General features: G+C 68.1%; 55 protein-coding genes (1 of these 55 only partly in view). 34 read left to right on the top strand and 21 right to left on the bottom strand.

The features are described from left to right. Both B0W80_RS12585 and B0W80_RS12580 read left to right on the top strand, forming a co-directional pair. On the top strand, window positions 1–667 hold the end of the coding sequence (locus B0W80_RS12585; protein WP_076999483.1) for a long-chain-fatty-acid--CoA ligase. The gene continues 1,010 nt to the left of window position 1, outside the view; 667 of the gene's 1,677 nt are visible here — the last part of the coding sequence; the start codon falls outside the window, past its left edge; its stop codon occupies window positions 665–667. A gap of 11 nt (window positions 668–678) precedes the next feature. Then, window positions 679–1,461 carry a 5'-methylthioadenosine/adenosylhomocysteine nucleosidase gene (locus tag B0W80_RS12580; protein ID WP_076999482.1) on the top strand — a complete coding sequence of 261 codons (783 nt, stop codon included), beginning with the start codon at window positions 679–681 and terminating at the stop codon, window positions 1,459–1,461. Between the two features lie 15 nt (window positions 1,462–1,476). Here the strand turns inward: B0W80_RS12580 and corA are convergent, their stop codons facing one another. After that, window positions 1,477–2,463 carry a magnesium/cobalt transporter CorA gene (gene corA, locus B0W80_RS12575; protein ID WP_076999481.1) on the bottom strand — a complete coding sequence of 329 codons (987 nt, stop codon included), beginning with the start codon at window positions 2,461–2,463 and terminating at the stop codon, window positions 1,477–1,479. 479 nt (window positions 2,464–2,942) lie between these two features. Between corA and hpf the strand changes: the two genes are divergently transcribed. The 3 genes from hpf (at window position 2,943) to hprK (ending at window position 4,828) form a co-directional block, all read left to right on the top strand. Further along, window positions 2,943–3,269, top strand: coding sequence for a ribosome hibernation-promoting factor, HPF/YfiA family (gene hpf / locus B0W80_RS12570; protein WP_076999480.1), 327 nt, complete (start codon window positions 2,943–2,945; stop codon window positions 3,267–3,269). A gap of 94 nt (window positions 3,270–3,363) precedes the next feature. Continuing rightward, window positions 3,364–3,831 carry a PTS sugar transporter subunit IIA gene (locus tag B0W80_RS12565; protein ID WP_076999479.1) on the top strand — a complete coding sequence of 156 codons (468 nt, stop codon included), beginning with the start codon at window positions 3,364–3,366 and terminating at the stop codon, window positions 3,829–3,831. A 37-nt stretch (window positions 3,832–3,868) separates the two neighbouring features. Further along, on the top strand, window positions 3,869–4,828 hold the full coding sequence (hprK, locus tag B0W80_RS12560) for an HPr(Ser) kinase/phosphatase (RefSeq protein WP_076999478.1): 960 nt from the start codon (window positions 3,869–3,871) through the stop codon (window positions 4,826–4,828). Between the two features lie 114 nt (window positions 4,829–4,942). Here the strand turns inward: hprK and fur are convergent, their stop codons facing one another. After that, entirely contained in the window at window positions 4,943–5,362 is a 420-nt protein-coding gene (gene fur / locus B0W80_RS12555) for a ferric iron uptake transcriptional regulator (RefSeq protein WP_076999477.1), read from the bottom strand. Between the two features lie 92 nt (window positions 5,363–5,454). Between fur and B0W80_RS12550 the strand changes: the two genes are divergently transcribed. From B0W80_RS12550 to gshB, 12 genes are all read left to right on the top strand, one after another. Beyond that, window positions 5,455–6,018: an outer membrane protein assembly factor BamE gene (locus B0W80_RS12550; protein ID WP_076999476.1), complete on the top strand. Its 564-nt coding sequence runs from the start codon at window positions 5,455–5,457 to the stop codon at window positions 6,016–6,018. Between the two features lie 83 nt (window positions 6,019–6,101). Beyond that, a complete protein-coding gene (gene dapB / locus B0W80_RS12545; RefSeq protein ID WP_083745344.1) occupies window positions 6,102–6,932 on the top strand; it encodes a 4-hydroxy-tetrahydrodipicolinate reductase in 831 nt (276 codons plus the stop codon). Further along, the gene (locus B0W80_RS12540) at window positions 6,929–7,627 is read left to right on the top strand and encodes a MotA/TolQ/ExbB proton channel family protein (RefSeq protein ID WP_076999475.1); all 699 of its coding nucleotides are present in this window, start codon (window positions 6,929–6,931) and stop codon (window positions 7,625–7,627) included. Before dapB ends, B0W80_RS12540 begins: the two co-directional genes overlap by 4 nt. Window positions 7,628–7,638: 11 nt before the next feature. Further along, window positions 7,639–8,097 (top strand): biopolymer transporter ExbD, encoded by a 459-nt coding sequence (locus tag B0W80_RS12535; protein ID WP_076999474.1) that lies wholly within the window; start codon window positions 7,639–7,641, stop codon window positions 8,095–8,097. A gap of 139 nt (window positions 8,098–8,236) precedes the next feature. After that, window positions 8,237–10,900 (top strand): leucine--tRNA ligase, encoded by a 2,664-nt coding sequence (gene leuS / locus B0W80_RS12530; protein ID WP_076999473.1) that lies wholly within the window; start codon window positions 8,237–8,239, stop codon window positions 10,898–10,900. An 8-nt stretch (window positions 10,901–10,908) separates the two neighbouring features. Continuing rightward, window positions 10,909–11,415, top strand: a complete 507-nt coding sequence (lptE, locus tag B0W80_RS12525; protein ID WP_076999472.1) for an LPS assembly lipoprotein LptE — start codon at window positions 10,909–10,911, stop codon at window positions 11,413–11,415. A 4-nt stretch (window positions 11,416–11,419) separates the two neighbouring features. Continuing rightward, a complete protein-coding gene (holA, locus tag B0W80_RS12520; RefSeq protein WP_076999471.1) occupies window positions 11,420–12,484 on the top strand; it encodes a DNA polymerase III subunit delta in 1,065 nt (354 codons plus the stop codon). A gap of 110 nt (window positions 12,485–12,594) precedes the next feature. Then, complete coding sequence (locus B0W80_RS12515) at window positions 12,595–13,887, top strand: glutamate-5-semialdehyde dehydrogenase (protein WP_076999470.1); 1,293 nt, start codon at window positions 12,595–12,597, stop codon at window positions 13,885–13,887. A 102-nt stretch (window positions 13,888–13,989) separates the two neighbouring features. After that, the gene (gene gshA / locus B0W80_RS12510) at window positions 13,990–15,288 is read left to right on the top strand and encodes a glutamate--cysteine ligase (protein WP_076999469.1); all 1,299 of its coding nucleotides are present in this window, start codon (window positions 13,990–13,992) and stop codon (window positions 15,286–15,288) included. Window positions 15,289–15,449: 161 nt separating this feature from the next. Continuing rightward, complete coding sequence (locus tag B0W80_RS12505) at window positions 15,450–17,318, top strand: potassium transporter Kup (protein ID WP_076999468.1); 1,869 nt, start codon at window positions 15,450–15,452, stop codon at window positions 17,316–17,318. A 13-nt stretch (window positions 17,319–17,331) separates the two neighbouring features. Next, a complete protein-coding gene (locus B0W80_RS12500; RefSeq protein ID WP_076999467.1) occupies window positions 17,332–18,603 on the top strand; it encodes a benzoate/H(+) symporter BenE family transporter in 1,272 nt (423 codons plus the stop codon). Then, window positions 18,603–19,544 (top strand): glutathione synthase, encoded by a 942-nt coding sequence (gene gshB, locus B0W80_RS12495; protein WP_179106894.1) that lies wholly within the window; start codon window positions 18,603–18,605, stop codon window positions 19,542–19,544. Before B0W80_RS12500 ends, gshB begins: the two co-directional genes overlap by 1 nt. A 119-nt stretch (window positions 19,545–19,663) precedes the next feature. Here gshB and B0W80_RS12490 read toward each other — a convergent pair whose 3' ends face one another. The 3 genes from B0W80_RS12490 to B0W80_RS12480 all read right to left on the bottom strand — a co-directional run bounded on the left by B0W80_RS12490 (window position 19,664) and on the right by B0W80_RS12480 (window position 24,283). Beyond that, window positions 19,664–21,889 carry a TonB-dependent siderophore receptor gene (locus tag B0W80_RS12490; protein ID WP_076999465.1) on the bottom strand — a complete coding sequence of 742 codons (2,226 nt, stop codon included), beginning with the start codon at window positions 21,887–21,889 and terminating at the stop codon, window positions 19,664–19,666. Between the two features lie 144 nt (window positions 21,890–22,033). Beyond that, window positions 22,034–22,798 carry a class II glutamine amidotransferase gene (locus B0W80_RS12485; protein WP_076999464.1) on the bottom strand — a complete coding sequence of 255 codons (765 nt, stop codon included), beginning with the start codon at window positions 22,796–22,798 and terminating at the stop codon, window positions 22,034–22,036. Between the two features lie 30 nt (window positions 22,799–22,828). Next, on the bottom strand, window positions 22,829–24,283 hold the full coding sequence (locus B0W80_RS12480) for an MFS transporter (RefSeq protein ID WP_076999463.1): 1,455 nt from the start codon (window positions 24,281–24,283) through the stop codon (window positions 22,829–22,831). A gap of 112 nt (window positions 24,284–24,395) precedes the next feature. Here B0W80_RS12480 and B0W80_RS12475 point away from each other — a divergent pair, with 112 nt between their 5' ends. Continuing rightward, window positions 24,396–25,703, top strand: coding sequence for a putative zinc-binding metallopeptidase (locus tag B0W80_RS12475; RefSeq protein WP_076999462.1), 1,308 nt, complete (start codon window positions 24,396–24,398; stop codon window positions 25,701–25,703). Window positions 25,704–25,790: 87 nt separating this feature from the next. Here the strand turns inward: B0W80_RS12475 and B0W80_RS12470 are convergent, their stop codons facing one another. From B0W80_RS12470 to B0W80_RS12445, 6 genes are all read right to left on the bottom strand, one after another. After that, window positions 25,791–26,012, bottom strand: a complete 222-nt coding sequence (locus B0W80_RS12470; RefSeq protein WP_306171857.1) for a cysteine-rich CWC family protein — start codon at window positions 26,010–26,012, stop codon at window positions 25,791–25,793. 17 nt (window positions 26,013–26,029) lie between these two features. After that, window positions 26,030–27,289, bottom strand: a complete 1,260-nt coding sequence (locus tag B0W80_RS12465; protein ID WP_076999460.1) for a 6-phosphofructokinase — start codon at window positions 27,287–27,289, stop codon at window positions 26,030–26,032. Window positions 27,290–27,329: 40 nt separating this feature from the next. Continuing rightward, complete coding sequence (locus tag B0W80_RS12460) at window positions 27,330–28,484, bottom strand: acyl-CoA dehydrogenase family protein (RefSeq protein WP_076999459.1); 1,155 nt, start codon at window positions 28,482–28,484, stop codon at window positions 27,330–27,332. Window positions 28,485–28,521: 37 nt separating this feature from the next. Then, window positions 28,522–29,316: an enoyl-CoA hydratase-related protein gene (locus B0W80_RS12455; RefSeq protein ID WP_076999458.1), complete on the bottom strand. Its 795-nt coding sequence runs from the start codon at window positions 29,314–29,316 to the stop codon at window positions 28,522–28,524. Beyond that, complete coding sequence (locus tag B0W80_RS12450) at window positions 29,316–30,494, bottom strand: acetyl-CoA C-acetyltransferase (protein WP_076999457.1); 1,179 nt, start codon at window positions 30,492–30,494, stop codon at window positions 29,316–29,318. The genes B0W80_RS12455 and B0W80_RS12450 overlap by 1 nt, the downstream gene beginning before the upstream one ends. Window positions 30,495–30,631: 137 nt before the next feature. Continuing rightward, window positions 30,632–30,940 (bottom strand): DUF2917 domain-containing protein, encoded by a 309-nt coding sequence (locus tag B0W80_RS12445; RefSeq protein ID WP_076999456.1) that lies wholly within the window; start codon window positions 30,938–30,940, stop codon window positions 30,632–30,634. An 82-nt stretch (window positions 30,941–31,022) separates the two neighbouring features. On the opposite strand from B0W80_RS12445, the gene B0W80_RS12440 reads away from it, so the two are divergent. Then, on the top strand, window positions 31,023–31,955 hold the full coding sequence (locus B0W80_RS12440; RefSeq protein WP_076999455.1) for a LysR substrate-binding domain-containing protein: 933 nt from the start codon (window positions 31,023–31,025) through the stop codon (window positions 31,953–31,955). A 333-nt stretch (window positions 31,956–32,288) separates the two neighbouring features. Further along, window positions 32,289–32,873: a ProQ/FINO family protein gene (locus tag B0W80_RS12435; RefSeq protein WP_256856558.1), complete on the top strand. Its 585-nt coding sequence runs from the start codon at window positions 32,289–32,291 to the stop codon at window positions 32,871–32,873. Between the two features lie 19 nt (window positions 32,874–32,892). Here B0W80_RS12435 and B0W80_RS12430 read toward each other — a convergent pair whose 3' ends face one another. Further along, window positions 32,893–33,438, bottom strand: a complete 546-nt coding sequence (locus tag B0W80_RS12430; protein WP_076999454.1) for a Rossmann fold nucleotide-binding protein — start codon at window positions 33,436–33,438, stop codon at window positions 32,893–32,895. 152 nt (window positions 33,439–33,590) lie between these two features. Here B0W80_RS12430 and B0W80_RS12425 point away from each other — a divergent pair, with 152 nt between their 5' ends. Beyond that, window positions 33,591–33,836 carry a type II toxin-antitoxin system Phd/YefM family antitoxin gene (locus B0W80_RS12425; RefSeq protein WP_076999453.1) on the top strand — a complete coding sequence of 82 codons (246 nt, stop codon included), beginning with the start codon at window positions 33,591–33,593 and terminating at the stop codon, window positions 33,834–33,836. Then, a complete protein-coding gene (locus B0W80_RS12420) occupies window positions 33,830–34,096 on the top strand; it encodes a Txe/YoeB family addiction module toxin (RefSeq protein ID WP_256856557.1) in 267 nt (88 codons plus the stop codon). The genes B0W80_RS12425 and B0W80_RS12420 overlap by 7 nt, the downstream gene beginning before the upstream one ends. A gap of 194 nt (window positions 34,097–34,290) precedes the next feature. Here B0W80_RS12420 and B0W80_RS12415 read toward each other — a convergent pair whose 3' ends face one another. From B0W80_RS12415 to B0W80_RS12400, 4 genes are read right to left on the bottom strand one after another with little or no spacing between them, the layout of a single operon-like run. Further along, window positions 34,291–34,704, bottom strand: coding sequence for a PaaI family thioesterase (locus tag B0W80_RS12415; protein ID WP_076999452.1), 414 nt, complete (start codon window positions 34,702–34,704; stop codon window positions 34,291–34,293). 47 nt (window positions 34,705–34,751) lie between these two features. After that, the gene (locus B0W80_RS12410) at window positions 34,752–35,051 is read right to left on the bottom strand and encodes a type II toxin-antitoxin system RelE/ParE family toxin (protein ID WP_076999451.1); all 300 of its coding nucleotides are present in this window, start codon (window positions 35,049–35,051) and stop codon (window positions 34,752–34,754) included. Window position 35,052: 1 nt separating this feature from the next. Further along, the gene (locus tag B0W80_RS12405) at window positions 35,053–35,274 is read right to left on the bottom strand and encodes a hypothetical protein (RefSeq protein WP_076999450.1); all 222 of its coding nucleotides are present in this window, start codon (window positions 35,272–35,274) and stop codon (window positions 35,053–35,055) included. 44 nt (window positions 35,275–35,318) lie between these two features. Beyond that, a complete protein-coding gene (locus tag B0W80_RS12400) occupies window positions 35,319–37,496 on the bottom strand; it encodes a malate synthase G (protein WP_076999449.1) in 2,178 nt (725 codons plus the stop codon). A 218-nt stretch (window positions 37,497–37,714) separates the two neighbouring features. Here B0W80_RS12400 and hisC point away from each other — a divergent pair, with 218 nt between their 5' ends. The 3 genes from hisC (at window position 37,715) to B0W80_RS12385 (ending at window position 40,990) form a co-directional block, all read left to right on the top strand. Beyond that, window positions 37,715–38,710, top strand: a complete 996-nt coding sequence (hisC, locus tag B0W80_RS12395; RefSeq protein ID WP_076999448.1) for a histidinol-phosphate transaminase — start codon at window positions 37,715–37,717, stop codon at window positions 38,708–38,710. A 50-nt stretch (window positions 38,711–38,760) separates the two neighbouring features. Beyond that, a complete protein-coding gene (locus B0W80_RS12390) occupies window positions 38,761–39,714 on the top strand; it encodes a Bug family tripartite tricarboxylate transporter substrate binding protein (protein WP_076999447.1) in 954 nt (317 codons plus the stop codon). Window positions 39,715–39,793: 79 nt separating this feature from the next. Beyond that, a complete protein-coding gene (locus B0W80_RS12385; protein ID WP_076999446.1) occupies window positions 39,794–40,990 on the top strand; it encodes a CaiB/BaiF CoA-transferase family protein in 1,197 nt (398 codons plus the stop codon). A gap of 36 nt (window positions 40,991–41,026) precedes the next feature. Here the strand turns inward: B0W80_RS12385 and B0W80_RS12380 are convergent, their stop codons facing one another. After that, window positions 41,027–42,598: a TerC family protein gene (locus B0W80_RS12380; protein ID WP_076999445.1), complete on the bottom strand. Its 1,572-nt coding sequence runs from the start codon at window positions 42,596–42,598 to the stop codon at window positions 41,027–41,029. A 276-nt stretch (window positions 42,599–42,874) separates the two neighbouring features. Here B0W80_RS12380 and B0W80_RS35440 point away from each other — a divergent pair, with 276 nt between their 5' ends. Further along, window positions 42,875–43,351, top strand: a complete 477-nt coding sequence (locus tag B0W80_RS35440; RefSeq protein WP_218668895.1) for a hypothetical protein — start codon at window positions 42,875–42,877, stop codon at window positions 43,349–43,351. 6 nt (window positions 43,352–43,357) lie between these two features. Here B0W80_RS35440 and chrA read toward each other — a convergent pair whose 3' ends face one another. The 3 genes from chrA to B0W80_RS12360 all read right to left on the bottom strand — a co-directional run bounded on the left by chrA (window position 43,358) and on the right by B0W80_RS12360 (window position 46,353). Then, the gene (gene chrA, locus B0W80_RS12370) at window positions 43,358–44,707 is read right to left on the bottom strand and encodes a chromate efflux transporter (protein ID WP_076999443.1); all 1,350 of its coding nucleotides are present in this window, start codon (window positions 44,705–44,707) and stop codon (window positions 43,358–43,360) included. A 48-nt stretch (window positions 44,708–44,755) separates the two neighbouring features. After that, a complete protein-coding gene (locus B0W80_RS12365; RefSeq protein ID WP_076999442.1) occupies window positions 44,756–45,739 on the bottom strand; it encodes a tripartite tricarboxylate transporter substrate binding protein in 984 nt (327 codons plus the stop codon). Window positions 45,740–45,801: 62 nt separating this feature from the next. After that, the gene (locus B0W80_RS12360) at window positions 45,802–46,353 is read right to left on the bottom strand and encodes a hypothetical protein (RefSeq protein WP_076999441.1); all 552 of its coding nucleotides are present in this window, start codon (window positions 46,351–46,353) and stop codon (window positions 45,802–45,804) included. Between the two features lie 77 nt (window positions 46,354–46,430). On the opposite strand from B0W80_RS12360, the gene B0W80_RS12355 reads away from it, so the two are divergent. Genes B0W80_RS12355 through B0W80_RS12340 form a run of 4 tightly spaced genes read left to right on the top strand, consistent with a single transcriptional unit; the run spans window position 46,431 to window position 50,911 of the window. Then, window positions 46,431–47,429: a LysR family transcriptional regulator gene (locus B0W80_RS12355; protein WP_083745341.1), complete on the top strand. Its 999-nt coding sequence runs from the start codon at window positions 46,431–46,433 to the stop codon at window positions 47,427–47,429. A gap of 32 nt (window positions 47,430–47,461) precedes the next feature. Then, complete coding sequence (locus B0W80_RS12350) at window positions 47,462–48,421, top strand: LysR family transcriptional regulator (RefSeq protein ID WP_076999440.1); 960 nt, start codon at window positions 47,462–47,464, stop codon at window positions 48,419–48,421. Next, window positions 48,418–48,876 (top strand): DUF2214 family protein, encoded by a 459-nt coding sequence (locus B0W80_RS12345; protein WP_076999439.1) that lies wholly within the window; start codon window positions 48,418–48,420, stop codon window positions 48,874–48,876. Before B0W80_RS12350 ends, B0W80_RS12345 begins: the two co-directional genes overlap by 4 nt. A 7-nt stretch (window positions 48,877–48,883) precedes the next feature. After that, window positions 48,884–50,911: a spermidine synthase gene (locus tag B0W80_RS12340; RefSeq protein ID WP_076999438.1), complete on the top strand. Its 2,028-nt coding sequence runs from the start codon at window positions 48,884–48,886 to the stop codon at window positions 50,909–50,911. A 59-nt stretch (window positions 50,912–50,970) separates the two neighbouring features. Here the strand turns inward: B0W80_RS12340 and B0W80_RS12335 are convergent, their stop codons facing one another. Beyond that, window positions 50,971–51,267 carry a PsiF family protein gene (locus tag B0W80_RS12335; RefSeq protein ID WP_076999437.1) on the bottom strand — a complete coding sequence of 99 codons (297 nt, stop codon included), beginning with the start codon at window positions 51,265–51,267 and terminating at the stop codon, window positions 50,971–50,973. Window positions 51,268–51,399: 132 nt separating this feature from the next. Here B0W80_RS12335 and argS point away from each other — a divergent pair, with 132 nt between their 5' ends. The 4 genes from argS to lptA form a co-directional block, all read left to right on the top strand. Further along, window positions 51,400–53,073, top strand: a complete 1,674-nt coding sequence (gene argS, locus B0W80_RS12330; protein ID WP_076999436.1) for an arginine--tRNA ligase — start codon at window positions 51,400–51,402, stop codon at window positions 53,071–53,073. Between the two features lie 14 nt (window positions 53,074–53,087). Beyond that, the gene (locus tag B0W80_RS12325; RefSeq protein ID WP_076999435.1) at window positions 53,088–53,816 is read left to right on the top strand and encodes an SPOR domain-containing protein; all 729 of its coding nucleotides are present in this window, start codon (window positions 53,088–53,090) and stop codon (window positions 53,814–53,816) included. A gap of 84 nt (window positions 53,817–53,900) precedes the next feature. Next, entirely contained in the window at window positions 53,901–54,545 is a 645-nt protein-coding gene (locus B0W80_RS12320) for a thiol:disulfide interchange protein DsbA/DsbL (protein ID WP_076999434.1), read from the top strand. Between the two features lie 116 nt (window positions 54,546–54,661). Continuing rightward, a partial coding sequence (gene lptA, locus B0W80_RS12315) for a lipopolysaccharide transport periplasmic protein LptA (RefSeq protein ID WP_076999433.1) occupies window positions 54,662–55,329 on the top strand: 668 nt, incomplete at its 3' end.

Here is a 55,329-nt window from a genome sequence, read left to right as displayed (position 1 = left end):
CGGCATGGCGGTGCAGGGCGCGGTGGCCAAGCTCTGGCTCGACAAGACCGGATGCCCGATCTGCGAGGGATACGGCCTGTCGGAAACCTCGCCGTCGGCCACCTGCAACCCCACCACCAGCACCGCCTACACCGGCACGATCGGCGTGCCGCTGCCGAGCACCTGGCTCAAGCTGCTGGACGACGACGGTGTCGAGGTGCCGCCGGGCCAGCCCGGCGAGATCGCCATCAAGGGTCCGCAGGTGATGGCCGGCTACTGGCAGCGCCCCGACGAGACGGCCAAGGTCATGACGGCCGACGGCTACTTCAAGACCGGCGACGTCGGCATCGTCGACGAGCGCGGCTACTTCAAGATCGTCGACCGCAAGAAGGACATGATCCTGGTCTCGGGCTTCAACGTGTACCCGAACGAGGTCGAGGACGTGGTGGCGCAGGTGCCCGGCGTGCTCGAATGCGCGGCCGTGGGCATTGCCGACGAAAAGACCGGCGAGGCGGTGAAGCTGGTCATCGTCAAGAAGAACGCCGACCTCACCGAGGCGCAGGTGCGCGAGTTCTGTCGCGCCAACCTCACCGGCTACAAGCAGCCCAAGCTGGTCGAGTTCCGCACCGAGCTGCCGAAGACGCCGGTGGGCAAGATCCTGCGGCGCGAGCTGCGCGACAAGAAGTAAGGCGGCTTCGCATGGCGGCACCGGTCGCGATCGTGGCGGCCATGCAGGAAGAGCTGGGCGCGCTGCTGGCGGTCATGCCCGACGAGCGGCGCGTGCGCATCGCCGGGCGCGAGTTCTGGGTGGGCCATCTGCAGGGCCAGTCGGTGGTGGCTGTGCTCTCGCGCATCGGCAAGGTCGCGGCCGCCACCACCGCCACGGTGCTGCTCGAACGATTCGGCGTGCGCGCCATCGTTTTCACGGGTGTCGCAGGCGGGCTGGCGCCCGGCGTGCGGGTGGGCGACGTGGTGGTGGCGACGCGCCTGCTGCAGCACGACCTGGATGCCTCGCCCATTTTTCCGCGCTACGAGGTGCCCCTGACCGGGCATGCGCGATTCGCCACCGACACCGTGATCAGCGACGCGCTGACCGCCGCGGCGCAGAAGATCTTGCGCAACCCGGTCGCGCTGCTGGGGCAGAAGGTGGTGGACGACTTCGCGCTGCATGCCCCGCGCCTGCACCGCGGCCTGGTGGTCAGCGGCGACCGCTTCATCGCCAGCGCGGCCGACAGCGACGCGTTGCGCCATGACCTGCCCGATGCGCTGGCCTGCGAGATGGAGGGCGCCGCGGTGGCGCAGGTGTGCCACGACTTCCGTGTGCCCTTCGCGGCCGTGCGCACCATCTCCGACCGCGCCGACGACCAGGCGCACACCGACTTCCTGCGCTTCGTCGCAGCGGTCGCGAGCCGCTACAGCCTGGCCATCATCACCAAATGGCTGGATGCGTTGCCGGGCAAGGCGCAGCAGGAAGACGCGTAAGCGTCCTCGCCTGTCTTACTTGAGCCAGCCTCGGCGGCGGAAGTACCACATCGGCACCAGCGCGCTGGCAACCATCAGCGCGATCGCGTAGGCGTAGCCGTAGCCCCAATCGAGCTCCGGCATCATCTTGAAGTTCATGCCGTAGACGCTCGCGATCAGCGTGGGCGGCAGCAGCGCCACGCTGGCCACCGAGAAGATCTTGATGGTCTTGTTCTGGTTGATGTTGATGAAGCCGACCGTGGCGTCCATCAGGAAGTTGATCTTGTCGAACAGGAAGGCCGTGTGGTTATCGAGCGACTCGATGTCGCGCAGGATCTGCCGCGCCTCCTCGAACTGCTCGGCATTGAGCATGCGGCTGCGCATCATGAAGCTGACCGCGCGGCGCGTGTCCATGACGTTGCGGCGGATGCGACCGTTCAGGTCTTCCTGGCGGGCGATGGCGGCCAGCACCTCGCCGGCCAGCTCGTCGCTGACGTTGCCTTCGAGCACCTTCTTGCCCGCCACTTCCAGCTCGTCGTAGATGTTCTCGAGCGAGTCCGCGGAGTATTCGGCGTCGGCGTCGAAGAGCTTGAGCAGCACTTCCTTGGCGTCTTCGATCAGGCCTGGCGCGCGTCGTGCGCGCATGCGCAGGAGTCGGAACACCGGCACGTCCTCGTCGTGGATCGAGAACAGCACGCCACGGCTGCGCAGCTCGGTGTTGTGCTGGTTGAGGATGAAGGCCACGCGCACCGAGCGCGGGTCTTCGGGGTCGTCGATCAGGAAGTCGCTGCGCACGTGCAGCTCGCCGTTGTCTTCTTCGTAGAAGCGCGCGGATTCCTCGATGTCCTCGTCCATCGCATCCTCGGGGATGGACAGGCCGTAGTACTGCTTGATCCAGCGCTTTTCCTCCAGCGTGGGCGACTCGAGGTCGACCCAGATCGGTTGGAACTTTGAAAGCTCTTCGAGCGCTTCGATCTCTTCCTGGACGAGGCGGCCGTTGGCCAGCGTGAAGATGTTGAGCATGGCTCACTCCCGGGGTGTGTTGCGGTGTCGGCGAGGGATGGGGCGCTTTCAAGTCCCTGGCCGACAACGCGTCAACGGGGAGTTGAAAGCTGCCGAGGCGGAACGGTTTCCATCTGGAGTCTCCGGTTGCAGCGAGGCGCGATTATGTCACCGGCAACTTGCATTTTCCCGACGCCGCATGGATGGGCATCCAGTGGCAATGAAGAGGGGCGTGGCCTTTCGCACTACTGCCGTCACACCGCCGACATCTTGACCCTCAGGATGAGCGGGGGTTTGCGTCGACGGGGATTGCAATTCGATGACAGCATGGGCATAGTGAACCGACAGCGCCTCACCGCCTCTGCCCCTTCCGCCTCTTCCTTCCCCTTCTTTTCTCCCCCTCTTTCTCGTTTTTTCACACCGTCGATTTCGCCGGCCCGGCTTCCTCTCCACGATGCATGGGTCTTTTTCCCCAACCGTCATTTCTCAGGAGGTCATTCATGAATTTGACGATCAGCGGTCATCACCTCGACGTCACTCCCGCGCTCCACAGCTATGTCACGAGCAAGCTGGACCGGATCATCCGGCACTTCGACCAGGTGGTCGATGTGAAGGTGATCCTCACGGTTGAAAAGCAGAAGGAAAAGGAAGGCCAGAAGGCCGAATGCAGCATCCGCGTCAAGGGCAATGACATGTTCGCCGAATCGAGCCACGCTGATCTTTACGCCGCCGTCGACGACCTGGCCGACAAGCTGGACAGGCAGGTCGTGCGCCACAAGGAACGCCTCAAGAAGCACTATCACGATGCGCCCAAGCGCGTGATGTAGTGCCAACTTCGGGCAAACACTCTTGCGGGCCGCCTTCGGGCGGCTCTTTGCTTTTTGCGGCGCGGGTGCATAATCGCCCCCGCCCTGCCCCACCATGAACCGACTCGCGTCCATCCTGCCGCCCGCTCAAGTCCTCGTGAGCGTCGACGCCACGAGCAAGAAAAGAGCTTTCGAAGAAGCCGGCTTGCTGTTTGAAAACCTGCACGGCCTCGGCCGCGCCCTCATCACCGACAGCCTGTTCGCGCGCGAGCGCCTGGGCTCCACCGGGCTGGGGCACGGCGTCGCCATCCCGCACGGGCGGATCAAGGGCCTCAAGTCGCCCATGGCCGCCGTCTTCCAGCTGGAAAACCCGATCGGCTTCGACGCGCCGGACGAACAACCGGTCGTGCTCCTGATCTTTCTCCTGGTGCCCGAAGCGGCCACCCAGAAACATCTCGAAATACTCTCCGAGATCGCCGAGTTGCTCAGCGACGCCGGCTTGCGCGAGCAGATCAAGTCGAGCAAGGACGCCGCGCAGCTGCATGCCCTGATCGCAGGATGGCAATCGGCCCAGGTCGCTTGAGGCAGCGCCGCTGCCACTGCATGGGACCGTCTGGCGCATGAAGCCGACCGTCATCAGCGCCGACGCGATGTTCGAGGAGTTCCGCGGCTCGCTCCGGTGGGAGTGGCTGGCGGGCCTCGGCGCCTCGGAGCGCCAGTTCGATCCTGGCGTCATCAGCCGTGCCCAATCGGCGGCCGACCTCGTCGGCTACCTCAACTACATCCATCCCTACCGCGTGCAGATTCTCGGCGCGCGCGAGGTGGCCTACCTGATGCGCGGTTCGCCGGAAGACTGCGTGCGCCGCATCGCCCGCATCGTGACCCTGGAGCCGCCCATGCTGGTGCTGGCCGACGGCCAGAGCGCGCCGGACCAGCTGCTGTCGATTTGCGAGCGGGCGCAACTGCCCCTGTTCGCGACGCGGGAGTCCTCCGCCTTCGTCATCGACCTGCTGCGCGCGTACCTGTCCAAGCACTTCGCCGAGCGCACCTCGATGCACGGCGTGTTCATGGACATCCTGGGCATGGGCGTGATGATCACCGGCGAGTCGGGACTCGGGAAGAGCGAGCTGGGCCTCGAACTGATCTCGCGCGGCAATGGCCTCGTCGCGGACGACGCGGTCGACCTCTACCGAATCAACCAGGCGACCCTGGAAGGGCGCTGCCCCGACCTGCTGCAGAACCTGCTGGAAGTGCGCGGCATCGGCCTGCTGGACATCCGGGCCATCTTCGGAGAGACGGCCGTGCGCCGGAAGATGCGGCTCAAGCTCATCGTGCACCTCGTGCGGCGCGACAGCTTCGAGCGCGACTACGAGCGCATGCCGTCGGCGCCGCTGACCCAGGACGTGCTGGGCATCCCGGTGCGCAAGGTGATCATCCAGGTGGTGGCCGGCCGCAACATCGCCGTGCTGGTCGAAGCCGCCGTGCGCAATTCGATCCTGCAACTGCGCGGCATCGACACCTACGCGGACTTCGTCGCGCGCCACCACAAAGCCATGGAAGGCAGCCGGGACGACGACTAGCCCACGGTGTCGTTCATCGTGCCGGAGGCCGCCGCCAGGCCGCCCCAAGGCGGCCGCGCCTCCCCCTCGGGGGGTGAAGTTATACGAGCGAAGCTCTTGAAAAGCCGGGGGGCTTTATCTCTTGCTGGCGCAGTCGGCGCACAAGCCGTACAGCGACATCGCGTGATCCTGCAGGATCCACCCCTTGTCCTTCGACACGATCTGCTGGCGCTGCTCGATCTCGGGGTCGTAGAACTCCTCGACCTTGCCGCAGGCGGTGCAGATCAGATGGTCGTGGTGCTTGCCCTCGTTGAGCTCGTACACAGCCTTGCCGCTCTCGAAGTGGCTGCGCTCGAGGATGCCGGCCTGCTCGAACTGCGTCAGCACCCGGTAGACAGTGGCCAGGCCGATGTCGGAGTGTTCGTTGAGCAGCACGCGGAAGACGTCTTCCGCCGTCATGTGGCGCTGGCCGCCGTTCTGGAAGATTTCCAGGATCTTGAGGCGGGGCAGCGTGGCCTTGAGGCCGGTGTTCTTGAGTTCGTCGATGTTGGCCATGGTCATTCCTGCGTCCCCTCCCCGGGAGGGCCGGCAGAGGGCCAGCCGCTACAATCGCCCGATCATATCGCTTGCCCTCCTGGCCCTTTTCCATGCCTGAGATTTCACAACGCCGCTCGTGGCTGCTCGTCGGCGCCGTCGCCGCGACGCTCAGCCTGGCGGCCTGCAGCAGCTTCAACGAACGTTCGCGCAACGCGCTCAATGCCATCACCCCCTACAAGGTCGAAGTGGTGCAGGGCAATTTCGTGTCCAAGGAGCAGGTCGAGCAACTCAAGCCCGGCATGTCGCGCCAGCAGGTGCGCGAAATCCTGGGCACCTCGCTGCTCAACGACGTCTTTCACTCCAACCGCTGGGACTACGTCTTCACCATCCGGCGCCAGGGCGTCGAGGCGCAGCAGCGCCGGCTGACCGTGTTCTTCAACGGCGAGGTGCTCGACCGCTTCGAGGGCGACACGATGCCCAGCGAGCAGGAGTTCGTCGCCGCGGTCGACGCCCGTGGACGTGCCGGCAAGGTGCCGGTGCTGGAGGCCACCGAAGACCAGCTCAAGAAATTCGACACGGCCAAGGACAAGGCCAAGACGGCCGAGGGCGATTCGCCGTCCGCCGCGTTGCCGCCGCTGCCTCCCAGCTATCCGCCGCTCGAATCCGGCCGTTGATGCGATAGAAGTGCGCTAGTGGCGCGCTGTTGGCGCGCCGTTCGAGCCGTCCGAGTGGCCGGCCATTTTCGAAGGCTTGTCGCGTGACCGATTCTTCCTCTTCCACCACTCCGCTGCGCCGCGTCGCGGTGGCCGGCGCTTCCGGCCGCATGGGCCACATGCTGATCGAGGCCGTGCGCGCGTCGGGCGACTGCCGCCTGGCCGGCGCCCTCGACATCGCAGGCAGCGCCGCGCTCGGCAGCGACGCCGGCGCATCCCTCGGCTTCGCGAGCGGCGTGCCCGTCGTGGCCGATCTGCGCCAAGGCCTGCAGAACGCCCAGGTGCTGATCGACTTCACCCGCCCCGAGGGCACGTTGGCGCACCTGGCCGTGTGCCGCGAGCTGGGCGTGCAGGCCGTGATCGGCACCACCGGCTTCAGCGACGCACAAAAAGCCGAGATCGCCGCTGCCGCCAAGGACATCGCGATCGTCATGGCGCCCAACATGAGCGTGGGCGTGAACGTCACCTTCAAGCTGCTCGAGATGGCGGCCAAGGCGCTGTCCACCGGCTACGACATCGAGGTCATCGAGGCCCACCACCGCCACAAGATCGACGCGCCGTCGGGCACTGCGCTCAAGATGGGCGAGGTGATCGCCGACGCGCTGGGCCGCGACCTGAAAGACTGCGCCGTCTACGCCCGCGAAGGCGTCACCGGCGAGCGCGACCCGTCCTCCATCGGCTTCGCGACCATCCGCGGGGGCGACATCGTCGGCGAGCACACCGTGCTCTTCGCCGGCACCGGCGAACGCATCGAGATCTCGCACAAGTCCGGCAGCCGCGCCAACTACGCCCAGGGCAGCCTGCGTGCCGTGCGTTTCCTGGCCGGGCGCCAGAGCGGGCTCTTCGACATGTTCGACGTTCTCAACCTGCGATGACGGTCCTGGAGCTGCTCACCCACGGCGATGGCGTCAGCCGCTCGGTGGCGGCCCTGCTCCTGCTGATGTCGGTGGCGAGTTGGGTGGTGATCCTCTGGAAGGCCTGGCTGCTGCGCGGCGGCACGCGCGACGTGGCGCGCAGCATTGCGGCGTTCTGGCAATCCGGCTCGCTGCAGGATGCCGAACAGCAGCTGCGCAGCTTCGACCGTGCGGCACTGGTGTGGCCGGCAGTCAGCGCGGTGCGCCAGCTGGCGGTCGATCCCGACCCGACCACGCTGGGCGGCGCGGTCGATCGTTCGCAGCGGCTGACGCGGGTGCTGCGCGACGCGCTCCATGCCGCGCTTCGCCGTTTGCAGTCGGGCCAGATCCTGCTCGCCACGGTCGGCGCCACGGCGCCCTTCGTCGGCCTGCTGGGCACGGTCTGGGGCATCTACGGCGCGCTGACCGGCATCGCCGGCGAGACCGGCGGCTTCACCATCGACAAGGTGGCCGGCCCGGTGGGCGAGGCGCTGATCATGACGGCCTTTGGCCTGGCGGTCGCGATTCCGGCCGTTCTGGCCTACAACGTCTTCGGCCGGGTGGTCGGCCGCATCGAGGCCGAGCTGGAAGGCTTCGCGCACGATCTGCTCGGCGCGCTTGCACACGTGCCCACGCGCGAGACGCCCTTGCCGCCTGCGCGGCCTATGCCCGCCTGAGGCGCCTGGCCATGGCTTTCGGTCGCACCTCCCTCGGCAGCACGGCCACCGGCGGCCGCGCGATCGGTGGCGGCGGGCAGCGCCCGCTGTCCGACATCAACGTCACGCCGCTCGTCGACGTGATGCTGGTGTTGCTGGTGATCTTCATCATCACCGCGCCGCTGATGGCCAGCTCGATCAAGCTCGACCTGCCGCGCACGGCGGCCGGCCAGCCCACCGACACGCCGAAGTTCGTGAGCCTGTCGGTCAACGCGGCCGGCGAGGTCTTTCTCAACGACCAGCCCGTGACCGCCGAGGTGCTGGCCGAGCGGCTGCGCAAGGCCGCCGCAGACAGCCCCGACACCGAGATCCAGCTGCGCGCCGACCAGGCCGTGCCTTATGGCCGGGTCGTAGAACTCATGGGCATCGCCAACCAGGCCGGCCTCGGCCGCATCGGCTTCGTGACCGAGGCGCCGCTCAAGAGGCCCTGACGAGCCCGGAGTCCTCCCCATGATGGAGGCGAGCCGGGTCTTCGCGGCCGGTGCCGAGCGGCAGGCGGTTGCCAGCCGCGATAATCCGCTTTTCCCCGGTTCCCGGCCACCCGCTGCCGGGCCGTTGTTGCCCTGTCCAATGAACCCCAGCTACAAACCCAGTGACGTCGAGTCGGCCGCCCAGGCGGCCTGGACCGCGGCCGACGCCTACCGCGTGACCGAGGACGCGCAAAAGAAGAAGTACTACGCCTGCTCGATGCTGCCGTACCCCAGCGGCAAGCTGCACATGGGCCACGTGCGCAACTACACCATCAACGACATGCTCACGCGCTACCTGCGCATGAGCGGCTACAACGTGCTGATGCCGATGGGCTGGGACGCCTTCGGCCTGCCGGCCGAGAACGCGGCGCTCAAGAACGGCGTGCCCCCGGCCAAGTGGACGTTGGAGAACATTTCGTACATGAAGGGCCAGCTGCAGGCCATGGGCCTGGCGATCGACTGGAGCCGCGAGATCGCCACCTGCGACCCGAGTTACTACAAGTGGAACCAGTGGCTGTTCCTCAAGATGCTCGAGAAGGGCATCGCCTACCGCAAGACGCAGGTGGTCAACTGGGATCCGGTCGACCAGACCGTGCTCGCCAACGAGCAGGTGATCGACGGCAAGGGCTGGCGCACCGGGGCCACCGTCGAGCGGCGCGAAATCCCCGGCTATTACCTGAAGATCAGCGACTACGCGGAAGAGCTGCTCGACCACACCCAACACAGGCTGCCGGGCTGGCCCGAGCGCGTCAAGCTGATGCAGGAAAACTGGATCGGCAAGAGCGAGGGCGTGCGCTTCGCCTTCCCGCACGACATCAAGGACGAAAAGGGCGAGCCGATCCAGGGCGGCCGCATGTACGTCTTCACGACGCGCGCCGACACCATCATGGGCGTGACCTTCTGCGCCGTGGCGCCCGAGCATCCGCTGGCCGCGCACGCTGCCAAGTCCGACCCCAAGGTGGCCGCCTTCATCGAAGACTGCAAGGCCGGCGGCACCACCGAGGCCGAACTGGCCACGCAGGAGAAGAAGGGCGTGCCCACGGGCCTCTTCGTGCAGCACCCGATCACCGAAGAGCCGGTGCCGGTGTGGGTGGGCAACTACGTGCTGATGGGCTACGGCGACGGCGCCGTGATGGGCGTGCCGGCCCACGACGAGCGCGACTTCGCCTTCGCCAACAAGTACGGCATCGAGATCATCCAGGTGGTGCTGGTCGACGACGAGCCGCACTTCGACTACCACCGCTGGCAGGAGTGGTACGCCGACAAGCAGCGCGGCGTGACCATCAACTCCGACAACTTCAGCGGCATGTCGTACCCCGAGGCGGTGAAGGCGGTCGCCCACGCCCTGGCGCAGAAGGGCCTGGGCGAGATGCAGACCACCTGGCGCCTGCGCGACTGGGGCGTGAGCCGCCAACGCTATTGGGGCACGCCGATCCCCATCATCCACTGCGACGAGCATGGCGCAGTGCCGGTGCCCGAGAAAGACCTGCCGGTGGTGCTGCCCACCGACTGCGTGCCCGACGGCTCGGGCAATCCGCTGAACAAGCACGAAGGTTTTCATGCCGGCGTGGTCTGCCCCGTGTGCGGCAAGGCCGCGCGGCGCGAGACCGACACCATGGACACCTTCGTCGACAGCGCCTGGTACTTCATGCGCTACTGCGACCCGACGAACGACGAGGCCATGGTCGCCGAGGGCGCCAGGTATTGGATGCCCATGGACCAGTACATCGGCGGCATCGAGCACGCGATCCTGCACCTGCTCTATGCGCGCTTCTGGACCAAGGTGATGCGCGACATGGGCCTGGTCAAGGCCGACGAGCCCTTCAGCAAGCTGCTGACCCAGGGCATGGTGCTCAACCACATCTTCTACCGGCGCAACGAGAAGGGCGGCAAGGAATACTTCCCGCCTTCCGAAGTGACGCAGGCGCTCGACGCACAGGGCCGCGTCAGCGGCGGCACGCTGGCCGACGGCACGGCGGTCGAGTACGGCGGCGTCGGCAAGATGGGCAAGAGCGAACGCAACGGCGTCGACCCGCAGGACCTGATCGAGAAGTACGGTGCCGACACCGCGCGCCTGTACACCATGTTTACCGCCCCGCCCGAGGCCACGCTCGAGTGGAACGATGCGGCGGTGGAAGGCAGCTACCGCTTCCTGCGCCGCGTGTGGAACTACGGCGTGGCGCTCGGCACCGCCGAGGCCGCCGTGCCCGAGGGCGACCAGATCGACCTGGAAACCGTCGACCCGCGCGCGGCCTTCGGCAAGGAGGCCAAGGCGCTGCGCCGCGAGGTGCATACCGTGCTGCGCCAGATCGACTACGACTACCAGCGCATGCAATACAACACCGTGGTGTCCGGTGCGATGAAGCTGCTGAATGCGCTCGAAGGCTTCAAGTCCGACGCCAGCCCCGGCGACCGCGCTGCCGCCCGCGAGGGCTTCGGCATTTTGCTGCGCTGCCTCTACCCTGCCACGCCGCACATCACGCATTCGCTGTGGCATGCGCTGGGCTACGACCGCCTGCAAGGCCCGTTGCTCGATGCATCCTGGCCCGCGGTCGACGCGGTGGCGCTCGAGCAGGACGAGATCGAACTGATGCTGCAGGTCAACGGCAAGCTGCGCGGCTCGCTGCAGGTGCCTGCCCAGGCCACCAAGCCCGAGATCGAGAAGCTCGCGCTGCAGAGCGAGGCCTTCGTCAAGTTTGCCGAGGGGGCGTCGCCCAAGCGCGTGATCGTGGTGCCGGGTCGGCTCGTCAACGTGGTGATCTGAGGCACGGCATGAACGAATCTTTTCTGTCCCGCCGCGCCGTGATCTTGGGCGGCGCTTCCGCGTTGCTGCTGGCGGGCTGCGGCTTCCAATTGCGCCGTGCGCCGGACTTCGCCTTCAAGTCACTGTCGGTGCCGGGCAGGTCGGCGTTCGTGAACGCGTTGCGCCGCCAGTTCCGTGCTGCGGGCAACGTCGAGCTGATCCCGGAAGAGGAGAAGGACCGCGCGGACGCCATTCTGGAGGTGCTTTCCGAAACCCGCGGGACCGCCGTGCTCTCGACCAACTCGGCCGGCCAGGTGCGCGAACTGCAGTTGCGCCTGACCATGCGCATCCGCCTGCGCACGCCGGGCGGCAAGGAACTGCTGGGCCCGACCCAGATCGAGCAGTACCGCGACATCACCTACAACGAAACCGCTGCGCTTGCCAAGGAAGGCGAGACCGAGCTGCTGTACCGCGACATGCAGAGCGACATCGCCCAGCAGACGCTACGCCGCCTGGCGGCGGTGAAAAGCCTCTGAGCCGATGCAGCTCGCGGCCGCCCAGCTCGATGCGCACCTGCAGAAGGGGCTCAAGCCGCTGTACGTCATCCACGGCGACGAGCCTCTGCTGGCGCAGGAGGCCGCCGATGCCATCCGCACGGCGGCACGCGCGCAGGGCTACACCGAGCGCAGCTCGTACACGGCGGCGGGCGCGCATTTCGACTGGAGCGCGGTGCTCGCGGCCGGCGGTTCGCTGAGCCTCTTCGCCGAGCGGCAGATCGTCGAGATCCGCATTCCGTCGGGCAAGCCCGGCAAGGACGGGAGCACCGCGCTGCAGCAGATCGCCGAGTCGGCCGTCGGCAACGACAGCACGCTGACGCTGGTGCTGCTTCCCCGGCTCGACAAGGCCACGCGCACCGGTGCCTGGTTCACGGCGCTCGAGGGCCACGGCGTCAGCCTGGCGGTCGAGACCGTCGAGCGCGCCGCGCTGCCACCCTGGATCGCGCAGCGGCTCGCGCGGCAAGAGCAGCGCGTGAAGGCCGGTGAAGAAGGCCAGCGCACCCTGCAGTTCTTCGCCGACCGGGTCGAAGGCAACCTGCTGGCCGCGCACCAGGAGATCCAGAAGCTGGCCCTGCTGTATCCGCCCGGGGAGTTGGGCTGGGAGCAGGTCGAGGCCGCGGTCAACAACGTCGCGCGCTACGACGTGTTCAAACTCTCGGAGGCCGTGCTGGGCGGGCAGCCGCAACGCGTGGCGCGCATGCTCGACGGCCTGCAGGCCGAGGGCGAGGCCGAGGTGCTGGTGCACTACACGCTGGCCGAGGACATCCGCGCCCTCAAGCGCGTCAAGGACGCCATGGCCGCGGGCCGGCCGCTGCCCATGGCCCTGCGCGAAAACCGCATCTGGGGCCCGCGCGAGCGTGCCTTCGAGCGCGTGCTGCCGCGCCTGGACGAGCGCGCCTTGGCCCGGCTCCTGCGCGCGGCCCATGTGGTAGACGGCATCGTCAAGGGGCTCAAGCAGCCCGACTGGCCGGCCAGCGGCTGGCAGGCGCTGCAGCGGCTGGCCTTGATGCTGTGCCGGGCCTGCGCGGCTGCGCCCGCGCGCGGCTGACGGGCCGGGATACGGGCAGCTCGGCGCTGCCCCTTCGTTGCAATTTCGGGAACGGGGCGTTTCCTCGCGGCGCCCGGACGTCCGGGCCCTGCGTGGGAGAATTCCGCCCCATGAATGCCTTCAATGTCGACGAATACATGCAGACCCTGGGGATGCAGGCCAAGACGGCCGCTGCCCTGATGGCGAAGGCCACCGCCGCCACCAAGAGCCAAGCACTGCGGGCGCTGGCGCGGCGCCTGCGCGAGAGCGTCGAGGCCTTGGCGCCGGCCAATGCGCAAGACCTGGAACGCGCCCAGGCGGCCGGCCTCTCGGCGCCGATGGTCGACCGGCTGCGGCTCGGCCCCAAGACCATCGAGACCGTGGCGCTCGGCTGCGAGCAGCTGGCCGCGATGCCCGACGTGATCGGCGAGGTCATCGGCATGCGCCAGCAGCCCAGCGGCATCCGGGTCGGCCAGATGCGGGTGCCGATCGGCGTCTTCGGCATGATCTACGAGAGCCGACCCAACGTGACCGTCGAGGCCGCCAGCCTCGCCATCAAGAGCGGCAATGCGGCCATCCTGCGTGGCGGTTCGGAGGCGATCGAGTCCAACAAGGCGCTGGCCGCGCTGGTGGGCGAGGCACTGGCGGAGGCCGGCCTGCCGGTGGAGGCGGTGCAACTGGTGCAGACCACCGATCGCGAGGCCGTCGGCCGGCTGATCGCCATGCCCGAGTTCGTGGACGTGGTCATTCCGCGCGGCGGCAAGGGCCTCATCGAACGCATCAGCCGCGAGGCCAAGGTGCCCGTCATCAAGCACCTGGACGGCAACTGCCACGTGTACGTCGACGACACGGCCGAGCTCGACATGGCGGTGCGCATCGTGGACAACGCCAAGACCCAGAAGTACAGCCCGTGCAACGCCGCCGAAGGGCTGCTGGTGGCGGCCTCGATGGCCGAGAGCTTCCTGCCCGAGATCGGGGCCATCTTCGCGGCCAAGGGCGTCGAGATGCGCTGCGACCCGGCCGCCGCGCGCATCCTGCGCACCGACGGTGCGCTGCCCCCGGGTGCCAAGGTGGTCGATGCGGTCGAGTCCGACTGGTCGGAGGAATACCTGGCCGCCGTCATCAGCATCAAGGTGGTGACGGGTGTGGACGAGGCCATCGACCACGTCAACCGCTATTCCAGCCACCACACCGACGCCATCGTCACCCGCGACCACCTGCATGCCCAGCGCTTCCTGCGCGAAGTCGACTCCGCCAGCGTGATGGTGAACGCCAGCACCCGCTTCGCCGACGGCTTCGAGTTCGGGCTGGGCGCCGAGATCGGCATCAGCACCGACAAGTTTCATGCGCGCGGGCCGGTGGGCATCGAGGGCCTGACCTCGCTCAAATACGTGGTGCTGGGCCAGGGCGAAGTGCGCACCTGAAGTGGAGGGCCAGCCGGGCGCGCTTGTCATCTTGGGTGCCGCCCTCAAATCCTACAATTCCACTCCACCTTTCGCCGCGAAAACAAACGACAAGGCCGCCGCATGGTTCCCCATCTCGTCACCGCCCTGACGGGCCCGATCAACGAGCTCGAACAGCGCATCCTCGACTCCATGCCTGCCATCGAGCGCTGGTTCCGGCTCGAATGGATGGAGCACACGCCGCCCTTCTACAGCTCGGTCGACATCCGCAATGCCGGCTTCAAGCTGGCGCCGGTCGACACCAACCTCTACCCGCGAGGCTGGAACAATCTCACCGAGGACATGCTGCCGCTCGCGGTGCAGGCCGCGCAGGCCGCCATCGAGAAGATCTGCCCCGAGGCGCGCAACCTGCTCGTCATCCCCGAGAACCACTCGAAGAACACGTTCTACCTGGCGAACGTGGCCCGGCTGGTGCGCATCTTCCACATGGCCGGCCTCAACGTGCGGGTCGGCTCGGTCGACCCGGCAATCAAGTCGCCAAAGAAGATCGAACTGCCGCACGGCGAAAGCGTGTGCCTCGAACCGGTGGTGCGCACCCGCCGGCGCCTGGGCCTCAAGCACTTCGACCCCTGCACCATCCTCGTCAACAGCGACCTGTCGGCTGGCGCGCCGGGCATCCTGGAAGACCTGCACGAGCAGTACCTGCTGCCGCCGCTGCACGCCGGCTGGTCGGTGCGCCGCAAGAGCAACCACCTGCACAGCTACGAAGAGGTGTCCAAGCGCTTCGGCAAGCTGCTGGGCATCGACCCGTGGCTCATCAACCCCATGTACGCGCGTGCCGGCGGCGTCGACCTGACCGAGGGCAAGGGCCTGGACGTGCTGACCAGCCACGTCGATGCGCTGCTGACCAAGGTCCGTCGCAAGTACAAGGAATACGGCATCAACGAAAAGCCATTCGTGGTGGTCAAGGCCGACAACGGCGCCGACCCGATGGGCGTGATGACCGTGCGCGACGTCAAGGACCTCGAGGTCTTCGGCCGGCGCGGCAAGGCGCCGACCCTGTCGGGCCAGGAAGCGCCCCAGGGCCCGACTGACCTGATCGTTCAGGAAGGCGTGCTCACCAACGAGCGCGTGCACGACGGCGTGGCCGAGCCGGTCGTCTACATGATGGACCGCTACGTGGTCGGCGGCTTCTACCGCGTGCATGCCGAGCGCAGCCCGGACGAGAACCTCAACATGCCGGGCGCCAGCTTCGTGCCCTTGGCTTTTTCGGAGAGTGCGCACTTACCGCAGCCGGGCGCCAAGCCGGGCGCGAGCGCACCCAACCGCTTCTACATGTACGGCGTGATTGGCCGCCTGGCCATGGTGGCAGCCAGCTACGAAATGGAAGCGACCAATCCGGACGCCGAGACCTACGAATAAGTTCTTGTCGAGCGGCCTTGCGGCGCATCGGGGCAGCGGCAAAATAGCGGGCCCATAGCAACGCAAATTCCCGAGGGCGGAGGGCGACGCGAAGGCCGCATGCGGCCGTCGAGGCGCCCCGGCGTGCATCCCGCGCCGGTCACCCTTTTGCATCCTCCTTCGTGTCCCCCACCAAATCCTCCTCCGCCGCGCTGATCCTCGCGGCCATCGGTGTCGTCTACGGCGACATCGGCACCAGCGTGCTGTATGCGGTCAAGGAGGTTTTCGGGCACGGGCACGTGCCTTTCACGATCGAGAACGTCTACGGCATCCTGTCGATGTTCTTCTGGACGCTGACGGTCATCGTCTCGCTCAAGTACGTGGTGCTCGTTCTGCGCGCCGACAACGAGGGCGAAGGCGGCCTGGTCGCGATGCTGGCCCTGGCCTCGCAGGCGGTGGTCGACAAGCCGAAGCTGCGCAACGTGCTGCTGGTGGTGGGCATCTTCGGCACCTCGCTTTTCTATGGCGACGGCGTGATCACGCCGGCCATCTCGGTGCTGTCGGCGGTCGAGGGCCTGGAGGTCGTGTCGCCGCACTTCCGGCACTACGTGATCCCGATCACGCTGGTGGTGCTGTTCTGCCTGTTCGCCGTGCAGAAGCACGGCACCGCGGGCATCGGCCGCTTCTTCGGCCCGATCACGCTGGCCTGGTTCGTCACCATCGCACTGCTGGGCGTTTCGCAGATCCTCACCCATCCCGAGATCCTCAAGGCCATCAGCCCGTTGTATGCGTTGCGCTTCATGTGGGACAACCCGGGCACCAGCTTCATCATCCTGGGCGCCACGGTGCTCTGCGTGACCGGCGCCGAGGCGCTGTACGCCGACCTCGGGCACTTCGGCAAGCGGCCGATCCGCGTCGCCTGGTTCTCGGTGGTGATGCCCGCGCTCGTGCTCAACTACTTCGGGCAGGGCGCACTGCTGCTCGAGAACCCGGCGGCGGTGAAGAACCCGTTCTTCATGATGGCCCCCGACTGGGCCTTGATTCCGCTGGTGGTGCTGGCCACCGCCGCGACGGTGATCGCGTCGCAGGCGCTCATCACCGGTGCGTTCAGCGTCACCCGGCAGGTGATCCAGCTTGGCTACCTGCCGCGCATGAACATCGAACACACCAGCGTGCGTGCCGCGGGGCAGATCTACATTCCCCTGGTCAACTGGGGCCTGTTCGTCGCCATCGTGCTGGCGGTGCTGATGTTCCGCTCGTCGAGCAACCTGGCCGCGGCCTACGGCATCGCCGTGACCACCGACATGCTCATCACCACGGTGCTCACCTTCTTCGTGATTCGCCACGCATGGAAGTACCCGCTGTGGCTCTGCGTGCTGGCCACCGGCTGGTTCTTCGTGGTCGACTTCCTGTTCTTCGCCTCCAACCTGCTCAAGCTCTTCGAGGGTGGCTGGTTCCCGCTGCTCATCGGCGGCTCCATCTTCATGCTGATGCTGACCTGGAAGGAAGGCCGGCGGCTCATGGGGCAGGTGCAGCTGGCCGAGGCCATCGACCTGCGCGAGTTCCTCGCGTCGGTCTTCGTCAGCCCGCCAGCCCGGGTGGAGGGCACGGCCGTCTTCCTGACCGCCGAGCCCGGCGTGGTGCCCAACGCGCTGCTGCACAACCTCAAGCACAACAAGGTGATGCACGAGCAGAACCTGTTCGTCACCGTGCGCAACCATGAGGTGCCGTGGATTCCCATGGACAAGCGCATCGAGATGGAACCGCTCGGCCACCACTGCTGGCAGGTGGTCGTGCACTACGGTTTCAAGAACGACGTCGACCTGCCGCGCGCGCTCGAGCATGCGCGGCTGCGCGGCTGCCAGCTCGAGCCCATGACCACCAGCTACTTCCTGTCGCGCGACGTCGTCATTCCCACGCTGGGCAGCGGCATGGCGCCGTGGCGCGAAAAGCTCTTCGCGCAGATGCACCACAGCGCGAGCGGGGCCGCCAACTTCCTGAGCCTGCCGAACAACGCGGTCGTCGAGCTGGGCTCCAAGATCGAAATCTAGGCAAGCGGGCCCCATGCGTTTCTTCAAGGACCTGAGCCTCTCGTCCTTCACCGCCGGCTTCGTCGCCGTGCTCGTGGGGTTCACGAGTTCGGTGGCCATCGTGTTCCAGGCCGCACAGGCCTTCGGCGCAACGCCCGAGCTGATCAGCTCGTGGATGTGGGCGCTCGGCCTCGGCATGGGCCTGAGCTCGGCACTGCTGTCGTTGTGGTGGCGCAAGCCGGTGATGATCGCCTGGAGCACGCCCGGCGCGGCGGTGCTGGCAGTGGCCGGCGCGGGCCATGGCATGGGCGAGGCGGTCGGTGCCTTCATCGTCTGTGCGCTGCTCATCACACTGGCCGGCGCCACCGGCTGGTTCGAGCGCGTGATGAACCGCATTCCCATGGCGCTCGCCTCGGCGCTGCTGGCCGGCGTGCTGGCCCGCTTCGGCCTCGAGGCCTTCCTGGCCGCGCGCACCGCGCTGCCGCTGGTGCTGCTGATGCTGCTGAGCTACCTGGTCACGCGCCGCCTGCTGCCGCGCTACGCGGTGCCGCTCACCCTACTGGCGGCAATCGTTTTCGTGGCTGCGCGCGGCGAGCTGGCCTGGGCTGCCGTGCAGTTCAGCATGGCGGTGCCGGTCTTCACCATGCCAGTGTTCAGTTGGCAGGCAACCGTGAGCCTGGCGCTGCCGCTCTTCGTCGTCACGATGGCATCGCAGAACCTGCCGGGCGTGGCGGCGATCCGCGCGGCCGGCTACGACCTGCCGATCTCGAAGCTGATCACCGCGAGCGGCCTGGCGACGCTGGTGCTCGCGCCCTTCGGCGCCTTCGCGATGAACCTGAGCGCGATCACTGCCGCCATCTGCATGGGGCGCGAAGCACATGAAGACCCGGCGCGCCGCTACACCGCGGCCGTGACCTGCGGCGCCATCTACGTCGTCATCGGGCTCTTCGGCGCAGCGGTCACGGGCCTGCTGACCGCCTTCCCTAAGGAACTGGTCGCGGCCATCGCCGGCCTCGCGCTGCTGGGCACCATCGGCGGCGGCCTGGCCGCGGCGGTGCGCGACGAACCGCATCGCGAGGCGGCGCTCATCACTTTCCTGGTCACGCTCTCGGGCCTCACCATCGCAGGCATCGGCTCCGCCTTCTGGGGCGTGGTGGCCGGCGCCCTGGCACTCGCCATCCAGCAGCTGGGCCGGCGCAAACCCTTCGCCGGCAAGGACATCGCACCTGCCTGCAAGATCAGACAAGACGCCCGGGCCGCGGCAGAAGCGGCCCGCCCCTCATCGACCGCCGGAAAGACACCCTGATGCACATCCTTTTCGTTGCCGATCCGCTCGAGCAGTTCAAGATCTACAAGGACACCACCTTCTCGATGATGCGCGAGGCCCAGCGGCGCGGGCACAAGCTCTCGGCCTGCGTGCCGCAAGACCTCACCTGGCAGCGCGGCCGCCCCGTCACCGCCAAGGTGCGCGAGATCGTGCTGACCGGCGAAGACGACTGGTTCCGCGAGGAAGGCGTGATCGAGCGGCCCCTGCATGCCTTCGATGCGGTGCTGATGCGCAAGGACCCACCCTTCGACGCCGAGTACATCTACGCCACCCACCTGCTGGAGCAGGCCGAGCGCGAGGGTGCGCGCGTCATCAACCGGCCGCGCGCGCTGCGCGACCATCCCGAGAAGCTGGCGATCATGGAGTTCGCCGAGTACACGACGCCCACGCTGGTCACGCGCGATGCGGCCGCGGTGAAGGCCTTCCATGCCGAGCACCAGGACATCATCTTGAAGCCGCTCGACGGCATGGGCGGCATGGGCATCTTCCGCGTGCGCGCCGACGGGCTCAACCTGGGCTCGATCATCGAGACGCTCAACAAGGACGGTGCCGAGACCATCATGGTGCAGCGCTTCGTCCCCGAGATCACGCAGGGCGACAAGCGCATCCTGGTGATCGCCGGCCGGCCGGTGCCGCATAGCCTGGCGCGCATTCCGCAAGGCAGCGAAGTACGCGGCAACCTGGCCGCCGGCGGCAAGGGTGTGGCGCAGCCGCTCACCGACCAGGACCGGCGCATCGCCGAGGCCATCGGCCCGGTGCTCTACGAGCGCGGGCTGCTGCTGGTGGGGCTGGATGTCATCGGCAATTCGCTGACCGAGATCAACGTGACCAGCCCGACCTGCTTCCAGGAAATCACGGAACAGACCGGCTTCGACGTGCCGGCCATGTTCATCGATGCGTTGGAGGCAGAGCTTAAATAGGCTCTCCCCCAGGCTCGCTCACTTCGTGTCGCTCTCGCACCCCCTTCCGGGGGCAACACCAGCGGCCCGGCAAAGCCGGTTCCGCGGTGTTCCTGGCTAAAGCCGGGTCTTCCAGAGAGCTAGAAGTCGACGGAGGCGGTCAGGCTGAAGGTGCGCGGATTGCCCAGCACCAGGTAGCCTGCGCCGGGCGAGCCGCCGACGGATGCCCAGTAGTCGCGGTTGGCCACGTTGTCGATGCGGGCGCGCAGCGTCACCAGGCGGCCGGCCATCTCGGTGATGTAGCGCGCGCCGATGTCGAATCGGGTCCAGCCGGACACGCGCAGCGTGTTGGCGGCGTCGGCGAAGCTGGAGCCGCTCGCGATCATGCGGGCGTTGAGCGACAGGCCGCGCACACCCGGCACGTCCCATTCCACGCCGATGGTGCCTTGCTGCTTGGGCACGCCGATGACGCGGCGGCCGTCGGTGGTGGCGCTGCCGGTTTCCTTCTGCTTGGCGTCGAGCAGCGTCACGCCGCCCAGCACGCGCAGGCCCTTCACCGGCTCGCCGAAGGCGGTCAGCTCCAGGCCGTTGTGGCGGTCCTTGCCCTCCGAGACATAGGCACCCGACGCGTTCTGCAGTGCGCGCGGCTTTTCGATGGAGAACAGCGCCGCGGTGGCGCCGATGCCGCCGCCGTCGTACTTGACGCCGAGTTCCTTCTGCTTGGCGACGTAAGGCGACAGCGCCTGGCCGGCGTTGGTCACCGGACGGCCGTTGACCACGGCCGGCGCCGTTTCGCCGATCGCCAGGCTCTCGATGTAGTTCGCGTACACCGAGAACTCCTTCGTCGCCTTGAAGACGATGCCTGCGGCCGGGCTGGTGCGGCTTTGGTCGTAGTTGCCGGTCTGCACGCCGGTGTTGTAGGCGAAGCTGTCGACGTTCAGCGTCTGGCGGCGCGCGCCGAGCGTGAGCAGCAGCGAGTCGTCCAGGAAGGACATCGTGTCGCCGATGACGTAGCTGGTGAGGCGCTTCTTCGCGGTCGTCTGCGGCGACGTCAGGTCGTTGCCGCCGAGCGAGAACGCGCTGAACAGCGGCTGGTAGGGCGTCGGGATCGGGTTGTAGAGGTTGGTGTTCTGCGTGTTGAGGAAGTCGAAGCGGTAGGCGTTCTTGCGGTCCGATTCGAAGTAGTCGTAAGCGGCGACGAGCTCGTGCTTGACCGGCCCGGTCGCGAACTTGCCGCGCAGGCCGACCTGGCCCGTCTGCACCTTCTCGATGCCCGTGTTGTCGAAGCGGTAGGTGGTGCCGGCGCCGGTCAGCGCATTGCTCACGCTGAGGTTGGCCAGCGAGTTGGCTTCCACGCCGCGGCGCATGCCGCCCGCGAACCAGCCGGTGATGTTGTCGGTGAAGTCGTATTCGCCGCGCACGGTGCCAAAGGTGTCGCGCTCGTTCGAATAGCTCCAGGGTTGCGCCCAGTTGGTCTTGGCGTCCGGCGCCGATGGCACGAGCGTGACGCCCGATGCGAGCGTGACGTTGGTGCGCGTTTCGCGCAGGCGGTGCTCCTGGTGGCCGATGTCGGCCGACAGGCGGGCGTTGCGGCTGCGCCAGTCGAAGCCGACGGACACCACGTCGAGCTTGACGTTCTCGTTGTCGACGCCGGTGCCGCCGTTGCGGTGGGCCGCGTTGATGCGGATGCCCAGGCTCTGGTCGGGCCCGAAGCGGCGTGCGATGTCGGTCGCGGCATAGACCTGCGAGCCGCTCGAACCGCCCAGCGTGAACTGGGTGAGCGGCTCGCTGCCCGCGCGCTTGGGCAGCAGGTTGACCGAGCCGCCGATCGCGTCACCGCCCGGCGAGGCGCCGGTCAGGAAGGCACTGGCGCCCTGCAGTACTTCGACGCGCTCGAACAGCTCCGACGAGATGTACTGGCGCGGCAACAGACTGTAGAGCCCGTTGTAGGCGGTGCTGTCCGAATTCAGCAGGAAGCCGCGGATGAAGTACGACTCCTGGAAGTTGCCGAAGCCGCGCGCCACGCGCACCGAGGGGTTGTTCTGCAGCACGTCGCCGACGCTGCGGGCCTGCTGGTCCTGGATCAGCTCGTTGGTGTAGCTGGTCACGCCGAAGGGCGAGCTCATGTAGTCCTGGTTGCCCAGCACGCCGACGCGGCCGCCGCGCGCCACTTGGCCGCCGGCGAACGGCTTGGTCAGGCCTTCGGCCGAGGCATCGGCACTGGCCTCGACGGTCACGGTGGATAGGGTGGAACTGGGTGCCGCGGGCTCGGCCGGTGCCGGCTGCGTCTGGGCGTGGGCCGCCCACGCGAGAAGGGTGAGCGTGGCGGCGGCGGCGGGGCGCAGGCGGTTGTGGAGGGCGGGCATGGACGGTTCCGGCGGCGGTTGCAAATGCGAACTCAAATGAGAACCGTTATTGTCTACGACAAAGGTCTTACGAATGAGGGCTCTGTTGCGCCGCCGACACAGTCGCGGCGGCCGCCCGCCGCTCGGCCGCAGGTCAGGGGAAAGTCAGGCGCGCCGCTCGCCGTCCACGAACACCGCCAGCTCGCCGGGCGCGAAAGCGGTCCAGCGTTCGTTGGTCGTCAGCGGTGCGGTGACCACCACGGCCACCCGGTCGTCGGGCGTGGTGTGCTCCGCGAAATCGATCGACAGGTCTTCGTCCGACAGCTCCGCCGTGAGGAACGGGTGCCGCCGCTCGATGTACCAGAGGTTCGTCGAGGCATGCGACCACAGCGCCTGCCCGTTCGAGAGCATGAAGTTGAAAGTGCCGTTGCGCGCGATGCGTGGCGCCAGCTCGCGCAGCGTGATCGTGAGTTCCTCGACGGTCGGCACGCCGGCGTGTGACTTGGCCAGCTCTTGCATGATCCAGCAGAAGGCGTGCTCGCTGTCGGTGCTGCCCACCGGGTGGAAGTTGCCGTGCAGCCGCGGGCGAAAGTCCTTGAGGTCGCCGTTGTGCGCGAACACCCAGTAGCGGCCCCACAGCTCGCGCACGAAGGGGTGGCAGTTCTGCAGGTTCACCGCACCCTGCGTGGCCTTGCGGATGTGGGCGATGACGTTGCGGCTCGCGATGGGGTAGCGGCGGATCAGCTCGGCCACCGGCGACTCGCAGGCCGGCTGGTGGTCGACGAAGTGCCGCAGCCCGCGGTCTTCGAAGAAGGCGATGCCCCAGCCGTCGGCATGGTGGTCGGTGCGCCCGCCGCGCTGCGCGAAGCCCGTGAAGCTGAAGGTCACGTCCGTCGGCGTGTTGCAGTTCATCCCGAGGAGCTGGCACATGGGCTCGATTAGAACGCAGCCGCCGGCGCTTCAGGCGGCGGGTTTTTCGCGCAGCTGCCAGGCCGCGCACATCGCCAGGGCGCACAGGCCCGCGAGCATCGCGAACACTTCGTCGAAGGCCGCCAGGCGCGCGGCGCTGGTCGTCGGGTTCGCCAGCGAATCGCCGTGCGCGGCCAGCCGCCATTCGAGCACCACCGCGCACAGGCTCACGCCGGCAGCGCCGCCCAGCATGCGCAGGAAGTTGATCGCGCTGGCGCCCTGCGGGATCAGCGGCTTCTCGAGCGGCCGCATCGCCCCCAGGTTGAGCGACGGCAGGATGAAGCCCAGGCCGACCCGGCCGATCACCGCGAACAGGGCGAGCAGCCAGAGAGCGCTGTCCAGGCGCAGCACGAGCATCAGCGCGAAGGACAGCGCCAGCAGCGCCAGGCCGATGGACACCAGCAGCCAGGTCGGCTGCCGGTCGGCCAACCGCCCCACGCCCGCGATCGCGAAGGCCAGCACGATGCCGGCCGGCAACAGGATGGTGCCGACGAGCGAGGCCGACAGCTGCAGCCCCACCTGCATGTACACCGGCAGCAGGTAGGTCGAGCCGAACAGCGCCGTGCCGTAGATGAAAGCGACCACGCTGCCCATGGCGAACTGGCGGTGCCGGAACAACGCCAGGTTCATCAGCGGTGCGCCGCCCACGGCCGCCACGCGCCGCTGCCAGGCGATGAAGGCGCCGAAGGCGATGCCGGCACCGGCCAGCAGCGCGGTGGCCTGCAGCGGTGCGTCGCCGCGCAGCTCGACCAGCCCGTTGAGCAGGCACAGCGTGCCCACCGTGCCCAGCGCGAGCCCGCCCCAGTCGAGCCCCGCGCCGCGCGCGGCGGTGACGCCGCCCGGCGCCGTGACCGGCACGAAGCGGTAGGCCAGCCAGATCGATGCGAGGCAGAAGGGCACCACCATGAAGAAGATCGAGCGCCAGCCGAACAGGTCGACCAGCACCCCGCCGATGCTGGGGCCCACCGCAGGTGCCAGCACCACGCCCATGCCGAAGATGCCGCTGGCGCGGCCTTGCTCGTGAGGCTCGAACGCACGCAGGATGATGATGGCCGGGATCGGCTGCACCACGCCCGCGGCAAGCCCTTCGGCCACGCGCGCGGCCAGCACCAGCGGGTAGTGGTTCGCGAGCCCGCCCACCACGCCGCCCACCAGCAGCAGCACCATCGTGCCGACGTAGGTGCGCCGGTAGCCGTAGCGTGTCAGCAGCCACGGCGTAGTGAGCATCGAGACCGTCATCGCCACCATGAAGCCGGAGCTGACCCACTGCGCCCGTTCCTGCCCCAGCGCGAAGTGGTGGCTCATGCCGGGAATCGCCACGTTGACGATGGTCGAGGACATGATCGACGCCATCACGCCGACCATCACCGACAAGAGCAGCAGCCAGCGGTAGCGCGTGCCGTAGCGTTCGGCGAGGGTCGGGGTGGAGAGGGCGGTGTCGGGCATCGGTGGCAGCCGGCTGGGCTGTCCTACAGGATATCGGGCTTTGGGCGCCGTTCCTGCCGGACTGCTGCCCGCAAAATGATCCGCCGCCCATTGAGCCTGCGAGTACAACACCATGGAAGAAACAGCGTCCGCCGACCCCGCCGTCGTCGAACAGAACCCCGCCGACGCGACTCCGGTCGACGAGGCCTCGACCCAGCCTTCGCTCGCTGCCGAGCTCAAGGCGCCCACCGTCACGCGCGCCTACCAGTGCCAGTGCGGCCGGCCCGTGTTCCTGCGCAACAGCCAGTGCCTCGCCTGCGGCACGCCGCTCGGCTACGTCGAAGAGAAGCTCGGCGTGGTGCCGCTCGCGCCGGCCACGCACGAAGGCGCCGAGCCCGACACCTTCACCGTCTTCGGCGACACGAACGGCAGGGCCTATCGATCCTGCGCCAACCTCATGACGCCGGCCGCCTGCAACTGGATGGTGCCGGCGCCGCGCGAGGGTGACGATCCGTCCTTCAACACCGACGGCTTGGTGCCCGGCATGTGCCTGGCCTGCAGCGTGACGCGCACGATCCCCGACCTGTCGATCGAGGCGAATGGCGAACTGTGGCGCAAGCTCGAGCTGGCCAAGCGGCGCTTGATCTCGCAGCTGCTCGCGCTCGGGCTGCCCGTGGTCACGCGCCTGTCCGATCCAGATCATGGCCTGGCCTTCGACTTCCTCGGCAACCTGCCGGGCGGTCCGCACGTCACCACCGGCCACAGCATGGGCGTGATCACGCTCAATGCCGAAGAAGCCGAGGACGCGGTGCGCGAGCGCATCCGCGCAGAGATGCGTGAGCCGTACCGCACGCTGGTCGGCCACTTCCGCCACGAGATCGGTCACTACTACTGGGACCTGCTGGTGCAACCCACCTCGTGGCTCGATGCCTTTCGCGAACTCTTCGGCGACGAGCGCGCCGACTACGCGGGCGCATTGCAGAACCACTACAACAACGGCCCGCCCATCGACTGGGCGCTGCGCCACGTCACCAGCTACGCGAGCGCGCATCCCTGGGAAGACTGGGCCGAGACATGGGCGCATTACCTGCACATGGCGGACACGGCCGACACCGCCAAGAGCTTCGGCGTCGACGCGCAGAACGTCGAGCTGACGAGCGACCTGTTCGAGCTGTCGGACCTGTGGCAGCCCGAGCATCCGGGGGCGTCCGAGTTCCTCGACTTCCTCAATGGCTGGCTGCGTTTGACCAACGTGCTCAACGAGCTGTCGCGCAGCATGGGCCAGCCCGACTTCTATCCCTTCGTGCTGCCGCACGAGGCGGTGCGCAAGCTGCATTTCATTCATGAGGTGATTGCGCAGCAACGCACGGGGGGTGAAGGGCCTGTGACGGAGCCGCCGATCGCCGACAGCCCTACGGCGGAGGCACCGGCAGCGGCTTGACTTGCTCCCTCTCCCTCTGGGAGAGGGCGGGGGTGAGGGCACCGAGCCGTGGATTGGCCTCAGCGCTTCATCGACCGCCCAGTGCGCTCACCCCAACCCTCTCCCAGAGGGAGAGGGAGCAAGACCTGAAGCACAGCGTGCGCAGATGCACGCAAGGCCGCGTGCTTCCGCGGGAATGCGTGCCAGAACTTCGGTAGCGATCGAACCCTGCATGCACCAGCAACTCCCCTGCGGCTCCCCGGTCTCCCGCTCGAGCTCTACGGCGCAGCGATTGACCTCGCCGCACAGCGGACAGCGCGTCGCATCCACCCGCTGCCTCTGCACAGTCACTTCGCGATCTCGAAAGCCGGCAGCTTCTTCGCCACCGTCTCGTTCTTCAAGCTCACGTAGACCGGCAGCCCGTCGCGGTAGTCCGGATAGTCTTCGCCCTGGATCAGCGGCAACAGATACGCGCGCCCCTTGTCGCTGATGCCGTAGCCGTCGGCCGAGATGTAGTCGCGCGGCATGAACTTCTCGTTGTTGGCCACCTGGTCGAGCGGCGCGCTGCCGATGGTGTACGCATACGGCGAATCGGACGTGCGCTCGATCGTCGGCATCACCGAGTTCTTGCCTTCGAGCGCCAGCTCCACCGCGCGCTGGCCCAGCTCGTAGGCCTGGCGTGCGTCGGTGGCCGATGCGATGTGTCGGGCCGAGCGCTGCAGGTAGTCGGCCACCGCCCAGTGGAATTTGAGGCCCAGCGCCTCCTTCACCATCTGCGCCACCACCGGTGCCGCGCCACCGAGCTGCGCGTGGCCGAACGCGTCTTTCGTGCCTTGCTCGGCGAGGAAGCGGCCGTCCGGGTGGTGCGCACCCTCGGACACCACCACCGTGCAATAGCCATGGTGCTTGACCAGCGCATCCACGCGCGCGATGAAGGCCGGCTGGTCGAACGGAATCTCAGGGAACAGGATCACCACAGGAATCCCGTGGTCCGCCGCCAGTCCACCCGCCGCAGCAATCCACCCCGCGTGACGACCCATCACCTCGAGCACGAACACCTTGGTCGAGGTCGCGGCCATCGAGCGCACGTCGAGCGAAGCCTCGAGCGTCGACACCGCGACGTACTTCGCCACCGATCCGAAGCCGGGGCAGCAGTCGGTCAGCGGCAGGTCGTTGTCGATGGTCTTGGGCACGTGGATGGCCTGCAGCGCATAGCCCATCGACTGCGAGAGCTGGCTCACCTTGAAGCAGGTGTCGGCCGAGTCGCCGCCACCGTTGTAGAAGAAATAGCCGATGCCGTGGGCCTTGAACACCTCGATCAGCCGCTCGTATTCGCGGCGGTTCTTTTCGAGCGACTTCAGCTTGTAGCGGCACGAACCGAACGCCCCCGCGGGCGTGGTGCGCAGCGCCGCGATCGCCGCGTCGGATTCGCGGCTCGTGTCGATCAGCTCTTCGGCCAGCGCGCCCAGGATGCCGTTGCGCCCGGCGTACACGGTGCCGATGCGGTCGGCGTGCCGGCGGGCCGTTTCGATGACGCCCGAGGCGGACGCGTTGATCACCGACGTCACACCGCCGGACTGGGCATAGAAGGCATGGAGGGTAGGCATACGGCCATTCTGCTGCAGGCCCCTTCCGGAAGCCAGCGACTCACCGCCCCGGCAGCCCCATCGCCCGCGTGATCACCTCTTTCATGATTTCGTTGGTTCCGCCATAGATGCGCTGCACGCGCGCGTCGGCATAGGCGCGCGTCACCGGGTATTCCCACATGAAGCCGTAGCCGCCATGCAGCTGCACGCACTCGTCCATCACCTTGCATTGCAGGTCGGTGGTCCAGTACTTGGCCATGCTGGCCGTGGCGGTGTCGAGCTTCTGCGCCATCAGCAGCTCGATGCACTTGTCGACGAAGACCTGTGCGACCTGCACTTCGGTCTGCAGCTCGGCCAGCGTGTAGCGCGTGTTCTGAAAGGCGCCGACGGTCTGGCCGAAGACCTTGCGGTCCTTGACGTAGGCGATCGTGTGGTCGATGGCGGCCTGCGACGCGGCCACCGCGCTGATGGCGATCTGCAGGCGCTCCCACGGCAGCTGCTCCATCAGGCAGGCGAAGCCGCGGTTGGGCTCCCCCAGCAAGGCGTCGGGCGGCAGATGCACGTCGTTGAAAAAGAGCTCGGACGTGTCCTGCGCCTTCAAGCCCAGCTTCTTCAAGCGCTGGCCTTTCTCGAAGCCTGCCATGCCGCGCTCCACCAGGAACAGGCTGGTGCCTTTGGCGCCGCCCGCAGGGTCGGTCTTGGCCACGACGATCACCAGGTCGGCATGCCAGCCGTTGGTGATGAAGGTCTTGCTGCCGCTCAGGTGCCAGCTGCCGTCCGGCTGCGGCAGCGCGGCGGTGCGCACGGCCTGCAGGTCGCTGCCGGCGCCGGGCTCGCTCATCGCGATGGCGCCGACCATTTCGCCGCTGGCGAGGCGGGGCAGGTACTTGCGCTTCTGCGCCTCGGTGCCGTAATGCAGGATGTACGGCGCCACGATCTCGCTGTGCAGCCCGAAGCCCACGCCCGTGAAGCCGCGTGCCCACAGCTCCTCGAACTGGATCACCGAATAGAGCAGGTCGGCGCCGGCGCCGCCGTGCTCTTCGGGCAGCGACATGCAGAGAAAGCCGTTCTCGCCGGCCTTGTTCCAGAGCGCGCGATCGACGTAGCCCTGCGCTTCCCAGTCTTCGTGGAAAGGCGCGATCTCCTTGTCCATGAAGCGGCGGAAGCTGTCGCGGAAGGACTCGTGGTCCGGTGTGAAGAGTGTGCGTTCGATCATGGCGACTCACTCGATCTGATGGAGGCCTGTCGTCGCCTCAGCGCCCCGGGAATTCCGGCGCGCGCTTCTGCAGGAAGGCCGCGACGCCTTCTGCGAAGGCCGGCTGGTTCAGGAGCTCGCGCTGGCGCTCGCTCTCGTAGTGCAGCTGCTCGGGCAGCGTGTGGCGGGCCGAAGCGTCGAGCGCCCGGCGCGCCTCGATCACCGCATGCGCGGGCAGGCGCGCCAGGCGCCGCGCGACCTGCTGTGCTTCGAGCAGCAGCAGGTCGTCTTCCACGCAGGCCCAGATCAGGCCCCATTGCGCCGCGCGCTCGGCGCCGATGCGCTCGTCGAGCAGGCTCATGCCCATGGCGCGTGCCGGGCCCACCAGGCGCGGGATGAACCAGGTGCAGCCCAGGTCGGGCACGACGCCCAGCCGCGGCAGGAAAGACAGGTAGAAGTACGCGCTCTTCGCCGCGAGCGTGATGTCGCCCGCCAGCGCCAGGCCCACGCCGGCGCCGGCCGCCGGGCCGTTGACCGCGCAGACCACCGGCACCGGCAGCGCGCGCATCGCTTCGATCAACGGATTGCTGGTCGATTGCATCCAGTCGGCGGTCTGGTCGCCCAGGCTCTGGCCCTCCGACGGCGGGCGCATCGCGCTCAGGTCGGCGCCCACGCAGAAGGAGCGCCCCGCGCCGGTCACCACCACGGCACGCACGCTGCGGTCGTCGCGCACGCGGTCGAAGCAGCCGCGCAGCGCCTGCTGCAGGTCGAGCGCGATCGGGTTGAGTTTGGCCGGCAGGTTGAGCGTGAGCGTGGCCACGCCCTCCTGCAGATCCCACAGCACGGCCGACATCAGAGACGCTCCACGATGGTCACGTTGGCCATGCCGCCGCCTTCGCACATGGTCTGCAACCCGTAGCGCTTGCCGCGCTGGTGCAGTGCGTGAACGAGCGTGGTCATCAGCTTGGTGCCCGAGGCGCCGAGCGGATGGCCCAGCGCGATCGCGCCGCCATGGACGTTAAGCCGCGCCGGGTCGGCATTCAAGCGCTGCAGCCAGGCCAGCGGCACCGGCGCGAAGGCCTCGTTGACCTCGTACAGGTCGATGTCGCCGATCGTCATGCCGGCCTTCTGCAGGGCCCGCTCGGTGGCGGGGATGGGCGCTTCGAGCATGACCACCGGGTCGTGGCCCATCACGCTCATGTGGCGGATGCGCGCCAGGGGCTTCACACCCAGGGCTTTCAGGCCGCGTTCGTTGACCACCAGCACGCCGCTGGCGCCGTCGCAGATCTGGCTCGCCGTGGCGGCGCTGCAGCGGCCGCCCTCGGCGATCAGCTTGACGGCCTGGATGCCTTCGAGGGTCACGTCGAAGCGGATGCCTTCGTCCACCGTGTGCATTTCACCCGAAGCCGTGCCGTCGGCCATGCGCACCGCCACCGGCAGGATCTCGGCATCGAAAGCGCCCTCGCGCGTCGCCGCGATGGCGCGCCGATGGGTTTCGAAGGCATAGCGGTCCAGGTCATTTTTGTCGATGCCGTGGCTGCGGGCGATCATCTCCGCGCCCGTGAACTGGCTGAATTCGACGCCGGGGTAGCGGTGCCGCATGGCCGGACTCATGTAGGTGCCCAGGCCCGCCTTGGCCGGCAATGCATTGGGCGTGAACATGGGCACCCGCGTCATGCTCTCGACGCCGCCGGCGATCACCGCGTCCATGCTGCCCGACATCACGGCCTGGGCCGCGAAGTGCAGCGCCTGCTGCGACGAGCCGCACTGGCGGTCGACCGAGGTGGCCGGCACCGATTCGGGCAGTGAAGACGCCAGCACCGCGTTGCGCGCCACGTTGCTGGCCTGCTCGCCGACCTGGCTCACGCAGCCGAGGATCACGTCCTCCACCGCGGCCGGGTCGATGCCGCTCTTCGCGACCAGCGCGTCGATGACCTGCGCCGCCAGATCCGCCGGGTGCCAGCCTGCCAGCCGCCCGCCGCGGCGGCCGCCGGCGGTGCGCGTCGCGGCCACGATGTATGCCTCTGCCATGTGTCGTCCTTGTGCTGCGAATGAACCATGGCACGGTGGCGCGCGAAGCAAAACGCCGTCACGGTCGTGACGGCGTTCTGCGCTAACGCACGAGGTCCGGGGCCATGCGCCGATGGTTCGGCGGCGGCCCGGTCAGGTCAAGCCGGGGACATCCCGCGGAAGGCGAGTCGCCAAGGCGACGTGGCGCGCTCGCGGGCGGCCGGCGCCGCGGGCTGCGAGCCGGACACGGTGATGCAAGCCGGTTCGAGCGCCGACACCAGCATGCGCCGGTGCTGGTCGCCCACGAAGCGCTCGCCGGGCGACAGCACGATGTCGCGGCGGTCGTGGTCCAGCGTGATCCACACGCAGCCGCTGCGGCATTCGATGCCGACGCCGTCGCCGTCGGGCAGGGTGAAGATGCCTCGCTTGGCGAGGCTCATGTGAAAGCGGTCGGAATGGTTGTGCATGGTGGCTCCTTTTGCATTCGACTGTGGAATGAATATAGTGAGCCGACCCGCCTTCGTCACACGGTGAATCGGAATACGTTGCATGCATCCAGCGAATGCGAAACCGCCCCCGCCGCCTTTCGGCGAACTGCCGCCCCTGGAGTTGCTGCGCAGTTTCGAGGCTGCCGCGCGCACCTTGAGCTTCACCCAGGCCGCAGCCGAACTCTTCCTCACGCAATCGGCCGTCAGCCGGCAGATTCAGCAGCTCGAGGCCAGCGTGGGGGTGCTGCTGTTCGAGCGTCGCCACCGGGCCTTGGCGCTCACCGAGGCTGGCGGGGTGCTGCAACGGGCCGTGGTCGAAAGTCTGGAACGGCTGCGCGACGCCACTGCGCGCTTGCGCATGGCGCCGACGCTGCGCCAGGTCGCGATCACCTGCACGCCAGGCTTCGCCTCCTTCTGGCTCATTCCGCGCCTGGCGCGCTTCACCGCGGACCATCCACAGGTCGACGTGCGGCTGTCGGCCAAGCTCGAGGTGCTCGACCTGGAGCGCGACCGGCTCGACGTGGCGGTGCGCTTCGTGCCCATCGAGCGCGGCACCGGGCCGGCGCTGTTCGAGGAATCGGTGATGCCGCTGTGCGCGCCGCAGGTTGCCAGTCAGGTGCGCACGCCCGACGACCTGGCAGGCCAGACCTTGCTGACCATCGACGCGGCCCCGGGCGATCCGCACCTGACCGATTGGGAGCCGTGGCTCAACCTGATGGGCCTGGCCGACTTGCGCATGAAGAACACCGTGCGCTTCACCCAGTACACCGACGCGGTGGGTGCGGCTGTCGCCGGGCACGGCGTGGTCATCGGGCGCATGCCGCTGCTGCGCGACCTGGTGCAGGGCGGCAGCCTGGTCGCGCCATTCGGCACGGGCGCGGCGTCGCGGCGCGCCTATTTCATCGAGAGTTCGCGCCGTGCCGCGTACAACGCCGACGCGCAGGACTTCATCCGGTGGCTGCGCGCCGAGACCGAGGTGGCGCGGCGCGAATAGGCCCTTGGCCATCGCAGCGCCCCGCGGCATTACAGTTCGAGGTTGCCCTGGCGCGCGGCGCCGGGCCTGCCGCATTCCGATATCCCGATGACCTCGAACCCCGTAGACACCGATACCCACGCCGATACCGCCCCCGCCGACGCTTCTTCGACACCTGTCGAGGCTGCGCCCGGCAAGGCCCCGCGCCCGCGCCGCAGGCCCCGGAGGGGCGCGAAGCCGCAACAGCAACAGGCTCAGGGACCAGAAGCCCGTGAGCAGGCACAGGCGCCGCAAAAGTCGCAGAAGTCGCAGCAGTCGACATCGGCAGCCCAGCGCCCGCGCAAGCCCCATCCGGTGCTGGAGCGCCTGTTCGAGCTGCATCCCCAGCTCTTCGGCGCGCGCTTCCTTCCGCTCAAGCTCGGCATCTACGAAGACCTGCTGGCCCGCCACCCCGACGTGTTCAAGCCCGAGGACCTGAAGATCGCGATGGGCCTGCACGCGCGGTCCACCCGCTACCTCGAGGCAGTCGCCTCCGGCAAGCAGCGCCACGACCTCGACGGCAACCCGGTCGAGCCCGTCGCACCCGGGCATGTGCACCACGCCATCCTCGAGGTGTTCCGCCGGCGCCAGGGCCGCACCGGCGACGACCTGCTTCCGCAGCTGCGCGCGCAGCTGGTTCGCGCCATCGAGGCCTCGGGCCTGTCGCGCGAGGACTACATGATGGCCGTCGGCGGCCGTGACGAAACCGCCAACGCGGCGCTCGACGAAGCCTTCGCCGAGCTCGGCGCGCGCCAGGCCAAACGCGAGGCGCTGCGGCGCGCCTTCGAGGCGAGCGGCCGCAGCCTGGCGGAATTCGCCGAGATGTACGGCATGGACCTCGCCGAGGTCCGCCGCACGCTGGGGCTCGCGCGGCCCAAGGCCAGCGACACGCCGGCCTGAGCGGCTCGGCCGTGCGCTTTCAGGCTGCAGCGCTTCGCGTGGCGTCGCGAGGCTGGACCAGTCCCAGGCCGCGAAGCCGGGCCTCGAGTTCCGCGGTCGAACCCCATGGCAGCATCGGCGAGTTCTGCCGCTCGTCCGGTGGGTTCGACGGCAGCGAATCCGACCAGCCACCGCACCCCACCAGCGGCAACAGCGGCCGTTTGTGAAGCCACGCCAGGCACACCTCCGAGATCGTGCCGGCGCGGCCTCCGATGACGATGCAGGCATCGCCGGACAACGCCATCAGCAGGTTGCGCGCATCGCCCATGCCGCAGGGGATGACCACGGTGGCGGGCCAGTCCGGCGGCGGCATCTCGTCCGGCGGCACGATGCTGAGCACCAGCCCGCCCGCTTCGATCGCCCGCTCGGCCGCCACCCGGGTGGCCGGACTTCCGCAGCCGCTGACCACGGTGATGCCGAGTCGGGCCATCAGGGCGCCGGCATGGCCTGCCAGCTCGTAGGCGGGGGAGCCGGGTTCGGCGCTGCCGAGGACGCAGACTTGGGGACGACGGTGCGGGAGTGTCATGCGGTTCGATCCTGGTGCGTTTGAGTGCAGCCCGGCGGGCGTGTGGGCAGGCATGGTATCTCCCGGTCGGAAATGGAATCCGCGCGGCGCGTCTGCACGGGGCTTTGCAAGGCGTACGCAAATACGTACCATGACAACCCCTAGGAGGTTTTATGGCAAATCCCGTGACGGCCAGCGAGGCTCGAGCCAATCTTTATCGGCTCATCGATGAGGCCAGCGATTCGCACCGCCCCATCGTCATCGCAGGCAAGCGCAACAGTGCGGTCCTCGTGTCCACGGAAGATTGGGACGCGATTCAAGAAACTTTGTACTTGCTGTCGGTGCCCGGGATGCGTGAGTCGATCAAGAAGGGAATGGCCGAGCCCTTGAAGGCCAGTGCCAAACAAGTCAAATGGTGAAGTGGGAGCTTGTCTTCGCCAAGCACGCACTCAAGGACGCCAAGAAGCTCTCGGCTGCGGGATTGAAAGAGAAGGCGCAGGAGCTTCTGGCGTTGCTGGCCGAAGACCCCTTCCAGAATCCGCCTGCCTTCGAGAAACTCGTCGGAGACTTGGACGGTGCTTACTCCCGACGCATCAATATCCAGCATCGCTTGGTCTACGAAGTCTTCAAGAAGGAGCGCGTTGTGCGTGTGCTTCGCATGTGGACGCACTACGAATAGAAATCGGTCTTCCGGCCTCGTCTGCTGGGTCTCGCGCTCGCACGCGCAGCCGTCGCCGCGGCCGGGCGTGTCCGCAACGCGCACCATGTATGGGCAGGACTTCGTGTACGCGGTCGCCAAGCGCCAGTCGAGTCGGCGCGCGGTTCAGGCGCGGCTCGGCGGTCGGCGTTGAGAAACTGATCTGGCGGGAACGCTCATTCCTTCTTCATGGGAATCGCGTAAGTCCCCACCGCATGCGCCACGATCTCGCTGCGCCCTTCCGAATGCAGGCTCACCTCGCCGACCGCCAGCGTGCGGCCCAGCTTGATGAGCTTGCACACGCCGATGATGCGGGCGTCCGCCGCAGGCTTGCGCAGGAAGTTGATGTTGAGGCTGGTGGTCACCGTGAGCGGCACGATGCCGATCTCGGCGAGGATCGCGACGTAGAGCGCCACGTCGGCCGTGGCCATCAGCACCGGGCCCGAGACGGTGCCGCCGGGCCGCAGTTCGGCCGAGCCGATCTCGTGAGCAACCGTCGCGCCGAGCTGGCCTGCCTCGAGCACGGTGCACTTCGTCTGCGGAAACTCCCTCGCGATGAATGCGGCGATGTCTTGCTTGGTGGCTGGCATGGCGAACCCTTTGAAAACCCCTTGAGTAAGGCCCAGTGCGAACGCGTCTAGAGAACCGGCTGGTGGCCACGGCTGGCATGCCAAAAGGCTAGCACCTGTAGCTGGTCGTCATCCGCCTTGTAGTAAATGAAGTACCCGACCCTGCTCAGGAACAGTCGGCGCACGCCAAGCGCGCGGGCGCCTTGGTACTTTGCGCCCACGCCGGGTTGTTCCGACAGCAAAGCGATGGCCGCCCCGAAATCGGCAGCAATGGCGCCTGGTGCGCCTGGCCGGTTCGATTGCCACCATTCGGCGGCACCTCGGATCTGAGCTGCCGCTCGACGCGAAACCTTGACCCGCCGGGTCATGTCAGGTGCGCGAGGGCAACGAGTTCAAGAGCTCTTCCAACGACACGTAGTCGCCGCGCTCGATCTCCGTCACTGCAGCGCTCAGTTCGTCTTCCTGGGCTGCCGTGAGCGAGAAGCTTTCGTCGGCGCCACGCGCGACCACCGTGACAACGGCGCCCTCGACAAGAGGGACGCCTTCAAGAACGATCTTCCCGTTGACAACGGTGCCGGTAGCGACTTGCATGAAGCCGATGTTAACGCCGGGTCGTCTCCCGGCACCCAAGCTCGTCAGGCCTGCCCGGCCTTCACCTTCAACCGCCAGGCATGCAGCAGCGGCTCGGTGTACCCGCTCGGCTGCTCCACGCCCTTGAACACGAGGTCCTGTGCGGCCTTGTATGCGGCCGAGGTCGCGAAGTTGCCGGCCATCTTCTGGTAGAGCGGATCGCCCGCGTTCTGCTCGTCCACCACGGCGGCCATGCGCTGGAAGGTGGCGTCGACTTCGTCCTTCGTCACCACGCCGTGCAGCAGCCAGTTGGCGATGTGCTGGCTCGAGATGCGCAGCGTGGCGCGGTCTTCCATCAGGCCGACGTTGTGGATGTCGGGCACCTTCGAGCAGCCGACGCCCTGGTCGATCCAGCGCACCACGTAGCCGAGGATGCCCTGCACGTTGTTGTCCAGCTCCTGCTGGCGCTCGGCCGCGGTCCACTTGGCCTCGGGCGCGACGGGCACCTGCAGCAGGGCGTTCAGGATGTTGTCGCGCTCGGCTTCGGCGTCGATCTTTTCCAGCTCCTTCTGCACATCGGCCACGTTCACGCGGTGGTAGTGCAGCGCATGCAGCGTCGCCGCGGTGGGCGAGGGCACCCAGGCGGTGTTGGCGCCGGCCTTGGGGTGGCCGATCTTCTGCTCGAGCATCGCGGCCATCAGATCGGGCATGGCCCACATGCCCTTGCCGATCTGGGCCTTGCCGCGCAGGCCGCAGCCCAGGCCGACCAGCACGTTGTTCTTCTCGTACGCCGCGATCCACGGCGTCGTCTTCATGTCGCCCTTGCGCAGCATCGGGCCGGCGCGCATGGCGGTGTGCATCTCGTCGCCGGTGCGGTCGAGGAAGCCGGTGTTGATGAAGGCCACGCGCGCCGATGCCTCGGCGATGCAGGCCTGCAGGTTGACGCTGGTGCGGCGCTCCTCGTCCATGATGCCCAGCTTGACGGTGTTGGCCGCCAGGCCCAGCACCTGCTCGACGCGGCCGAACAGCTCGCTCGCGAAAGCGACTTCGGCGGGGCCGTGCATCTTCGGCTTGACGATGTAGACGCTGCCGGTGCGCGAGTTGCCCTTGCGCTTCAGGTCGATGGTGGCGATGGTCGTGGTGATCACCGCGTCCATGATTCCTTCGGGGATCTCCTTGCCGTCGCCGTAGAGGATGGCCGGGTTGGTCATCAGGTGGCCGACGTTGCGCACGAACATGAGCGAGCGGCCGTGCAGCTTCACAGGCTGGCCATTGGCGCCGGTGTATTCGCGGTCGGGGTTCAGGCCGCGCGTGAAGGTCTTGCCGCCCTTGGCCACTTCTTCGGTCAGCGTGCCCTGCAGGATGCCGAGCCAGTTGGTGTACGCCAGCACCTTGTCTTGCGCATCGACCACCGCGACCGAGTCTTCCAGGTCGAGGATGGTGGAAAGCGCCGACTCCATCACCACGTCGCTGACGCCGGCCGGGTCGGTCTTGCCGATGGGCGTGCTGCGGTCGATGCGGATGTCGAGGTGAATGCCGTTGTGCTTGATCAGCACCGCGCTGGGCGCCGATGCTTCGCCCTGGTAGCCGATGAACTGCGCCGGGTCGGCCAGCGGCGTGCTGCTGCTCTGCAACGCGACCATGAGCTGGCCGTCTTTCACGGTGTAGCCGGTGGCTTGCTTGTGCGAGCCGTTGGCCAGCGGCGCGGCCTGATCCAGCACGTCGCGCGCGAACTCGATCACCTTCGCGCCGCGCGCCGGGTTGTAGCCCTTGCCCTTCTCGGCGCCGCCGGTTTCGGGGATGGCGTCGGTGCCGTACAGCGCGTCGTACAGGGAGCCCCAGCGCGCGTTCGCGGCATTGAGCGCGTAGCGGGCGTTGAGGATGGGCACCACCAACTGCGGGCCGGCCTGCAGGGCCAGCTCGGCATCGACGTTGGCGGTGGTGGCCTTCGCGCCCTTGGGTTGCGGCAGCAGGTAGCCGATTTTCTCGAGGAAGGCGCGGTAGGCCGGCATGTCGGCGATGGGGCCGGGGTGCGCCTGGTGCCAGCGGTCCATTTCGGTCTGCAGGCGGTCGCGCTCGGCCAGCAGTGCGACGTTCTTGGGGGCCAGGTCGCGCACGATGGCGTCGAAGCCGGTCCAGAAGGTGTCGCTGGCGATGCCGGTGGCCGGCAGCACCTGGTCTTCGATGAAGCGATGCAGTTCGGTGGCGACCTGGAGGCCGTGGACGGTCGTGCGGGCGGTCATGTTCTCTGCTCCTTGAATTCAAGACGGACGAATACAGCCGATGACTTTATTCGATACCCCATTGATCCGTAAGTCCCCATAAGCGGGTTTGATCAATGACTAAATTGAAGGTAATCGAGTCGGTCGAAGCCGGAAGCACCAAGCAAAGGGTAGGCCCTGATGGCCAGGCCGCAAGCGGGTCATACATTTAACTTCTTAAATAAAACCGGGCACCCGCGATGATCGTCCTGGCCAACAACGAGAACCCGCTCGGCATGCCCGAGTCGGCCCGCCGCGCCGCGGCCGCCGCGCTGCAGGGCGCCGGCAACTACCCCGACAGCAACGGCACCGCGCTCAAGCATGCGCTCGCGGCCAGGCTCGACGTGCCGATGGAGTGGCTCACGCTCGGCAGCGGCTCCAGCGAGATCCTGACGCTGGCAGCGCAGGTCTGCGCGAAGCCGGGTGAAGCCGTCGTCTATTCGCAGTACGGCTTCGTCGTCTACGGGCAGGCAGCGGCGCATGCCCATGCCCGCAGCATCGTCGTGCCGGCGCACGATTTCGGGCACGACTTGGCCGCGATGCGCGCGGCCATCGGCCCAGACACGCGGCTGGTCTTCGTGGCCAACCCGAACAATCCCACCGGCACCTTCCTCGAGGGCGAGGCGCTGCTCGACTTCCTGCAGTCGGTGCCGCCCGAGGTGACGGTGTTGCTCGACGAGGCCTACACCGAGTACCTCGCGCCCGGGCAGCGCTACGACAGCATGGGGTGGGTGAGACGCTTTCCCAACCTGCTCGTGGCACGCACCTTCTCGAAGGCCTACGGCCTCGCGGGGCTGCGCATCGGCTACGGCGTGTCGCAGCCGGCGCTGACGGCGCGCCTGAATGCGCAGCGCCCGCGCTACAACGTCGGCACGCCGGCGCAGGCGGCGGCGGTCGCGGCGCTGGCCGACGAGGCCTTTCTCGCGCGCAGCTACCAGCTCAACGCGGCCGGCCGGGCGCAGCTGGCGAACGGGCTGCACGAGTTGCGTCTGGCGTCCATTCCATCGTCGGGCAACTTCCTGATGGCGCAGGTCGGCGAGGGCCGCACCGTGCACGCGCGACTGCTGGCCGCGGGCATCGAGGTCTCGCTGCTCGACAACTACGGCCTGCCGCACTGGCTGCGCATCACCGTCGGCCTGCCGGAGCAGAACGCGGCCGTGCTGGCGGCGTTGCGCGACCACGCGCCGGCGCGCTGAGCGCTTCCATCGCTCGACCACACCCATCACCAACAAGGAGACGAGACAGCATGAAACGCCGACATTTCACCGCCCTGGCCGCGGCCGCGCTGGCGCCCGCCTTCGGCTTCGCACAGGAACGCGTCACCCGCATCCTGGTCGGCTTTCCACCCGGCGGGTCGGCCGACCAGGTGGCCCGCCTGCTGGCGGACAAGCTGCGGATGTCGCTCGGCCAGAACGTCATCGTCGACAACAAACCCGGTGCGGCAGGAAGGCTGGCGTTGACCGAGCTCAAGCGCGCTGCGCCGGACGGCGGCACGCTGCTGTTCACGCCCAGCGGCGCGATGGTGATCCATCCCTGGCTCTACCAGAACCTGGGCTACGACACCGCCAAGGACTTCACGCCGATCGCGCAGGCCTGCGTCTTCGACTTCGCCGTCACCGCCGGCCCCGGTGCCGTGCCGGGCGACCTCAAGACCGTGCTCGCCTGGATGAAGGCCAACCCGGGCAAGGCCAACTACGCCACCTCGGGCGCCGGCACCGTGCCCCACTTCGCCGGCCAACTGCTGGCCCAGGCCGCCGAGGTGCCGATGACCCACGTGGCCTACCGCGGCGGCGCACCGGCTGCACAGGACCTGATCGGCGGGCAGGTGCCGCTGATGGTCGACACCGCCTCCGAAACCATCGAGCACCATCGCGCCGGCAAGGTGCGCATCCTGGCCATGACCGGCACGCAGCGCAATCGCGCCCTGCCGGAGGTGCCCACGCTCAAGGAAGCGGGCATCGACGTCTCGGCCGATGCCTTTTTCGGCCTGTACGGCCCGCCGGGCCTGCCGCCCGAGCTGACGCAGCGGCTCGACCGCGCGGTGGCCGACGCGCTGCGCGCGCAGGACGTGCAGGACAAGATATTCAACCTGGGCCTGGTGCCCGCGCATGCGGGGCCCTTCGAGCTCGCTACGATCCAGGCTGCCCACCTGAAGCGTTGGGAAGCGCCGATCAAGGCCTCCGGCTTCAAGGCCGAATAGGGGCGGGCTGCCTGGCGAGCCGATCTGCGGCATGACGTCCGGGGCCAGCCTGCCCCGGGCTTCATTCAAGGAAAGACCCATGCCAGAGCGCACCTCACCCCCACTGCCCTACGAAGGCATCCGCGTCGTCGAGTTCACCCACATGGTGATGGGCCCCACCTGCGGCATGCTGCTGGGCGACCTCGGCGCCGAAGTCATCAAGGTCGAGCCGATCGACGGCGACGCCACCCGCCGCCTGCTGGGCTCGGGCGCGGGCTTCTTCCCCACCTTCAACCGCAACAAGAAGAGCATCGCGCTCGACCTCAAGAAGCCCGAGGGCGTGCAGGCCGCGCTGCGCCTCATCGCCACCGCCGACATCGTCAGCGAGAACTTCAAGCCCGGCACGATGAAGAAGCTGGGCCTGGACTACGAGAGCCTCAAAAAGCTGCACCCGAAGCTCATCTACGTGAGCCACAAGGGCTTTCTGCCCGGCCCCTACGACCACCGCACCGCGCTCGACGAGGTGGTGCAGATGATGGGCGGCCTGGCCTACATGACGGGCCGCATCGGCGACCCGCTGCGCGCCGGCACCAGCGTGAACGACATCATGGGCGGCATGTTCGGCGCCATCGGCGCGATGGCCGCGCTGCGCCAGCGCGAGCAGACCGGCGAGGGCTGCGAAGTGCAGTCGGCGCTGTTCGAGAACAACATCTTCCTGGTGGCGCAGCACATGATGCAGTTCGCGGCCACCGGCAAGGCGGCCGACCCGATGCCCAGCCGCATTTCGGCCTGGGCGGTGTACGACGTGTTCACCGTCAAGGACGGCGAGCAGATCTTCCTGGCCGCCGTCAGCGACAAGCAGTGGACCATCTTCTGCAAGGCATTCGGCCTCGAAGACATGCTGGCCGACCCGCGCCTGAAGACCAACAACGACCGCGTGCTGGCACGCGACTGGATGATGCCCATGCTGCGCTCGCACCTGGCCGGCCACAGCGCTGCCGAGCTGGCTGCGGTGTTCGAGAAGAACGAGCTGCCGTTCGCGCCCATCACCAAGCCGCAGGATCTCTTCGACGACCCGCACCTCAACGAAACCGGTGGTCTGGCGCCGGTGCGCATGAACGACGGCAGCGAATCGAAGGTGCCGCTGATGCCCTTCACGCTGGCCGGCGAGCGGCCCGGCATCCGGCTGCAGCCGCCGCTCTTGAGCGAACACGGCGATGCGCTGCTGCGCGAGGTGGGCTACGGCGACGACGAAATCGCCGCGCTGAAGGCACAGGGCGCGTTGGCCGGCGACTGACGAGCGACAAGCGACAAGCGACGACGGAAGAACGGCTCAGGCAGCCAGTTCCATCGCGCTCTCGGTTTGCGGCAGCCGGCGCACCACGATCGTCCGGATGCGCTGGTCGTCGGCCTCGGCCACCTCGAACTCGAGCCCGTCGTGCTCCAGCCGCGCGCCCTGCGCGGGCAGCTGCCCGAACTTGTCGAGCAGGAACCCCGCGATCGACGTGTAGCTGTCGTCCTCGCTCACCAGGCCATGGGTGCCCAGCGCCAGCTGCAGCTGGTGCAGGTCGGCCGAGCCGGCGACGCGCCATTGCCCATCGCCCGTGGCCTCGATCTCGAGCCGCTCGTCCTCGTCCGGGAATTCCCCGGCGATGGCTTCCAGCACGTCGATCGGCGTGACAACGCCCTTCAGCGTGCCGTACTCGTCGTTCACCAGCGCGAGCTGGCCGCGTGCGTGGCGCAGCTTGTCGATCAGGTTGATGACCGTGGTCGACTCCGGCACGTAGATCGCGCTGCGCAGGTCGCGTGCTTCGTCGATGCGGCCATGCTGCGTCAGCGCGGCCAGCAGGTCCTTGGCCCGCGCCACGCCGGCGATGTCGTCGAGCGAACCGCGGCCCACCGGGAACATGCTGTGAGGCGTCGCCAGCAACTGCTGGCGAATCGCGTCGGGCGCCTCTTCGAGGTCGACCCACGAGATGTCGGCGCGCGGCGTCATGATCGAGCGCGCGCTGCGTTCCGCAAGGCTCAGCACGCCGCTGACCATGTTGCGCTCCTCCGTCGCGAAGGCCGGTGCGTCGGCCGGTGCCAGCGGGTCCGCGGGCGCGTCGCCGTCCGCGAGCGGATGCCTGTTGCCCAGCATGCGCAGCACCGATTGGGCCGTGCGCTCGCGCAAGGGGCGGCGCGCCTCGTGCCGGGCCAGATTGCGGCGGCTCCACTGGTTGAAGAACTCGATCACGATCGAGAAGCCGATCGCAGCGTAGAGATAGCCCTTGGGCAGGTGGAAGCCCAGGCCTTCCGCCACCAGGCTCAGGCCGATCGTGAGCAGAAAGCTCAGGCACAGGATGACAACGGTCGGGTGCGCGTTGACGAAGCGCGTCAGCGGCTTCGATGCCACCAGCATCACCACGATCGAGATCACGACCGCAGCCATCATCACCGGCAGCTCGTCGACCATGCCGACCGCGGTGATGACGGCGTCGAGCGAGAACACCGCGTCCAGCACAACGATCTGCGCCACCACCAGCGAGAAGCTCGCGTACACCGTCGACTTCGATGCCGTGTGCGTCACGCCTTCGAGCCGTTCGTGCAGCTCCGTCGTCGCCTTGAACAGCAGGAACAGGCCACCGAACAGCAGGATCAGGTCGCGGCCCGAGAAGTCGAAGCCCGCCACGCTGAAGAGGGGCGTGGTCAGTGTCACCAGCCACGAGATGGCCGTCAGCAGGCCCAGCCGCATGATCAGCGCCAGGCTCAGCCCCAGCACGCGAGCCTTGTCGCGCTGGTGCGGCGGCAGCTTCTCGGCCAGGATCGCGATGAAGATCAGGTTGTCGATGCCCAGCACGATCTCGAGCACGACCAGCGTGACCAGGCCGACCCATGCGGCCGGGTCCGTGAGCAGTTCAAGCATGCGGAGTCTCGCGCGGTGGCTGGGCAGTCTGCGGCGCCGTCGGAGGCGCGCCGGCGGACCAGGGCGAGATGGAAGAAGCGAGGAAAGCGAGAGGGGCGAGGCTGGCCGGAGCGGCCAGCCTGGTACTGGGAGGCCCTGAGGAAGAGTCCATGCGGGCGAGTCTACAAGCCGCCATCTGCGGTCAAGACAATGCCAACACGCGCCATCCTGGTTAGGCGGCGGCGCCGACCTGCATCGCGAGAATGCGGCAGTGGTCCACCTTTTCAAGCCATCCTGATGCCGCGGCGACGTGACGCGAAACTCCTGTCGGCCACACTCCTGTTGGCATTCGGCAGTCTCGGCTGCGAGGGCTACACCGCCGAGGACGTGCCCAGCGTCACGTCGATGAGCGCTGCCGATCACCTGCGTGCGCTCGACCGCACCATGGCGGGCGCCGACGATGGCCTGAAGCGCCGCGCAACGCTGCAAGGGCCCTGCGATCTTCGGATCTGGTCCGGCCAGGGTTCCGGGCATCCCGTGTGGCAGATCGCGCTGCAGTCGGTGCAGGTCCGCTTCGACGTCAGCCCTTTGACGGGCCGCTACCTCGTGGCGCTGAGCCCCGCAGTGAACGACCCGGAGGTCGGCAGCGTCGACGTGGGGCGGTGGGTGGACGCCGTCGCGTTCCGGTCGCACGTGCAGCAGTTGCAGGGCCTGTGCCTCGCGTCCGGCCAGGCGGAAAAGCAGGCGGTGAGTTCGAGCGCCGAAGACGCGTGAGCGTCGTCAGCGCAGCAGGACCGTGACCGCGAGTCCGACCACCGCGCAGCCGCCCAGCAACGGCAGCACGCCGATGCCGAAGCGGAACAGCGCGACGGCAGCGCTTGCGGCAATGACCGCAGCGATCACGTCGAAGCTGCCCCCGAAGCCCTGCGGCCACAGCACGTGGTACGCGAAGAACAGGGCCAGGTTCAGGATCACGCCCACCACCGCCGCCGTGACCGCCGTCAACGGCGCGGTGAAGCCCAGCCTGCCGTGCGTGGCCTCGACCAGCGGCCCGCCCGCAAGGATGAAGACGAATGAAGGCAGGAAGGTGAAGAAGGTCACGACCGCCGCCGCCAGCGCGCCGCCGAGGAACAGCGCCTCGGGCCCGAGCACCTGCTTCGCCCATCCGCCCACGAAGCCGACGAAGGCCACCACCATGATCAGCGGGCCGGGCGTGGTCTCGCCGAGGGCCAGGCCGTCGATCATCTGCGTGGCCGTCACCCACCGGTGCTGCTCGACCGCGCCCTGGTACACGTAGGGCAGCACCGCATAGGCGCCGCCGAATGTCATCAGCGCGGCCTTGGTGAAGAACCAGCCCATCTGCGCGAGCGTGGCGTGCCATCCCTGCACGGCCATGAGCGCGCCCATGGCCAAACCCCACAGTGCCAGGCCGGCCAGCAGCACGGTCGCCAGGCGGCCGCGCGTGAAGCGCGCATGCGGCGGCGTGGGCGTGTCGTCGTCGATCAACGCGGGCCCGTAGCGCTTCTGCGCATCGCCGTGGCTTCCACCGGGCGCGAACAGCTGTGGCGCCACGCGCGAGCCGAGCCAGCCGGCCAATGCCGCCGCGATCACGATCGCCGGGAATGGCACCTGCAAGGCGAAGATGGCCACGAAGGCGGCGGCGGCGATGCCCCACATCCACCCGTTCTTCAATGCGCGCGTGCCGATGCGGTGCGCCGCATGCAGCACCAGTGCGGTGACGGCCGGCTTGATGCCGTAGAAGATGCCCGCCACCACCGGCACGTCGCCGAAGCGCAGGTAGACCCACGACAGCCCCACCAGGATGAAGAGCGAGGGCAGCACGAACAGCGCACCGGCCACGATGCCGCCCCAAGTCTTGTGCATGAGCCAGCCGATGTAGGTGGCGAGCTGCTGCGCCTCGGGGCCAGGCAGCAGCATGCAGTAGTTGAGCGCGTGCAGGAAGCGCGCCTCGCTGATCCAGCGGCGGCGCTCCACCAGCTCGGCATGCATGATCGCGATCTGCCCCGCCGGCCCGCCGAAGCTCACGAAACCGAGCTTGAGCCAGAAGCGAAAGGCTTCGGCAAAGCCGATGGGCGCGGGCACGGCGGGCATGGCTGGAGGGGCAGGCATGCCCCGAGCCTAAGCGAAGCCCGTGGCGGCTTCGTGGCCGCGGCCCGCTCAGGAATCGATGCGGATGTGGTTCGCCTTGGCGATCTTTCCCCACTTGTCGAACTCGTCGCGCGACACCTTGGCGAAGGCTTCGACGGAGTTTCCCACCGGCTGCAGGCCCAGGTCGACCAGCTTGTTTTTCACTTCGGGCAAGGCCAGCACCTTGACGATCTCGGTGTTGTAGCGCTCGACGATCTCCTTCGGCGTGCCGGCCGGCACGTAGAAGCCCTGCCAGCCGTCGCCGTCGTAGCCGGGCAGCACCTCGGCCACCGCCGGCACCTCGGGCAGCGAGGGGCTGCGCTTCGGGCTGGTCACGGCCAGCGCGCGCAGCTTGCCGCTTTTCACCAGCGGCACGGCGGTGGTGGCGGGCTCGAAGGCCAGCGGCATCTGGCCGGCCATCACGTCGGCCAGCGGACTGCCCTTGTAGGGCACGTGCACCATCTGCACGCCGGCCATGTTGTTCATCATCTCCATCACCACGTGCGGGCCCGAGCCGATGCCCAGCGAGCCGTAGTCCACCGAGCCCGGCTTGGCCTTGGCGCGGGCGATCAGGTCCTTCAAGCCCTTGTCGGGCTGGCTCGGGCCGGTGATGAGCACGTAGGGCACCAGCGCCACCTGCGTCACCGGCGCGAAGTCGCGGAAGGTGTCGTACGGCAGCTTGGTGTAGACGTTGGGGTTGATGCCCATGATGGAGTTGACCGTCATGAACAGCGTGTAGCCGTCGGCCGGGCTCTTGGCCGCGGCCTCGGCGCCGATGATGCCGGCCGCACCGGCGCGGTTGTCGATCACTACCGGCTGGCCCAGCGCGCGGCCCAGCGGGTCGCCGACGATGCGCGCCACCACGTCGGGCGACACGCCGGCCGCGAAGGGCACGACGATGCGGATCGGCTTCTCGGGCCAGCGGCCCTGGGCCCAGATCGAGGGGGCGGCCGTGGCGAGGGCGGCCGCGCCGAGGCGGGTGAGTGCGGCGCGGCGTGAAAGGGCGTGGGGCATGGGATGTCTCGTCGTTGTTGCGTCGTCGTTTCGGCGTCGTGTCATGCGTCGGGTGTTGGCGTTCAGGCCAGGAAGCCTTCTTCGCGCAGCGTCGCCTTGGCCTTCTCGGTGAAGTCTGCTTCCGGCGCGTTGCCGCCGATCACGAAGAGCAGGAAGTGCGTCTGCCCGGGTTCGTCGTGCGTGATGTTCTCGAAGCGGCGGTTCACGCCGGCCGGAAAGGAACAGATGTCCCAGGGCCCGACGTCGAAATGCTCCTCGCGGCCGTCGAGCTCCCAGGCGCAGCGCCAGCGGCCGGTCAGCGGCATGAAGGTCTCGTTGGTGTCGTGGTTGTGCATCATCGGCCCGTTGCCCGGCTTGGCCTCGCAGAAGCCCAGGTTGAAGCCCTCGCTGATGCGGATGGCCGCGTTCTCGGCCGCCTGTGCGCCCACCGGCGACACCACCTGGGCGCCGCCCTTGCCCTCGGGCGGCTGGAAGCCCACGGCGTTGTACAGCTTGCGCACGGCGCTCGGGTAGCGGCTGTCGGGCAGGCCGCCGTCGAAGCCTTTCAGGTCCTTGAAGTAGGCGACGCGCTGGCGCATCTCTTCGCGGGTGACGCGGATCTCTGGAATGCTCATCGGGGTGTCTCGTCTCGGTTGAATCGGATGCCGCCGAGTATTTGCACGCATGCCGCCAGCGGCAATCGCGCCGGCCGATGCCCGCCATCGCCTTCTCGATGGCGCGTGCGGGTTTTCCCGTGGTGGCCAACGCGCCATCGCCCGCGCCGCACGGCAAGATCGGTCCCATGAAGCTGCCGGACCTCGACCTGCATTTGCTGCGCGCCTTCGACGCCCTGCTGCGCGAGCGCCACGTCACGCGCGCGGCGGAACGCCTGGAGATCAGCCAGTCCACCATGAGCACGCAGCTCGCACGGCTGCGCGAGTTGTTCGGCGACGAATTGCTGATGCGCTCGGGCAGCGGCCTCATGCCCACCGAACTGGCGCTGCTGCTGTGGCCGCGCGTGCAGGATGCCATCGCCGCGGTCGACCGGGTGATCGAGCCGGCCCGCTTCGACCCCGCCACCGCCAGCCACACCTTCCGCCTGATCGTCATCGACTACATCGACCTGCTGATGATGCCGGCCGTGATGCGGCGCATCCGCCAGGAAGCGCCGGGCGTCAAGCTCCACGTGCTGCAGACCAACCCGCATCACTTCGGCGAGATGATGGCGGCCGGCGAGCTGGACCTGGCGCTCACGTACTTTCCCAACGCGCCCGACTACCTCAAGGGGCGCAAGCTGTTCTCGGACCGCTTTCTGGGGCTGGCAGCCGGCAGCCACGCCCTGCACCGGCAGCCGCTCGACGTGGCTGGCTACTGCGCGCTGCCGCACGTGACCATCGAGCCCGTGGCGGCGCAGATCTACAACGTGCAGATCGACGAGGCCCTGGCGCCCTTCGGGCTGCGCCGCCGCGTGCAGATGATCAAGCCCAGCTTCCTGGCGCTGCCCTTCATGCTCGAGACCTCGGACATGGTGGCCAGCGTGCCGGCACGGCTGGCGCGGCGCATGACGCGCATGGCCGCGGTCGCGCCCTTCGACCTGCCGCTGGAGCTGCCGCTCTTCGACGTGCGCATGCTGTGGCACGCACGCACCGACCATTCGCCGGCACACGACTGGCTGCGCGGCCTGATGATCGAATGCGCGCGCGAGGCCTGATGCCCGCGGCGCACTCCGCATAATCGCCGCCGATGGACCGCCTGAAGCAGCTCGAATCCTTCGTCGCGATCGCCACCCGGGGCAGCCTCACGGCCGCGGCCAAGGCCGAGGGCGTTGCGCCGGCCATCATGGGCCGCCGCCTCGATGCGTTGGAAGAGCGCCTGGGCGTCAAGCTGCTCGTGCGCACCACCCGCCGCATCACGCTCACGCATGAGGGCAGCGCTTTTCTCGAAGACTGCCAGCGCATGCTGGTCGAGCTGGCCAATGCCGAGGCCAGCGTGAGCGCCGGTGGCGTCAAGGCCAGCGGCCATCTGCGGGTGACGGCGCCGGCGGGCTTCGGCCGCCGCCACGTCGCGCCGCTGGTGCCGCGCTTCCACCAGTTGCACCCCGAGGTCACGATCTCGCTCAACCTCAGCGACCGCGTGATCGACGTGACCGGCGAGAACTACGACTGCGCGGTGCGCGTGGGCGACATGCCCGACTCGTCGCTGGTCAGCGTGCGCCTGGCCGACAACCGGCGCCGCTGCGTGGCCACGCCCGAGTTCATCCGCAAGCACGGCGCGCCGCGGCACCCGGGCGAGCTGTCGCGCTTCGCCTGCCTGAGCCTGTCGAGCGACGCCTCGCAGACCCGCGGCTGGGCCTTTCGCGTGCCTTCGGTCGACGGCGAGTCGGAGGTCATCCACCTGAAGCCCACGGGGCCGCTCGATTGCTCCGACGGCCAGGTGCTGCACGACTGGTGCCTGGCCGGCCACGGCATCGCCTGGCGCAGCACCTGGGAGGTCGAGGCCGAGATCGATGCCGGATTGCTGGTGCCGCTGCTCGACGACTTCGCGGCGCCGCCCAACGGCATCTACGCGGTGTTCCCGCAGCGCAAGCACCTGGCCCTGCGGGTGCGTCTTTGGCTCGACTACTTGAAGGCCCAATACGCACGGCCCGAGTTCTGGGGCGGCACAATCGCTGCGCCCGGCAACCCCACAGAACCTGCACGATGACCCTCGAAGCGATCCTTGCCTACCTGCACATCCTGGCCATCTTGACGATGGTGGTGTTCATCGCCAGCGAGGCGGCGCTGTGCCGCGTCGAATGGCTCAACGCCGCTGCGGTCGAACGCCTCGCGAAGGTGGACATGATCTACGGCATCGCCGCCATCGCCGTGCTGGCCACCGGTGTCGCGCGCACCTGGTGGGGCATGAAGGGCACGGCCTGGTACTGGACCAATCCGCTGTTGCACGTGAAGCTGACTCTCTTCATCATCGTCGGCGTGCTCTCCATCTTCCCGACGCTCACCTACTTCCGCTGGCGCAAGGCGGTGCGCTCCACCGGCACGCTGCCGGCCGAGGCCGAGATCCGCAAGACCCGCAAGCTGGTCATGATCCAGGCCCACATCATCGCGTTGATCCCGCTGGTGGCGGTGTTCCTCGCGCGCGGCTTCGGCGCGAAGGGCTGACCAGGCCATGCAGCCGGTCGCCGTCAAAGCGCTGTTCGCCGGCACCATCTTCACCAGTGCCTTCCTGCTGTTCCTGGTCCAGCCGCTGATCGCCAAGCAGATCCTGCCGTGGTTCGGCGGCTCGGCGGCGGTGTGGTCGGTGTGCATGGTGTTCTTTCAGCTCGCGCTGCTGGCCGGCTATGCCTATGCCGACTGGATCACCCGCAGGCTCGCGCCGCGCACGCAGGCCAAGGTGCATGGCGTGCTGCTGCTGGCGAGCCTGGCCTTCCTGCCCGTGCTGGCCGATGCCGCCTGGAAACCGGCCGGCAGCGAAGAGCCGACGCTGCGCATCCTGGGCTTGCTCGTCGCCACCATCGGCCTGCCTTACTTCCTGCTTTCGACCACCGGGCCGCTGGTGCAGTCGTGGGTCACGCGCACGCCGTGGGGCGCGCAGGTGTATCGGTACTTCTCGCTGTCCAACCTGGCCTCGCTGGCCGCGCTGTTGAGCTACCCGGTGCTCATCGAGCCGCGCAGCACCGTGCCGCAGCAGGCCTGGGCTTGGTCGGTGGGCTTCGTGCTCTTCGTGCTGCTGTGCGGCGCCACCACCTTCTACGTGGCGCGGCGCTGGCCCGGTGCCGCGCCCGCGCCGGCTTCCGATGCCGCCGCCAGCGTGCCGAGCGCGAAGCCGCGCGCGGTCGACCAGCTGCTGTGGCTCGCGCTGCCCGCCCTGGGCACCTGGCTGTTGCTGGCCGTCACCAACCACGTCACGCAAAACGTGGCGCCGGTGCCCTTCCTGTGGGTGCTGCCGCTGTCGGTGTACCTGCTGAGCTTCATCCTCAGCTTCGACAGCGACCGCTGGTACCGCCGCCCCATCGTGCTGCCGCTGGCGGCCGCGATGCTGGTGCTGGGCGCCTATGCGCTGCAGGACAGCATCGGCAGCGCCTTGCGCACGGGGCTGCCGATTTTCGTGGGTGGCCTGTTCGTGTTGTGCCTCTGCCTGCACGGCGAGACGGCCCGCCTGCGGCCCGGCCCCGAATACCTGACGCGCTTCTACTTGATGCTCTCGCTGGGCGGCGCGCTCGGTGGCGTGCTCGTGGGACTGGGCGCGCCCTACGTGCTTCCGGCCTTCTACGAGCTGGGCATCGGCCTCGTGCTGTGCGCGCTGGCCGCGATCGTGGTGTGGCGGCATCGACGCATCGGCGTGCTGGTGTCGCTGGCGCTGGCTGCGGGTTGCAGCTGGTATCTGTCGGAGCAGGTGCGCGACGACACGCGCGCGCGGCGGCTCGACCGCAACTTCTACGGCGCGATGATGGTGTCCGACTCGGGCACCGAAGAGAACGACCGGGTGCGCCGCCTGTACCACGGCAGCACCTTGCATGGCGAGCAGTACCTCTCGCCCGAGAACCGCCGCTGGCCGGGTTCGTACTACAGCAAGACCTCGGGCGTCGGCCGCGCCATCGAGGCCGCGCCGTCCGGCCCGCGCCGCGTCGGCGTCATCGGGCTGGGCGCCGGCACGCTGGCCGCCTACGGGCGGCCGGGCGACGTGTACCGCATCTACGAGATCAACCAGCGCGTCTTCGACCTGGCCGACAGCGAATTCAGCTACCTGCGCGACAGCGACGCGCACATCGACCGCGTGCTGGGCGACGCGCGGCTGGCGCTCGAGCGCGAGGCGCCGCAGGGCCTCGACGTGCTCGCGGTCGATGCCTTCACGGGCGATTCGGTGCCGGCGCACCTGCTGACCGTGCAGGCGCTCGACATCTATCTGCGTCACCTCAAGCCCGACGGCGTGATCGCCTTCCACGTCTCCAACCGCTACCTCAAGCTCGACGACGTGGTGACCAACATCGCGCAGTCACGCGGGCTGCATGCCTTGCTCGTCGAGGACAATCCGGAGGCGGTCGACGTCGAGCGCAGCATCTGGATGCTGGTGGCGCGCGATGCACAGGCGCTGCAGCGCGAGCCCTTCCGGGGGGCGGGCACGACGCCCGATCCGATCCGCGGCGTGGCGCCCTGGACCGACGACTTCAACAACCTCTTCAGCGTGCTGCGTTAGCCCAGGACGAACGAAGCCCCGCGGGCCGGAGCCGGCGGGGCTGTGGAAACGAAGGCGCGTCAGGCGGTCGGCTTGGCGCTCAGGCATTCCTTCATGAAGGCCTTGCGCTCGTCGCCCTTGAGCGTCTTGGCCTTCGGGTCCGCGTTGCAGGTCTTCATCTTGCTCTGCTGCGTCTCGGGCTTGGCCGACAGGCAGGTCTTCATGAAGGCCTTGCGGTCGTCGCCCTTCTTGTCGGCGGCTTCCTTGTTGCATGTGGCCATCTTGCTTTGCTGGGCGGTGGGGGCCTTGTCCTGCGCGTGGGCGGCGCCGAAGGAAAGACAGGCAGCCATGGCCATCAGAGGGAGCAGTTTCTTCATGATGTGTGTGTCCTCGCAGGTTGGGGTTGTGACAAGGCCTCGGGTCGGGGCCGCCCATGCTAACGGCCGCCCCTGACCGCTGGATGACCGGCGGGCCGGAGGTGCCGGGTTTGCCCCCGGTAAAATCCCGCGATGCTATTGGTCAAACAGGAGCTGCTCGCGGCACTCGCCGGCACGCTCGAATCCTTCTCCCCCGGCCACGGCGCCAAGGCGGCCTTCGAATCGCCCAAGGTCGCAGACCATGGCGATCTGGCCTCCACGGCCGCCATGCAGCTCGCCAAGCCACTCGGCCGCAAGCCGCGCGAACTGGCCGAAGACATCAGCGCCGCACTGCGCGCCACGCCTGCCTTCCGACAATGGGTTGACGCCATCGAAATCGCCGGCCCCGGCTTCCTCAACATCCGCCTCAAGGACGCTGCCAAGCAGCAGGTGGTGCGCGAGGTGCTGGGCGCGGGTGAGGCCTTCGGCCGCCAGGCCGGCACGGCCGAACGCGTGCTGGTCGAGTTCGTCTCGGCCAACCCCACCGGCCCGCTGCACGTGGGCCACGGCCGCCAGGCCGCACTGGGCGACGCCATCTGCAACCTGCTTGCCACGCAGGGCGCCCAGGTGTATCGCGAGTTCTATTACAACGACGCCGGCGTGCAGATCCAGACCCTGGCCACCAGCACGCAGCTGCGCGCCAAGGGCTTCAAGCCCGGCGACCCGCAATGGCCCGAGCAGGCCTACAACGGCGAATACATCGCCGACATCGCCGACGACTTCAAAGCGAAAAAGACCGTGCGCTCGGACGACCGCGAGTACACCGCCAGCGGCGACGTGGACGACCTCGATTCGATGCGCCAGTTCGCCGTGGCCTACCTGCGCCACGAGCAGGACCTGGACCTCCAGGCCTTCCAGGTGCGATTCGACAACTATTACCTCGAGTCCAGCCTCTACACCAGCGGCCGCGTCGAGGCCACGGTCGACAAGCTGGTCGCGGCCGGCAAGACCTACGAGCAGGACGGCGCACTGTGGCTCAAGTCGACCGACTACGGCGACGACAAGGACCGCGTCATGCGCAAGGGCGACGGCAGCTACACCTACTTCGTGCCCGACGTCGCCTATCACATCGCCAAGTGGGAGCGCGGCTTCCACAAGGTCGTGAACATCCAGGGCACCGACCACCACGGCACCATCGCCCGCGTGCGCGCCGGCCTGCAGGCGTCCGGCGAGGGCATTCCCGCCGGCTACCCCGATTACGTGCTGCACACCATGGTGCGCGTGATGCGCGGCGGCGAAGAGGTCAAGATCAGCAAGCGCGCCGGCAGCTACGTCACCCTGCGCGACCTGATAGAGTGGACCAGCACCGACGCCGTGCGCTTCTTCCTGCTGAGCCGCAAGCCCGACACCGAATACACGTTCGACGTCGACCTGGCGATCGCGCAGAACAACGACAACCCGGTCTTCTACGTGCAGTACGCCCACGCGCGCATCTGCTCGGTGCTGGCGTCCTGGGGCGGCGACGTCGCCACGCTGGGCCAGGCCGACCTGGCGCCGCTGTCGAGTCCGGCCGCGCAGCCGCTGCTGCTGCTGCTGGCCCGCTTCCCCGACATGCTGGCCGGCGCGGCGAAAGACTTCGCGCCGCACGACGTCACCTTCTACCTGCGAGAGCTGGCTTCGGCTTACCACAGCTACTACGATGCCGAGCGCATCCTGGTCGACGACGAACCCGTCAAAATGGCCCGCCTGGCCCTGGTCGCCGCCACCGCCCAGGTGCTGCACAATGGCCTCGCGATTCTCGGCGTGAGCGCGCCGCGCAAGATGTGATTGCAATCCTCACCATGACTCCTAGAAGACAACGCGGCAACATCGTCATCGGCCTGATCGTCGGCCTGGTGCTGGGCCTGGGCGTGGCGCTGGGCATTGCGGTCTACGTGACCAAGGTGCCCATTCCCTTCATGACCAAGACCCAGCGCGGCGGCGCCGAGCAGGACGAGGCCGAAGCCCGCAAGAACCGCGACTGGAACCCCAACGCGCCGCTCGCCGGCAAGGCGGGTGCCGTGCGCCCGCCCGAGCCGCCGGCTGCGCCCGCTGTTCCTGCACAGCCCAGTGCCGCCGCACCGGCCGCCCCGCAGACCGCGCCGGCCCCGGTGGTGGTCGCGCCCGGGCAGCAGCAACGTGCGCCCCGTCCGCCCACGCCGGCAGAAGCCAACGCGCTGCCGCCGTCGAACGACCCGATCGGCGACCTCGCCCGCGCGCGTTCCGGTGCCGGTGCCGGCGCTGCCGCTGGCGGCAGCACCACCACCGCGTCCGCCGCACCGAGCAGCAGCGACCCCTTCATGTACTTCGTGCAGGCTGGCGCATTCCGCAGCACCGACGATGCCGAGGCGCAGCGCGCCAAGCTGTCGCTGATGGGTGTCGAGGCGCGCATCACCGAGCGCGAGCAGGCCGGCCGCACCGTGTTCCGGGTGCGTGCAGGCCCGTTCAACAAGAAGGAAGAAGCCGACCGGCTCAAGGAACGGCTCGATGGCAACGGCCTCGAATCCGCCCTCGTGCGCGTGCAGCGCTGAGCCTTCGCCCCCACCATCGCCAGCCGATTCGGGAACTCCGGGCCGGCGCACCGGCTCTGTCAGCCGCACTGGAGAAACAAACATATGAAACGTCGTGATTTTTCGCTGGCAGCCACCTCGCTGGGCCTGCTTCCCCTCATGTCCCCCGCCCAGGCCCAGGCGCAAGCCCCGAAGGCCGGCAGCGACTACGCGGTGCTCGAGAAGCGCGTGCCGGTCGACGCACCGGCCGGCAAGGTCGAGGTGATCGAGTTCTTTTGGTACAACTGCCCGCACTGCAACGCCTTCGAGCCCGCGCTCGAGGCCTGGATCCGCAAGCTGCCGCCCCAGGTGTCCTTCCGCCGCGTGCCGGTCGCCTTCCAGCCCAGCTTCCAGCCGCAGCAGAAGCTCTACTACGCGCTCGAAGGCATGGGCAAGGTCGACGAATACCAGCGCCGCGTGTTCAACGCCATCCACCAGCAGCGCCAGAACCTGAGCGGCGAGCAGGCGATCCTCGATTGGGCCGCCGCCAACGGGCTCGACAAGGACAAGTTCACCGAGCAATACAAGAGCTTCAGCGTGGCCAGCAAGATCCAGCGTGCCAAGCAGCTGCAGGACGCCTATCAGGTCGCCGGCGTGCCTTCGCTGGGCATTGCCGGTCGCTGGTATGTCGACGGCGAGATGGCCCGCAGCATGGAGCGGGCCCTGCAGGTCACCGACTCGCTGATCGCCGAGGCCCGCAAGAGCGCCTGAGCCTCGCTGCGCTTCCCCGCAAAGCCCGCCTCGGCGGGCTTTTTCATCCGGGCGACCGAAGGTCCGGTTCGAGTCCATGAGGACGCATACAATCTTCCAGCAAGTTTCGTGCCTTTATGAATTCGTTCTCCTTCGCCCCCGCATTTCTCCATCCCTGTCGTGCTTTGGTATTCGCCCTGCTGCTGGCCGGTGTCGGTTCGGCGCAGGCCGAGAAAGCCGACCGCACCAAGCCGATGAACATCGAGGCCGACTCGATGCGCTACGACGACCTCAAGCAGACCAGCGTCTTCACCGGCAACGTGGTGGTGACCAAGGGCACGATCGTCATCCGCGGCACCCGCATCGACGTGCGGCAGGACCCCGAGGGCTACCAGTACGGCGTGGTCACGGCCGCGCCCGGCAAGCTGGCCTATTACAAGCAGAAGCGCGACGCCGGCACCGACGAGTGGATCGAGGGCGAGTCGGAAGTCATCGAATACGACAGCCGCGCCGACAACGTGAAGTTCATCCGCCGCGCCGTGATGCGCCGCCTCTACGGCGCCACCGTCAACGACGAGAGCAGCGGCCCGATGATCGTGTACGACCAGGGCAACGACACCTTCACCGTCAATGGCTCCGGGCTGCCGCCCAATGCCGGTGTCGCCACGCAGCCCGGCGGGCGCGTGCGGGCCATCCTGACGCCAAAGGCGGCCGCGTCGGCGCCGGCCGCGGGCGGCGCCAGGGCGCCGTCATCGGCCGCTCCCGCCCCCGCCACCCAGCCCAAGGCCCAGGCGCCCGGCCAGGG

The organism is Variovorax sp. KK3 (assembly GCF_001984055.1).
Lineage (GTDB): Bacteria > Pseudomonadota > Gammaproteobacteria > Burkholderiales > Burkholderiaceae_C > Variovorax.
Note: the sequence above shows the minus strand (reverse complement) of the source record. Positions and strands in the feature narration are given on the sequence as shown.

Bases quoted from the DNA above. Each gene is read 5' to 3' on its own strand.
- B0W80_RS12350 (WP_076999440.1), top strand. From the start codon at position 47,462: ATGGACCGCCTGAAGCAGCTCGAATCCTTCGTCGCGATCGCCACCCGG.
- B0W80_RS12415 (WP_076999452.1), bottom strand. From the start codon at position 34,704: ATGCCAGCCACCAAGCAAGACATCGCCGCATTCATCGCGAGGGAGTTT.
- B0W80_RS12540 (WP_076999475.1), top strand. From the start codon at position 6,929: ATGACGGTCCTGGAGCTGCTCACCCACGGCGATGGCGTCAGCCGCTCG.
- B0W80_RS12490 (WP_076999465.1), bottom strand. From the start codon at position 21,889: ATGCCCGCCCTCCACAACCGCCTGCGCCCCGCCGCCGCCGCCACGCTC.
- B0W80_RS12335 (WP_076999437.1), bottom strand. From the start codon at position 51,267: ATGAAGAAACTGCTCCCTCTGATGGCCATGGCTGCCTGTCTTTCCTTC.
- B0W80_RS12385 (WP_076999446.1), top strand. From the start codon at position 39,794: ATGCCAGAGCGCACCTCACCCCCACTGCCCTACGAAGGCATCCGCGTC.
- B0W80_RS12340 (WP_076999438.1), top strand. From the start codon at position 48,884: ATGCAGCCGGTCGCCGTCAAAGCGCTGTTCGCCGGCACCATCTTCACC.
- B0W80_RS12500 (WP_076999467.1), top strand. From the start codon at position 17,332: ATGCGTTTCTTCAAGGACCTGAGCCTCTCGTCCTTCACCGCCGGCTTC.
- hisC (WP_076999448.1), top strand. From the start codon at position 37,715: ATGATCGTCCTGGCCAACAACGAGAACCCGCTCGGCATGCCCGAGTCG.
- B0W80_RS12445 (WP_076999456.1), bottom strand. From the start codon at position 30,940: ATGCACAACCATTCCGACCGCTTTCACATGAGCCTCGCCAAGCGAGGC.
- B0W80_RS12580 (WP_076999482.1), top strand. From the start codon at position 679: ATGGCGGCACCGGTCGCGATCGTGGCGGCCATGCAGGAAGAGCTGGGC.
- B0W80_RS12535 (WP_076999474.1), top strand. From the start codon at position 7,639: ATGGCTTTCGGTCGCACCTCCCTCGGCAGCACGGCCACCGGCGGCCGC.
- gshB (WP_179106894.1), top strand. From the start codon at position 18,603: ATGCACATCCTTTTCGTTGCCGATCCGCTCGAGCAGTTCAAGATCTAC.
- leuS (WP_076999473.1), top strand. From the start codon at position 8,237: ATGAACCCCAGCTACAAACCCAGTGACGTCGAGTCGGCCGCCCAGGCG.
- B0W80_RS12430 (WP_076999454.1), bottom strand. From the start codon at position 33,438: ATGACACTCCCGCACCGTCGTCCCCAAGTCTGCGTCCTCGGCAGCGCC.
- B0W80_RS12355 (WP_083745341.1), top strand. From the start codon at position 46,431: ATGCCCGCCATCGCCTTCTCGATGGCGCGTGCGGGTTTTCCCGTGGTG.
- argS (WP_076999436.1), top strand. From the start codon at position 51,400: ATGCTATTGGTCAAACAGGAGCTGCTCGCGGCACTCGCCGGCACGCTC.
- B0W80_RS12465 (WP_076999460.1), bottom strand. From the start codon at position 27,289: ATGCCTACCCTCCATGCCTTCTATGCCCAGTCCGGCGGTGTGACGTCG.
- B0W80_RS12390 (WP_076999447.1), top strand. From the start codon at position 38,761: ATGAAACGCCGACATTTCACCGCCCTGGCCGCGGCCGCGCTGGCGCCC.
- B0W80_RS12440 (WP_076999455.1), top strand. From the start codon at position 31,023: ATGCATCCAGCGAATGCGAAACCGCCCCCGCCGCCTTTCGGCGAACTG.
- B0W80_RS12485 (WP_076999464.1), bottom strand. From the start codon at position 22,798: ATGTGCCAGCTCCTCGGGATGAACTGCAACACGCCGACGGACGTGACC.
- B0W80_RS12400 (WP_076999449.1), bottom strand. From the start codon at position 37,496: ATGACCGCCCGCACGACCGTCCACGGCCTCCAGGTCGCCACCGAACTG.
- B0W80_RS12410 (WP_076999451.1), bottom strand. From the start codon at position 35,051: ATGACCCGGCGGGTCAAGGTTTCGCGTCGAGCGGCAGCTCAGATCCGA.
- B0W80_RS12365 (WP_076999442.1), bottom strand. From the start codon at position 45,739: ATGCCCCACGCCCTTTCACGCCGCGCCGCACTCACCCGCCTCGGCGCG.
- B0W80_RS12480 (WP_076999463.1), bottom strand. From the start codon at position 24,283: ATGCCCGACACCGCCCTCTCCACCCCGACCCTCGCCGAACGCTACGGC.
- B0W80_RS12380 (WP_076999445.1), bottom strand. From the start codon at position 42,598: ATGCTTGAACTGCTCACGGACCCGGCCGCATGGGTCGGCCTGGTCACG.
- chrA (WP_076999443.1), bottom strand. From the start codon at position 44,707: ATGCCTGCCCCTCCAGCCATGCCCGCCGTGCCCGCGCCCATCGGCTTT.
- B0W80_RS12425 (WP_076999453.1), top strand. From the start codon at position 33,591: ATGGCAAATCCCGTGACGGCCAGCGAGGCTCGAGCCAATCTTTATCGG.
- holA (WP_076999471.1), top strand. From the start codon at position 11,420: ATGCAGCTCGCGGCCGCCCAGCTCGATGCGCACCTGCAGAAGGGGCTC.
- B0W80_RS12475 (WP_076999462.1), top strand. From the start codon at position 24,396: ATGGAAGAAACAGCGTCCGCCGACCCCGCCGTCGTCGAACAGAACCCC.
- B0W80_RS12345 (WP_076999439.1), top strand. From the start codon at position 48,418: ATGACCCTCGAAGCGATCCTTGCCTACCTGCACATCCTGGCCATCTTG.
- B0W80_RS12460 (WP_076999459.1), bottom strand. From the start codon at position 28,484: ATGATCGAACGCACACTCTTCACACCGGACCACGAGTCCTTCCGCGAC.
- B0W80_RS12360 (WP_076999441.1), bottom strand. From the start codon at position 46,353: ATGAGCATTCCAGAGATCCGCGTCACCCGCGAAGAGATGCGCCAGCGC.
- B0W80_RS12325 (WP_076999435.1), top strand. From the start codon at position 53,088: ATGACTCCTAGAAGACAACGCGGCAACATCGTCATCGGCCTGATCGTC.
- B0W80_RS12565 (WP_076999479.1), top strand. From the start codon at position 3,364: ATGAACCGACTCGCGTCCATCCTGCCGCCCGCTCAAGTCCTCGTGAGC.
- B0W80_RS35440 (WP_218668895.1), top strand. From the start codon at position 42,875: ATGCCGCGGCGACGTGACGCGAAACTCCTGTCGGCCACACTCCTGTTG.
- B0W80_RS12320 (WP_076999434.1), top strand. From the start codon at position 53,901: ATGAAACGTCGTGATTTTTCGCTGGCAGCCACCTCGCTGGGCCTGCTT.
- hpf (WP_076999480.1), top strand. From the start codon at position 2,943: ATGAATTTGACGATCAGCGGTCATCACCTCGACGTCACTCCCGCGCTC.
- B0W80_RS12515 (WP_076999470.1), top strand. From the start codon at position 12,595: ATGAATGCCTTCAATGTCGACGAATACATGCAGACCCTGGGGATGCAG.
- B0W80_RS12550 (WP_076999476.1), top strand. From the start codon at position 5,455: ATGCCTGAGATTTCACAACGCCGCTCGTGGCTGCTCGTCGGCGCCGTC.
- lptE (WP_076999472.1), top strand. From the start codon at position 10,909: ATGAACGAATCTTTTCTGTCCCGCCGCGCCGTGATCTTGGGCGGCGCT.
- B0W80_RS12420 (WP_256856557.1), top strand. From the start codon at position 33,830: ATGGTGAAGTGGGAGCTTGTCTTCGCCAAGCACGCACTCAAGGACGCC.
- corA (WP_076999481.1), bottom strand. From the start codon at position 2,463: ATGCTCAACATCTTCACGCTGGCCAACGGCCGCCTCGTCCAGGAAGAG.
- hprK (WP_076999478.1), top strand. From the start codon at position 3,869: ATGAAGCCGACCGTCATCAGCGCCGACGCGATGTTCGAGGAGTTCCGC.
- fur (WP_076999477.1), bottom strand. From the start codon at position 5,362: ATGGCCAACATCGACGAACTCAAGAACACCGGCCTCAAGGCCACGCTG.
- B0W80_RS12405 (WP_076999450.1), bottom strand. From the start codon at position 35,274: ATGCAAGTCGCTACCGGCACCGTTGTCAACGGGAAGATCGTTCTTGAA.
- B0W80_RS12455 (WP_076999458.1), bottom strand. From the start codon at position 29,316: ATGTCGGCCGTGCTGTGGGATCTGCAGGAGGGCGTGGCCACGCTCACG.
- B0W80_RS12450 (WP_076999457.1), bottom strand. From the start codon at position 30,494: ATGGCAGAGGCATACATCGTGGCCGCGACGCGCACCGCCGGCGGCCGC.
- gshA (WP_076999469.1), top strand. From the start codon at position 13,990: ATGGTTCCCCATCTCGTCACCGCCCTGACGGGCCCGATCAACGAGCTC.